At 57.7% G+C, this 57,671-nt stretch carries 53 protein-coding genes and 3 pseudogenes (1 of these 56 cut by a window edge); 27 read left to right on the forward strand and 29 right to left on the reverse strand.

Annotation, left to right across the window (positions count from 1 at the left end; genetic code table 11):
- Positions 1-382, forward strand: the 3' portion of a protein-coding gene (locus AC1ME2_RS06980) for a response regulator (RefSeq protein WP_480440052.1). Its footprint begins 281 nt before the window's first position; the window shows 382 of its 663 coding nt (coding positions 282-663); its start codon lies off the left edge, out of view; its stop codon occupies positions 380-382.
- Here AC1ME2_RS06980 and AC1ME2_RS06985 read toward each other — a convergent pair.
- The 11 genes from AC1ME2_RS06985 to ffh form a co-directional block, all read right to left on the reverse strand.
- Complete coding sequence (locus AC1ME2_RS06985; RefSeq protein ID WP_480440053.1) at positions 347-1,606, reverse strand: EAL domain-containing response regulator; 1,260 nt, start codon at positions 1,604-1,606, stop codon at positions 347-349. The two genes, AC1ME2_RS06980 and AC1ME2_RS06985, sit on opposite strands and share 36 nt — an antisense overlap.
- Positions 1,607-1,692: 86 nt before the next feature.
- Positions 1,693-5,271, reverse strand: a complete 3,579-nt coding sequence (locus tag AC1ME2_RS06990) for a transporter substrate-binding domain-containing protein (RefSeq protein WP_480440054.1) — start codon at positions 5,269-5,271, stop codon at positions 1,693-1,695.
- 128 nt (positions 5,272-5,399) lie between these two features.
- Positions 5,400-6,824: a threonine synthase gene (gene thrC, locus AC1ME2_RS06995; protein WP_480440055.1), complete on the reverse strand. Its 1,425-nt coding sequence runs from the start codon at positions 6,822-6,824 to the stop codon at positions 5,400-5,402.
- A 47-nt stretch (positions 6,825-6,871) separates the two neighbouring features.
- Positions 6,872-8,176: a homoserine dehydrogenase gene (locus AC1ME2_RS07000; RefSeq protein WP_480440056.1), complete on the reverse strand. Its 1,305-nt coding sequence runs from the start codon at positions 8,174-8,176 to the stop codon at positions 6,872-6,874.
- Between the two features lie 135 nt (positions 8,177-8,311).
- Positions 8,312-9,052, reverse strand: a complete 741-nt coding sequence (locus tag AC1ME2_RS07005; protein ID WP_480440057.1) for a thioredoxin fold domain-containing protein — start codon at positions 9,050-9,052, stop codon at positions 8,312-8,314.
- Positions 9,053-9,220: 168 nt separating this feature from the next.
- A complete protein-coding gene (xerD, locus tag AC1ME2_RS07010) occupies positions 9,221-10,117 on the reverse strand; it encodes a site-specific tyrosine recombinase XerD (RefSeq protein WP_480440058.1) in 897 nt (298 codons plus the stop codon).
- A gap of 144 nt (positions 10,118-10,261) precedes the next feature.
- On the reverse strand, positions 10,262-10,612 hold the full coding sequence (rplS, locus tag AC1ME2_RS07015) for a 50S ribosomal protein L19 (RefSeq protein ID WP_296248607.1): 351 nt from the start codon (positions 10,610-10,612) through the stop codon (positions 10,262-10,264).
- Between the two features lie 43 nt (positions 10,613-10,655).
- On the reverse strand, positions 10,656-11,408 hold the full coding sequence (trmD, locus tag AC1ME2_RS07020; protein WP_480440059.1) for a tRNA (guanosine(37)-N1)-methyltransferase TrmD: 753 nt from the start codon (positions 11,406-11,408) through the stop codon (positions 10,656-10,658).
- 5 nt (positions 11,409-11,413) lie between these two features.
- Complete coding sequence (gene rimM / locus AC1ME2_RS07025; protein WP_480440060.1) at positions 11,414-11,950, reverse strand: ribosome maturation factor RimM; 537 nt, start codon at positions 11,948-11,950, stop codon at positions 11,414-11,416.
- Between the two features lie 5 nt (positions 11,951-11,955).
- Entirely contained in the window at positions 11,956-12,207 is a 252-nt protein-coding gene (gene rpsP / locus AC1ME2_RS07030; protein ID WP_480440061.1) for a 30S ribosomal protein S16, read from the reverse strand.
- Positions 12,208-12,457: 250 nt separating this feature from the next.
- Positions 12,458-13,834: a signal recognition particle protein gene (gene ffh, locus AC1ME2_RS07035; protein ID WP_480440062.1), complete on the reverse strand. Its 1,377-nt coding sequence runs from the start codon at positions 13,832-13,834 to the stop codon at positions 12,458-12,460.
- Positions 13,835-14,068: 234 nt separating this feature from the next.
- Between ffh and AC1ME2_RS07040 the strand changes: the two genes are divergently transcribed.
- The 3 genes from AC1ME2_RS07040 to AC1ME2_RS07050 all read left to right on the forward strand — a co-directional run bounded on the left by AC1ME2_RS07040 (position 14,069) and on the right by AC1ME2_RS07050 (position 17,567).
- Positions 14,069-14,881 (forward strand): cytochrome C assembly family protein, encoded by an 813-nt coding sequence (locus AC1ME2_RS07040; RefSeq protein ID WP_480440063.1) that lies wholly within the window; start codon positions 14,069-14,071, stop codon positions 14,879-14,881.
- A gap of 12 nt (positions 14,882-14,893) precedes the next feature.
- Entirely contained in the window at positions 14,894-16,141 is a 1,248-nt protein-coding gene (locus tag AC1ME2_RS07045) for an HlyC/CorC family transporter (protein ID WP_480440064.1), read from the forward strand.
- A gap of 106 nt (positions 16,142-16,247) precedes the next feature.
- A complete protein-coding gene (locus AC1ME2_RS07050; RefSeq protein WP_480440065.1) occupies positions 16,248-17,567 on the forward strand; it encodes an MFS transporter in 1,320 nt (439 codons plus the stop codon).
- Between the two features lie 710 nt (positions 17,568-18,277).
- Here AC1ME2_RS07050 and purT read toward each other — a convergent pair.
- The 4 genes from purT to AC1ME2_RS07070 form a co-directional block, all read right to left on the reverse strand.
- Positions 18,278-19,459 (reverse strand): formate-dependent phosphoribosylglycinamide formyltransferase, encoded by a 1,182-nt coding sequence (purT, locus tag AC1ME2_RS07055; protein WP_480440066.1) that lies wholly within the window; start codon positions 19,457-19,459, stop codon positions 18,278-18,280.
- A 132-nt stretch (positions 19,460-19,591) separates the two neighbouring features.
- The gene (locus AC1ME2_RS07060; protein WP_480442035.1) at positions 19,592-19,807 is read right to left on the reverse strand and encodes a DUF1289 domain-containing protein; all 216 of its coding nucleotides are present in this window, start codon (positions 19,805-19,807) and stop codon (positions 19,592-19,594) included.
- Complete coding sequence (locus tag AC1ME2_RS07065; protein WP_480440067.1) at positions 19,804-20,328, reverse strand: gamma carbonic anhydrase family protein; 525 nt, start codon at positions 20,326-20,328, stop codon at positions 19,804-19,806. Before AC1ME2_RS07065 ends, AC1ME2_RS07060 begins: the two co-directional genes overlap by 4 nt.
- 35 nt (positions 20,329-20,363) lie before the next feature.
- Positions 20,364-20,963, reverse strand: coding sequence for a CoA pyrophosphatase (locus AC1ME2_RS07070; protein ID WP_480440068.1), 600 nt, complete (start codon positions 20,961-20,963; stop codon positions 20,364-20,366).
- Positions 20,964-21,131: 168 nt separating this feature from the next.
- On the opposite strand from AC1ME2_RS07070, the gene AC1ME2_RS07075 reads away from it, so the two are divergent.
- From AC1ME2_RS07075 to AC1ME2_RS07095, 5 genes and pseudogenes are all read left to right on the forward strand, one after another.
- Entirely contained in the window at positions 21,132-21,683 is a 552-nt protein-coding gene (locus AC1ME2_RS07075; protein ID WP_480442036.1) for an NUDIX hydrolase, read from the forward strand.
- Positions 21,684-21,737: 54 nt separating this feature from the next.
- Positions 21,738-22,301, forward strand: a complete 564-nt coding sequence (locus AC1ME2_RS07080; RefSeq protein WP_480440069.1) for a L,D-transpeptidase family protein — start codon at positions 21,738-21,740, stop codon at positions 22,299-22,301.
- Between the two features lie 118 nt (positions 22,302-22,419).
- Positions 22,420-22,617 (forward strand): annotated as a pseudogene (locus AC1ME2_RS07085) (N-acetylglucosamine-6-phosphate deacetylase); the annotation flags it as partial.
- Positions 22,598-23,620 (forward strand): SIS domain-containing protein, encoded by a 1,023-nt coding sequence (locus AC1ME2_RS07090; protein ID WP_480440070.1) that lies wholly within the window; start codon positions 22,598-22,600, stop codon positions 23,618-23,620. The pseudogene AC1ME2_RS07085 and the gene AC1ME2_RS07090, both read left to right, overlap by 20 nt.
- 39 nt (positions 23,621-23,659) lie before the next feature.
- Positions 23,660-24,769 (forward strand): annotated as a pseudogene (locus tag AC1ME2_RS07095) (PTS transporter subunit EIIC); the annotation flags it as partial.
- Positions 24,770-24,814: 45 nt separating this feature from the next.
- On the opposite strand, the gene mtnA reads toward AC1ME2_RS07095, so the two are convergent.
- The gene (mtnA, locus tag AC1ME2_RS07100; protein ID WP_480440071.1) at positions 24,815-25,891 is read right to left on the reverse strand and encodes an S-methyl-5-thioribose-1-phosphate isomerase; all 1,077 of its coding nucleotides are present in this window, start codon (positions 25,889-25,891) and stop codon (positions 24,815-24,817) included.
- 137 nt (positions 25,892-26,028) lie between these two features.
- Between mtnA and AC1ME2_RS07105 the strand changes: the two genes are divergently transcribed.
- The 5 genes from AC1ME2_RS07105 to AC1ME2_RS07125 all read left to right on the forward strand — a co-directional run bounded on the left by AC1ME2_RS07105 (position 26,029) and on the right by AC1ME2_RS07125 (position 31,029).
- Positions 26,029-27,378: a TRZ/ATZ family hydrolase gene (locus AC1ME2_RS07105; protein ID WP_480440072.1), complete on the forward strand. Its 1,350-nt coding sequence runs from the start codon at positions 26,029-26,031 to the stop codon at positions 27,376-27,378.
- Between the two features lie 252 nt (positions 27,379-27,630).
- Entirely contained in the window at positions 27,631-28,329 is a 699-nt protein-coding gene (gene ubiG, locus AC1ME2_RS07110) for a bifunctional 2-polyprenyl-6-hydroxyphenol methylase/3-demethylubiquinol 3-O-methyltransferase UbiG (RefSeq protein ID WP_443691295.1), read from the forward strand.
- 4 nt (positions 28,330-28,333) lie between these two features.
- Positions 28,334-29,005, forward strand: a complete 672-nt coding sequence (gene mupP / locus AC1ME2_RS07115; protein ID WP_480440073.1) for an N-acetylmuramic acid 6-phosphate phosphatase MupP — start codon at positions 28,334-28,336, stop codon at positions 29,003-29,005.
- Between the two features lie 117 nt (positions 29,006-29,122).
- Positions 29,123-29,863: a YciK family oxidoreductase gene (locus tag AC1ME2_RS07120; RefSeq protein WP_480440074.1), complete on the forward strand. Its 741-nt coding sequence runs from the start codon at positions 29,123-29,125 to the stop codon at positions 29,861-29,863.
- Between the two features lie 239 nt (positions 29,864-30,102).
- Positions 30,103-31,029 carry a GGDEF domain-containing protein gene (locus AC1ME2_RS07125; RefSeq protein ID WP_480440075.1) on the forward strand — a complete coding sequence of 309 codons (927 nt, stop codon included), beginning with the start codon at positions 30,103-30,105 and terminating at the stop codon, positions 31,027-31,029.
- Positions 31,030-31,055: 26 nt separating this feature from the next.
- On the opposite strand, the gene AC1ME2_RS07130 is transcribed toward AC1ME2_RS07125, so the two are convergent.
- The 7 genes from AC1ME2_RS07130 to AC1ME2_RS07160 form a co-directional block, all read right to left on the reverse strand.
- On the reverse strand, positions 31,056-31,808 hold the full coding sequence (locus AC1ME2_RS07130) for an iron-containing redox enzyme family protein (protein WP_480442038.1): 753 nt from the start codon (positions 31,806-31,808) through the stop codon (positions 31,056-31,058).
- An 86-nt stretch (positions 31,809-31,894) separates the two neighbouring features.
- Positions 31,895-34,360, reverse strand: a complete 2,466-nt coding sequence (locus AC1ME2_RS07135) for an EAL domain-containing protein (protein WP_480440076.1) — start codon at positions 34,358-34,360, stop codon at positions 31,895-31,897.
- Between the two features lie 230 nt (positions 34,361-34,590).
- Entirely contained in the window at positions 34,591-36,408 is a 1,818-nt protein-coding gene (locus AC1ME2_RS07140) for an ABC transporter ATP-binding protein (RefSeq protein WP_480440077.1), read from the reverse strand.
- The gene (locus AC1ME2_RS07145; protein ID WP_480442039.1) at positions 36,401-37,003 is read right to left on the reverse strand and encodes a DsbA family protein; all 603 of its coding nucleotides are present in this window, start codon (positions 37,001-37,003) and stop codon (positions 36,401-36,403) included. The genes AC1ME2_RS07140 and AC1ME2_RS07145 overlap by 8 nt, the downstream gene beginning before the upstream one ends.
- 36 nt (positions 37,004-37,039) lie before the next feature.
- Positions 37,040-37,978 carry an oxygen-dependent tRNA uridine(34) hydroxylase TrhO gene (gene trhO / locus AC1ME2_RS07150; RefSeq protein ID WP_480440078.1) on the reverse strand — a complete coding sequence of 313 codons (939 nt, stop codon included), beginning with the start codon at positions 37,976-37,978 and terminating at the stop codon, positions 37,040-37,042.
- Positions 37,979-38,184: 206 nt separating this feature from the next.
- Positions 38,185-38,484, reverse strand: a complete 300-nt coding sequence (locus AC1ME2_RS07155) for a BolA family protein (protein WP_480440079.1) — start codon at positions 38,482-38,484, stop codon at positions 38,185-38,187.
- 27 nt (positions 38,485-38,511) lie between these two features.
- Positions 38,512-39,045, reverse strand: coding sequence for a DUF2059 domain-containing protein (locus AC1ME2_RS07160; protein WP_480440080.1), 534 nt, complete (start codon positions 39,043-39,045; stop codon positions 38,512-38,514).
- 174 nt (positions 39,046-39,219) lie between these two features.
- Here AC1ME2_RS07160 and AC1ME2_RS07165 point away from each other — a divergent pair, with 174 nt between their 5' ends.
- Together AC1ME2_RS07165 and AC1ME2_RS07170 are read left to right on the forward strand one after the other, a co-directional pair.
- On the forward strand, positions 39,220-40,614 hold the full coding sequence (locus AC1ME2_RS07165; protein ID WP_480440081.1) for a class II fumarate hydratase: 1,395 nt from the start codon (positions 39,220-39,222) through the stop codon (positions 40,612-40,614).
- Positions 40,607-41,221, forward strand: coding sequence for an NAD(P)H-dependent oxidoreductase (locus AC1ME2_RS07170; RefSeq protein WP_480440082.1), 615 nt, complete (start codon positions 40,607-40,609; stop codon positions 41,219-41,221). The genes AC1ME2_RS07165 and AC1ME2_RS07170 overlap by 8 nt, the downstream gene beginning before the upstream one ends.
- Before the next feature lie 73 nt (positions 41,222-41,294).
- On the opposite strand, the gene AC1ME2_RS07175 is transcribed toward AC1ME2_RS07170, so the two are convergent.
- Complete coding sequence (locus AC1ME2_RS07175; protein ID WP_480440083.1) at positions 41,295-42,254, reverse strand: DMT family transporter; 960 nt, start codon at positions 42,252-42,254, stop codon at positions 41,295-41,297.
- A 237-nt stretch (positions 42,255-42,491) separates the two neighbouring features.
- Between AC1ME2_RS07175 and AC1ME2_RS07180 the strand changes: the two genes are divergently transcribed.
- The gene (locus AC1ME2_RS07180; protein WP_480440084.1) at positions 42,492-42,704 is read left to right on the forward strand and encodes a DUF6316 family protein; all 213 of its coding nucleotides are present in this window, start codon (positions 42,492-42,494) and stop codon (positions 42,702-42,704) included.
- A gap of 3 nt (positions 42,705-42,707) precedes the next feature.
- On the opposite strand, the gene AC1ME2_RS07185 is transcribed toward AC1ME2_RS07180, so the two are convergent.
- Positions 42,708-43,313 carry a tRNA-uridine aminocarboxypropyltransferase gene (locus AC1ME2_RS07185; RefSeq protein ID WP_480440085.1) on the reverse strand — a complete coding sequence of 202 codons (606 nt, stop codon included), beginning with the start codon at positions 43,311-43,313 and terminating at the stop codon, positions 42,708-42,710.
- A 10-nt stretch (positions 43,314-43,323) separates the two neighbouring features.
- Positions 43,324-44,217 carry a LysR family transcriptional regulator gene (locus AC1ME2_RS07190; RefSeq protein WP_480440086.1) on the reverse strand — a complete coding sequence of 298 codons (894 nt, stop codon included), beginning with the start codon at positions 44,215-44,217 and terminating at the stop codon, positions 43,324-43,326.
- A gap of 309 nt (positions 44,218-44,526) precedes the next feature.
- Between AC1ME2_RS07190 and speB the strand changes: the two genes are divergently transcribed.
- The 8 genes and pseudogenes from speB (at position 44,527) to AC1ME2_RS07230 (ending at position 52,490) form a co-directional block, all read left to right on the forward strand.
- Positions 44,527-45,477, forward strand: coding sequence for an agmatinase (gene speB / locus AC1ME2_RS07195; RefSeq protein WP_480416478.1), 951 nt, complete (start codon positions 44,527-44,529; stop codon positions 45,475-45,477).
- A gap of 8 nt (positions 45,478-45,485) precedes the next feature.
- Positions 45,486-45,890, forward strand: a complete 405-nt coding sequence (locus AC1ME2_RS07200; protein ID WP_480440087.1) for a YybH family protein — start codon at positions 45,486-45,488, stop codon at positions 45,888-45,890.
- A 42-nt stretch (positions 45,891-45,932) separates the two neighbouring features.
- Positions 45,933-47,444: a purine-cytosine permease family protein gene (locus tag AC1ME2_RS07205; RefSeq protein WP_480440088.1), complete on the forward strand. Its 1,512-nt coding sequence runs from the start codon at positions 45,933-45,935 to the stop codon at positions 47,442-47,444.
- A 99-nt stretch (positions 47,445-47,543) separates the two neighbouring features.
- A complete protein-coding gene (locus AC1ME2_RS07210; RefSeq protein WP_480440089.1) occupies positions 47,544-48,938 on the forward strand; it encodes a sodium:solute symporter family protein in 1,395 nt (464 codons plus the stop codon).
- A 72-nt stretch (positions 48,939-49,010) separates the two neighbouring features.
- Positions 49,011-49,175: pseudogene (locus AC1ME2_RS07215) on the forward strand (MBL fold metallo-hydrolase); the annotation flags it as partial.
- Positions 49,176-49,362: 187 nt separating this feature from the next.
- Positions 49,363-49,623: a hypothetical protein gene (locus AC1ME2_RS07220; protein ID WP_480440090.1), complete on the forward strand. Its 261-nt coding sequence runs from the start codon at positions 49,363-49,365 to the stop codon at positions 49,621-49,623.
- 291 nt (positions 49,624-49,914) lie between these two features.
- Positions 49,915-51,174 (forward strand): MFS transporter, encoded by a 1,260-nt coding sequence (locus AC1ME2_RS07225; RefSeq protein ID WP_480442041.1) that lies wholly within the window; start codon positions 49,915-49,917, stop codon positions 51,172-51,174.
- 41 nt (positions 51,175-51,215) lie between these two features.
- Complete coding sequence (locus AC1ME2_RS07230; RefSeq protein WP_480440091.1) at positions 51,216-52,490, forward strand: glucarate dehydratase family protein; 1,275 nt, start codon at positions 51,216-51,218, stop codon at positions 52,488-52,490.
- A gap of 133 nt (positions 52,491-52,623) precedes the next feature.
- Here AC1ME2_RS07230 and AC1ME2_RS07235 read toward each other — a convergent pair whose 3' ends face one another.
- From AC1ME2_RS07235 to AC1ME2_RS07245, 3 genes are all read right to left on the reverse strand, one after another.
- On the reverse strand, positions 52,624-52,746 hold the full coding sequence (locus AC1ME2_RS07235; RefSeq protein ID WP_306823067.1) for a PA1414 family protein: 123 nt from the start codon (positions 52,744-52,746) through the stop codon (positions 52,624-52,626).
- A 208-nt stretch (positions 52,747-52,954) separates the two neighbouring features.
- A complete protein-coding gene (locus AC1ME2_RS07240; protein ID WP_480440092.1) occupies positions 52,955-53,878 on the reverse strand; it encodes a DMT family transporter in 924 nt (307 codons plus the stop codon).
- A 221-nt stretch (positions 53,879-54,099) separates the two neighbouring features.
- Positions 54,100-55,464, reverse strand: coding sequence for a DNA recombination protein RmuC (locus tag AC1ME2_RS07245; protein WP_480442043.1), 1,365 nt, complete (start codon positions 55,462-55,464; stop codon positions 54,100-54,102).
- Between the two features lie 1,134 nt (positions 55,465-56,598).
- Here AC1ME2_RS07245 and AC1ME2_RS07250 point away from each other — a divergent pair.
- Positions 56,599-56,823, forward strand: a complete 225-nt coding sequence (locus tag AC1ME2_RS07250) for a hypothetical protein (protein ID WP_322181053.1) — start codon at positions 56,599-56,601, stop codon at positions 56,821-56,823.
- Between the two features lie 360 nt (positions 56,824-57,183).
- Positions 57,184-57,654 carry a hypothetical protein gene (locus AC1ME2_RS07255; protein ID WP_480440093.1) on the forward strand — a complete coding sequence of 157 codons (471 nt, stop codon included), beginning with the start codon at positions 57,184-57,186 and terminating at the stop codon, positions 57,652-57,654.
- Positions 57,655-57,671: the final 17 nt, after the last annotated feature.

The raw sequence follows: 57,671 nt of genomic DNA on the forward strand, positions 1-57,671 counted from the left end.
CAATAACGCCGGACTGTTTCGGTCAATCCTTGCGCTCGGCGTCAATGCTTTGTTGAGTAAAGCCAGCCTGGCTGGCGAATTGCCCGCCGCAATCCTGAGCATCAGTCAGAACAAGCACTACATCGCGGACTCCGTAAAACAGGCGCTGCTCGAAGCCGGCGATTATGGCTCGGACACCCTGATATCCCATGAGCAGCTCTCGCCCAAGGAACTGGAAGTCCTCCGATTGCTGGCGGCCGGACGCTCAGTGGGGGAAATTGCTGCGCAACTGAGCCGCAGTAAACAAACGGTCAGCACGCAAAAAGTCAGCGCCATGCGCAAGCTGGGCCTGGCCAATGACGCGTCTCTATTTATTTATCTGCAAGAGCACGGGCTGACCTGAGGTCGAGCCCTTACGCTCAGCCATCCAGCTCAGCAGATCGACCTCGCTCATGGGGCGGGCAATGAAATACCCCTGCACTGCGGGCCTGCCCAACGCCTGCACGGCTTTATAGTCATCGGAGGTTTCCACGCCTTCGACCACCACGTTCATCGCCATCCGCCGGGCCATGATCAGTGCCCCGGCGACCACCGCCGACTTGCGCCCGTCTTCGGCCATGCCACGCACGAATTCGGAGGGTATCTTCAGTTCAGAGAAGGGCAATTGCAGCAAACGCTGAATATTTGAAGCGCCCGTGCCAAAGTCGTCGATTGATAATCTGCACCCTTGCAGACGCAAGCGCATCAAGCTTTCCAGTTGCCAAGTCGACGTATTCAGTACCGAGCTCTCAACGATTTCCAGGGTCAGCACCGCAGGTGGCAGATCGAAACGCGCCAGCAGGGCCAGGACTTGCTGGGCAAAATCCACGTGCTCGAGCAGCGCTGGTGCGATGTTCACGGCCACGGGCAAGGCTTCACCACGCATCTGTAACACCTCGGAAGATAATTTCAGCGCCTGCTCCAGCATGCGCCAGGTCAACGGTGCAATTAGCCCCGCGTGTTCCACTGCGGCCATGAACCGACCCGGCGCCAACAGGCCATATTGTGGGTGTTGCCAGCGGACCAATGCCTCGACGCCCAGCAATTCGCCTTCCTGGTTGACCTTTGGCTGGTAGTGAGCGATCCACTGTTCGAACATTCCGCTATCGCTGATGCACTGGCCTGGATCTACGTGGTGCAGCTCCTCCAGTGACAAAGACTCAGGCGCCTGCAACAGCGGCAAGGGCTCGATATCGTGTTCGATGTGTTCGCTATAAAGGTCCAGCAATTCACGCAGCGCCAATGCCGACGCGGGCTTGGGCAGACTACCCAGCACCCAGATGCCCTGCTGCCGCGCCAGATGCGCCGCGCCGTCGAGTATGCTTGTGTCGGTGCTGCTGAGAATGATGATCGCACGGGCCTGTCGGGTCTCGGCCAGATGCCGAATCATTTCAAGCCCGTCCGGGCCCTCCATCTGCAAATCGCAGATAGCGATATCGACGCTGCCCCGATTGACCAACGATTGTTGCGCCGCCGCGACACTGTCCGCCGTCAGTACATTGAAGACCTGATTGGCGTTAAGCATCTGATGCAGCGCCATCAGTTGAAACGGATTGTCTTCAAGGATCAGAACGTTAAGTGAACGCACGGTTAGACCTCGCGAGCCGGAGCAGTTTTAGTCAAAGGGAATCTGTACTTTAAAGGTCCCCGCATCTGTACCCCATAGGACATGTCCTAAACCGGCGTTGCCGACAAGTGCTGCCGAATATCATCGCGAAGCTGCCCGATAGTGTTGTCCAGCGTCTGCCATTGTTCAGTCAGCGTTGCGCTCGACTGCGCACGCACGTTGACGTCAAGGCTGGCACAGGCCTTCGCCAACGGCACCGCGTCGATCAGGCAGGCTGCGCCCTTCAGACGGTGCAACGAGGCGCCCAAAACCTTCCAGTCCTGAGTGCTCACCGCAGGCTGCATAACCTCCCACTCCTGCTGCAGGTTTTTCCACAGTTCCAACAGCAACAGCTGCATCTGCGCGTCGTTGGCCTGGGTCATGTGTCGCAAGGCCTGAATATCGAACGATTGCACCGGTGCAATCTCGGCGAGCAATTGCGCCAGTCGCTCCAGCGACACAGGCTTGACCAGCAGCTGGTCCATGCCTGCCTGCTCACAGCGCTGGCGCTCATCACTCATGGCGTTGGCTGTACAACCGATGATTGGACAAGGGCGCAACTGCTCCTGGGTCTCTATCAGCCGAATATTTTCGGCCAACGCATAACCGCTCATGCCTGGCATATTGCAGTCAGTGATGACCCCGTCGAAGCGACCCTCACGCCAGTGTTGCAAGGCCGACTCAGCGCTATGAGTCGGTACCACTTCATGCCCGAGGAACTCAAGTTGTTGAGTCAGAACCAGGCGATTGGCCGACAGATCATCGACTACCAGTAACAGCAACGAACGTCCGGCCGCTCGCTGTTCGAGAGATTCGGGTGCTTTGTCCTGTGTTTTGGCGCGGGCCAATGCCAGTTCGACAGTGACCTGTGTTCCCTCCCCTGGCTCGCTCTCAAGGCTGATCTGCCCACCCATCAATTCCACCAACTGCTTGCAAATGCTCAACCCCAAACCCGTGCCGCCATATTCGGCTGAGGTATCGCCGCTGGCTTGAGCAAACGGCTGGAACAACAGGCGCTGCTGTTGCGCACTGATGCCAAGACCGCTGTCCTTGATGCTGATCTGCAGGCCGGGTCGGTGCTCCGCGCCCGTCACGCTGACACTCATCAGCACCGAACCTTCAGCGGTGAATTTCAAGGCATTGCCGAGCAAGTTGTGCACCACCTGACGCAAGCGCATCGGGTCAAGCCAGTAGTCACCCTCGGCCTGTTCGGCGAAAATCAGCCGCAGGTCGATGCCCTTCTCACGCGCGCTGGCCTCGAACAGTTGGCAGATACCTTCAAAGAAGGGTCGCAACGGGACGACGACCAGCGACAATTGCAGACTGCCGGATTCGATCTTGGCCAGGTCCAGGCTGTCGCCGATCAACGCGATCAATTCCTGGGCGGACTGGTAAGCGACGTTTAGCCCCTCGGACGGCAACTGGCCTTGGCGCACTGCGTGTTCGCGCTCAAGCTCAAGCAGGCCGATGATGGCGCCCATCGGCGTGCGGATTTCATGGCTCATGGTTGCCAGAAATGCACTTTTGGCTGCGTTGGCCTGCTCGGCCTGCTGCCGCGCTTCGTTGAGCTGAGTTTCCAGTTGCTTACGTTCGGAGATGTCGATCCAACCACCCAGCAGCCCCTGCAATTGACCATCGGCCCGGTAAAACGGCACGGTCCACTGGTAGGCATCAATCACCCTGCCAAACAGCTCCATCTGCCGATCAGCGAACACCGGCTGCAGGGTTTCCAGCAGTGTCATGTAATCGGCATGCATCTGTTCGGCGCTCAGACGTGGGATCAAATCCACATCGATCAGTCGTCGTCCGCTCATCTGTTCGAAGCTGATACCGAAGCTTTCCTCGTAGCTGCGGTTGCACGAAATCAGTCGACCATTGAGGTCCCGAACATAAATCGGATTGGGAATACTATCGAGCAAGGCATGCTTGAAGGCCAGTTGATCGCTGAGCTGCTCCTCGGCCCTGAGCCGCTGGCGAATCTGCACCTTCAGACGGCTGCTCCACACGAACGAGACCAGGCCCAGCATCGATGCGACGGCAAGGGTCCAATAAACCCAAGGCGGGATGCGTTGCCACACCGAGGGTTGAGGGATGACCGCACCCAGCCACTTAAGGCGGATGGCGCGTAACTCACCCACGGGGAATTCTTCGAGGGCCTTGTTCAGGATGCTCAACAGCTCTGGTTGAGTCTCGACCACTGAAAAACGATCAGGCGACCATTGACCCTCAACGCTACGACCGACTTTCAGCGCCCCCGGCAGAAACAGATGGGCCCCCGCCTCATTCTGGATGGTCGCATCGGCCTGACCGTCTTCGACCAACTGGCGGGCTTGCTCGTAAGTCTTGACCGATCGAAGCTTGATGTCTGGATAAGTGCGCCGGATAAACTCTTCCAGCGCATGTTTGGCCGGCAGCGCCAGAACCCGCCCCGACAGATCATTCAGGGTCAGCGGCGACGGGCCGTTGCGGCGCACGACGAAGACCCAGCTATTGCCACCAAACGAATAGGTGAAATCGAGGAATTTCCTGCGTTCGGCGTTCTCCCCCAACGTCGTATTCATATCGGCCTGACCGGTGTGCAGCAAGCGCATGGTTTCTTCAGTCGAAGACGACTCCCTGTGTACGAACTGCACGCCGGTCATGCGCGAAATACGCGCCAGCACGTCCACATTCAGGCCAACCCATTGGCTGTTCTTGTCCTTGTACAGGTACGGCGGATGTTGGCCCGAAGCCACCGTGACGTGAGGATGTTTGCGGATCCAGCCTTGCTCGGCAGTCGTCAACTTGATGCGGTGCCGGGCAATGTCAGAACCCAGTCCCATGGTCCAACGCGCGACCACCTCACGCCTGACCGACGGATCGAGACTCTTGAGCGCACGGTCAATCATCGTGAGCAAGGTTCCGTCTTCTTTGCGGGTGGCGAAAGAGAACCCAACCGACGGCAGCGCGCTTTCGGATTTGATCTGCAACCCCAGGTACGGGCGCAAGGCACTGTAGGAGCGCACGATGACTTCGTTGCCGATAAACGCATCGACTTCGCCTTGGCTCAGCGCCTCAAGCGCGCTGTAGAGATTTGGCGCCAGGATGACTTCGCTGTCGGGATAGACCGCATGGACCACCTGCGCATCAGCGTAGCCATCGAGCAGCACCACTTTCTTGCCCTTCAGCCCCAAAGGCAGGGTGACGTCATTGCCGCGTCCGACGATCACCGAGCGGTCAGGCATGTAATCGGCGGAAAACGCCAGTTGTTTCACTCCCCGCTCGAAGCCATTGGCGCTGGTCAGAATATCGATGGTGCCGTTACGCAGTGCGACAATGGCCTCTTCGCGTCGGGCGAAACCCACCACCTGCATGGGCACCGAGAGTTTGCTGCTGATCAGGCTCAGGTAGTCGGCGCTGATACCCTGATAGCGGTTGCGATCACTGGTGATGTCGATCGGCTCGTAATCGGCAATCGAGATGCCCACGCGAAGGGTGCGATGCTGATCGAGCCATTGCTGATCCTGAAGGTCCAGGACCATGGGCGGCAGGCTCACAAAGGGCGCCACCAGGCTGAAAGGCAAACTTTGCGCAGCGGGCGCGGCCTGACTAAGGAATAACAGCATCCACACCAGGGCTGTGTGCAAAACGCTTTTTGTGGCACTCATACCGTGCCTGCTGACTTTCTTCACCGCAGTCTTCCCGTCCGTAGGGATCCAAAACGCCTGAAGTGTGGCACGCCGAAACAAAAAAACCCGCCAAGAGGCGGGCTTAATCTTGTTACACGACGATACCGTCAGAGAGGTTTGCCGCGATTACCATGCTGGCTGACAAAGGCCTGTATGGCTTTGAGGTCATTTAGCAGCACAGTGCACTTCTCGTTTCGCTCAAACAAATCAGACAAATGTGCAGGCAGCTCAAGGGCCTTTCCTACACCGGCTTTTTCCACTGCGTCCGGGAATTTGACCGGGTGCGCGGTCCCCAGAATCACCATCGGCGTATCCAGGCTGCGACGGCAATCACGGGCGGCCTTGACACCAATGGCAGTGTGCGGATCGAGCACTTCGCCTGTCTGCTCGAACACCTCGGCGATGGTCTCGCACGTTTGCTCATCGCTGACTGCCAGGGAATCGAACAGCTTGCGGGTTTCGGTCCAGCGATCGTCATCGACGCTAAACGTACCGGTCTGCTTGAAGGTGTCCATCAAGCCAGCGATGGCCGAACCATTGCGCCCGTGCATATCGAACAACAAACGTTCAAAGTTCGACGACACCATGATGTCCATGGACGGCGACAAGGTCGCGTGCAGAGTTTCCTTGGAGTACTGATTACCGCTCATGAAGCGGTGCAGGATGTCGTTACGATTGGTGGCAACGATCAGTTGGCTGATCGGTAAGCCCATGTTGCGTGCCAGGTAACCGGCAAAGATATCGCCGAAGTTGCCGGTCGGAACCGAGAACGCCACCGACCGTGCCGGACCACCGAGCTGCAGGGCCGCATGAAAGTAATACACAATCTGGGCCATGATCCGCGCCCAGTTGATCGAGTTGACCGCAACCAGACGTGTGCCTTTGAGAAAGTCCTGGTCGGCAAAGCTGTCCTTGACCATCTCCTGGCAGTCATCGAAGTTGCCTTCGACGGCGATATTGTGGATGTTCTCGCCGAAGATCGTGGTCATCTGCCGGCGCTGAACTTCCGAAACGCGATTGTTCGGGTGCAGGATAAAGATGTCGACGTTGTCGCAACGACGGCAACCTTCTATGGCCGCCGAGCCGGTATCACCGGAAGTCGCGCCCAGGATAACCACGCGTTCGCCGCGTTTGGCCAACACATAGTCGAGCAGACGCCCGAGCAGTTGCAGGGCGAAGTCCTTGAAGGCCAGGGTTGGGCCATGGAACAACTCAAGCACCCACTCATTGCCATTCAACGGGCGCAGCGGGGCAATAGCGCTATGGGCGAAGACGCCACCCTCCCCCGACGAATAGGTTTCTTCGAGAATTTTTTTGAAATCGGCGTCCGGAATGCTGCCGGTGACGAAAGGACGCATTACCCGGAAAGCCAGCTCGTGATACGGCAGGCCAGCCCAGGAAGCGATTTCTTCCTGGGTAAAGCGCGGCAGGTTTTCCGGCACATACAGGCCGCCATCACTGGCAAGGCCGGTGAGCAGCACGTCTTCGAAATTCAGGGCTGGCGCTTGGCCGCGGGTACTGATGTAACGCATGACTCGTTCCTCTTTAAAACAAGAGCTGCTTGATTCGATAGCCGCTGTTAGTTCAACTGTTCGACACGAATACGCACCACGCTGCCAACCACGTCCTGCAACGCTTCAAGGGCAGTGATCGCATCGTTCATGCGCTGTTCAAGCACGCGGTGGGTCAGCAGAATCATCGGCACCAGACCGTCGTGCTCTTCGACTTCTTTCTGCATGATCGATTCGATGTTGATCCCGCGTTCGGACAGGATACTCGCCACCTGCGCCAGGACACCCGGATGATCCTTGGCCTGGATACGCAGGTAATAAGCGCTTTCACAGGCTTCGATTGGCAGGATCGGGTGATCGGACAACGAGTCCGGCTGGAAGGCCAGGTGCGGCACACGATTCTCTGGATCGGAGGTCATGGCGCGAACGACGTCGACCAGATCGGCGATCACGGAAGAAGCGGTAGGCTCCATGCCGGCACCCGCGCCATAGAACAGGGTCGAACCCGCCGCATCACCATTGACCATCACCGCGTTCATCACGCCATTGACGTTGGCGATCAGGCGGTCTGCCGGGATCAAGGTCGGATGAACCCGCAGCTCGATGCCAGCAGCCGTACTGCGTGCCACGCCCAGGTGCTTGATGCGATAGCCCAGCGCCTCGGCGTAGTTTACGTCCGCGGTGGTCAGCTTGGTGATGCCTTCGGTGTAGGCCTTGTCGAATTGCAGTGGAATGCCAAAGGCAATCGACGCAAGAATGGTCAGCTTGTGCGCGGCATCAATGCCTTCGACGTCGAAGGTTGGATCGGCTTCGGCGTAACCCAAGGCTTGCGCTTCGGCCAGCACGTCAGCAAAGGTGCGGCCCTTTTCGCGCATTTCGGTAAGGATGAAGTTGCCCGTACCGTTGATGATCCCGGCGACCCAGTTAATGCGGTTGGCCGCCAGGCCTTCACGAATCGCCTTGATCACCGGAATGCCACCGGCAACAGCGGCTTCGAACGCAACGATCACGCCCTTCTCGCGGGCCTTGGCGAAGATCTCGTTACCGTGCACGGCAATCAGTGCCTTGTTGGCAGTGACGACATGTTTGCCGTTCTCGATGGCCAGCAGGACCAGATCACGCGCAATGGTGTAGCCGCCGATCAGTTCGATGACAATATCGATTTCAGGGTTGGTCGCGACGGCAAAGACGTCGTGGGTAATGGGGGTACCGGTAATCTGGCAGAGGGGATTTGGCGTACGCATGGCAATTTGCGCAACTTCGATGTCGCGGCCCGCGCGGCGAGAAATCTCTTCGGCGTTACGCTGAAGTACGTTGAAGGTACCGCCACCGACAGTACCCAGCCCACAGATGCCTACTTTGACCGGTTTCACTATGAACTCCCCATAAAACGGCCGACGCAAGGCCGGCCGTGAAAACAGCCACCTGCAAGGTGGCCCTCTATTTGTTGAAGCTGCGGCAAGCCCGCAGCCCCATGATCGTCAAAAGCTAACCCTGGCGAGGCAGGATTATTGGGCGCTTAATGCCAGCTTGGCCACTTGCGGAGCCGGCTGATAGCCCGGAATTACCTGACCGTCCGCCAGCACGATGGCTGGCGTGCCATTGACACCAATCGATTGGCCTATGGCAAATTGCTTGGCCACCGGATTGGTGCATTTGGGTGCTTCGATATTTTTGCCGCCGACCATACGGTCCATGGCGCTTTTGCGATCCTTGGAGCACCAGACCGCCTGCAGCTGCTCATCACCTGGCGAACCCAGTCCCTGACGCGGGAAGGCAACGTAGCGCACTTCAATGCCCAGACGATTCAGCTCAGGGACTTCAGCGTGCAGCTTGTGGCAATACGGGCAGGTGGTATCCGTAAACACGGTGATGTGTGATTTGGTTTCGCCGATGGCTGGATACACCACCATTTCACCCGCAGGAATTCCGTTGATGGTTTGCGAAATGGCCAGGCGTTCGGTCTTCTCGGTCAGGTTGACCGGTTTACCGTCCTGCATCTGGAACAGATACCCCTGCATCACGAATTGGCCGTCAGCGCTGGCATACAGCACGCGACCGCCTTTGAGTTTGACTTCGTACAAGCCAGCCAACGGGCTGCTGGCAATGCTTTCGACTGGCAGTTCAAGCTGCAGCGATTCAAGGGTCTTGCGGATGGCTTTATCGGAGGCATCATCAGCCTGAGCAAACAGACTGAGCGTACTGGCCAGCGCAAAAACTGCGGCGGCGAAAATTCGGGTCACGCGCATGGGGACTCCTTGAGCGGTGGACAGATGGATGTGACTAAAAACGGCGGTCGCTGAGGACCGAAGGCGTTTTAGCGATACCCAATTTGCGAAACCGGCAAAGCGTATCACATAAGGGCTGTGGGGCCGACCGAGACTGACATAAGACACTCCGCAAGCAGGCCTGCCAAATCAGCCGCGCGGGTGATGCTTTGCGTGCATTTCCTGCAATCTGGCGCGGGCCACATGAGTGTATATCTGCGTGGTGGACAAATCACTGTGCCCCAACAGCATCTGCACCACACGCAGGTCCGCACCGTGATTGAGCAGGTGCGTTGCAAAGGCATGGCGCAAGGTATGCGGTGACAGGGATTTACCGATTCCGGCGACCTTGGCCTGGTGCTTGATGCGATACCAGAACGTCTGGCGGGTCATCTGTTCACCCCGCTGACTGGGGAATAGCACGTCACTGGGCCGTCCGTTCAGCAGCTCCGAACGGGCGTCACGCAGGTAGCGCTCGACCCAGACAATCGCCTCCTCCCCCATGGGCACCAGTCGCTCCTTGTTCCCCTTGCCCATGACCCGCACGACACCCTGACGTAAATTGACTTGATCAAGCGTCAGGCTGATCAGTTCGGTGACGCGCAAACCGCAGGCATATAGCACCTCAAGCATGGCCCGATCACGCTGACCGATGGCCTCACCAAGATCCGGCGCGGTCAATAGTGCTTCCACATCGGCTTCAGACAGTGACTTGGGCAAGGGCCTGCCCAGTTGCGGCATGTCGACCTGCAGGGTCGGGTCGACCTGGATCAGTTTTTCCCGCAGCAAAAACCGATAAAACCCGCGCAGGCCGGACAGAAAGCGCGCCGTCGAACGGGGCTTGTAGGCCTTGTCCAGGCGCCAGGCCAAGTGATCGAGAATCAGCTCACGACCGGCACGGCTCAATTCGACGCCTTGTTCCTGCAACCAGCCATTGAACAAGACCAGATCGCTGCGATAAGCATCGCGAGTATTGTCCGACAGGCCTTTTTCCAGCCATAACGTGTCCAGAAAACGGTCGATCAGCGGGTGGTCGATAGCGGGCATGTTATTCAAGGCTTCTGCAATAAAGGCGGTGGCAGTTTTCCACACCGGGTCACGGCGCGGCGAGCGTTGTCTGAAGGCGATTAAAAACCGGACAACAAAAAAGCAGCCCTTAGGCTGCTTTTTTTTGCATCAGAAAGACTGAACTTAAGACAGTTTTTCTTTGATACGAGCTGCTTTACCGGACAGGTCACGCAGGTAGTACAGTTTGGCTTTGCGAACGTCACCGCGACGTTTCACAGCCATGCTGTCGATTTGCGGGCTGTAGGTCTGGAAAGTACGCTCTACACCAACACCGTTGGAGATTTTACGAACAGTGAAAGCACTGTTCACACCACGGTTACGCTTGGCAATTACAACGCCTTCGAACGCTTGCAGACGCGAACGGTCGCCTTCCTTCACTTTCACCTGAACGACAACAGTGTCGCCCGGGGCAAAGGGAGGGATCTCTTTAGTCATCTGCTCAGCTTCGAGTTGCAGAATGATTTTGTTAGTCATGCTGTGCTCCTAAGGCAGATCATCAGGATCTACCATCGATACGTTAACTATCGTTCCGCTCACGGATATACTCCGCCAGCAGCTTCTTCTCTTCTCCAGAAAGCGAGCGGCTTTCCAGAAGATCGGCGCGTCGTTCATAGGTCCGCCCAAGGGACTGCTGTAAACGCCAACGCCGGATGTGTGCGTGATTGCCACTTAGCAACACGTCGGGAACACGCTGATCCGCATACACCTCCGGTCGGGTGTAATGCGGGCAATCCAGCAGACCATCCGTGAAGGAATCTTCCTCCGCAGAGTCCGCATGCCCTAAAGCTCCAGGCAGCAGCCGCGTAACCGCATCTATCAGGACCATCGCCGGCAGCTCGCCACCGGAAAGTACATAATCACCAATCGACCACTCTTCATCGACATGAGCTTCAATAAAACGCTCGTCAATGCCTTCATAACGACCTGCGATGAGGATAAATGCTTCCCCTTGCGCCAGTTCGCGTACCGCCGACTGAGTCAGTTGACGGCCTTGTGGCGACAGGTAAATAACCTTCGCCGCATCCCCTGCTGCCTGCCTGGCCTGAACCAAGGCGTCTTCAAGGGGCTTGATCTTCATCACCATGCCCGGACCACCGCCAAATGGGCGATCGTCCACAGTGTGATGTCGATCTGTGGTGTAGTCCCGCGGATTCCAACAAGTAAGCTGTAAAAGCCCTTGTTTCACCGCACGGCTGGTAATGCCGTAGTCGCTGATGGCGGAAAACATCTCGGGGAACAGACTGATCACTTCTACGCGTAGGCTAGCCATGTCGCTTAGAAGTCCGCATCCCAATCCACCTTCATCTCGCCAGCACCCAGGTCGACTGCCAACACACATTGCTCCGTATAGGGCAACAGGCGTTCGCGATCATCCAAGCTGCCTGCACAAGGCTTGACCACAATTACATCGTTCGAGCCAGTTTCCAGAAGATGATCGATTTTCCCGAGCAATTGCCCGAGGTGGTCGATGACCTTAAGACCCTCCAGCTGGTACCAGTAGTACTCGCCGTCGGTCAGATCAGGGAACAGGTTGCGCGGCACGCAGACCTCAAAACCGGACAGAAGACGAGCTTCTTCACGGTCATCGAGACCCTTGAGCTTTACGACCAGGAACTTGTTTTGCAAGCGTCCGCTGACCAGCTCTACCTGTCGCACATCGCCTTCGCGCCGAAGCGTCCAGGTTTTGTAATCCAACAGGTTTCCAATCGGATCAGTAAAGGAATAAACCTTCACTTCGCCGCGAACGCCATGAATAGAATAAATCTTGCCGATAACGATCAAATCTTCGGCTACTGCAGGCGTCGCGTTCATATTGCTCAGGCCGCAGCCTTAGCATTTTCCTTCAACAACTGAGCAACACGCTCAGAAGGTTGTGCACCAACGCTCAACCAGTGAGCTACACGCTCTTCGTTCACGGACAAACGGATTTCTTGACCACGGGCAACCGGGTTGAAGAAACCAACTTGTTCCTTGTGTGAACCGTCGCGTGGGTTGCGGCTGTCGGTCACGGTGAGGTGGTAAAACGGGCGCTTTTTGGAGCCGCCAAGGGCGAGACGGATGGTTAGCATGTGGACATCGTTCCTGTAGTCGGTGCTGCAAATCTTAAGATGCACAGCGGGCATAGGTGCCCGAAAGGCCGCATATTCTAAGGAATATCCGGACATTTGCAAATGTCTTTTTCCGGCGCCTATCGGCATGCCATCCAGATCTGCTATGGAGCCGCTGCGAACAACGGCTTATCAACCCTGCAAACAGCAGGGTTACTGGAGGTTACCCTCCCTGTAGGGATGCGCAGGAAGGATCTCCTGCGCGACGCAATTACATCCTCGGCATGCCGCCGCCGGGCAACATTCCGCCCATGCCGCGCATCATTTTTGCCATACCGCCTTTGGCGGAGAATTTCTTCATCATCTTCTGCATCTGCTTGTGCTGCTTGATCAGACGCCCGATGTCCTGCACCTGAGTCCCTGAACCCATGGAGATCCGGCGCTTGCGCGAGCCGCTGATCAGGTCCGGGTCACGGCGTTCGGCCGGGGTCATCGAGTTGATGATGGCTTCCATCTGTTTGAACTGTTTTTCAGCTGCGCCCTGGGCATTGCCCATCTGCGCGAGATTCACCCCGCCCATGTTCGGCAGCTTGTCCATGAGCCCGCCGAGGCCACCCATGTTTTTCATTTGCTGCAACTGATCGCGGAAGTCTTCGAGGTCGAAGCCTTTGCCCTTCTTCAGTTTTTTCGCCAGTTTATCGGCTTTGTCTTTATCGAGGCTCTGTTCGGCCTGTTCGATCAGGCTGAGCACATCGCCCATGCCAAGAATGCGCGAGGCGATCCGATCCGGGTGGAAAGGCTCGAGCGCGTCGCTTTTTTCGCCCATACCGATGAACTTGATCGGCTTGCCGGTAATCGCACGCACCGACAGCGCCGCGCCGCCACGGGCATCACCGTCGACTTTGGTGAGGATCACACCGGTCAATGGCAATGCATCGCCAAAGGCCTTGGCGGTGTTGGCCGCATCCTGACCGGTCATGGCGTCGACCACGAACAGCGTCTCGGCAGGCTTGAGCGCGACGTGCAATGCCTGGATCTCGCCCATCATCTCGACATCGATGTGCAAGCGACCGGCGGTATCGACGATGACCACATCGATGAATTTCAGCGTGGCTTCTTTAACAGCCGCCAGCGCGATCTCTACCGGCTTCTGGCTGATATCGGACGGAAAGAACGTCACGCCGATTTCGTTGGCCAGGGTTTCCAACTGTTTGATGGCCGCGGGACGATAGACGTCCACCGAGACCACCATCACGCTTTTCTTTCTGCGCTCTTTAAGAAAGCGCGCCAGCTTGCCGGCGGTGGTGGTTTTACCAGCGCCCTGCAAGCCCGCCATCAAGACCACGGCCGGTGGCGTGACGTTGAGGACCAGATCTTCGTTGGCCACACCCATCAGCTCTTCGAGCTCGGCCTGAACGATCTTCACGAACGCCTGGCCCGGCGTCAGGCTACGCGACACCTCGGTACCGACAGCCCGGTCCTTGACCTTATTGACGAAGTCTTTAACCACCGGCAAGGCGACGTCGGCTTCAAGCAAAGCCATACGCACTTCGCGCAAGGTGTCTTTGATATTGTCCTCGGTCAGCTTGGCCTTGCCAGTAACATGGCGCAGCGTCTGCGAGAGGCGGTCTGTAAGGTTTTCAAACATGCGCGATCCTTTCAGGCTCTAGTTGAACCCCGGTTGGTGCGGTCCGGCTCGTGGTGGCCCGCTGCTGAAAACAACGGCTAAAAATAGTGTTTGACGAGCCTGCGACTTGAGCAGGTGACGGATTATAGCGAAGACTCTGCTGGACGGACACCATCGAGTCTGCTTCTGTAGTCTTTCGTGAAATGTCGGTTCTATGCGAAACTCAGCGTCTTTCGGGCTTGCCTAACAGGATTTATGCTTCCCTTGTCACCCAGCTTGCTTCCCAGTCTCGCCGCCGCCTGCTTATATGCCGCTGCGACCCTTTATCAAAGCATCCGCCTGCGCCAAGGTGCAAAGGTGGATAAACGTCTACTTTGTCTGCTCGGCGGCTTCGCCGTACTCGCTCACGGGTTCAGCCTTTACACCCAGCTGATTACACCTGTCGGCCTGGGCCTGGACTTTTTCAGTGCCGCGAGCCTGATTGCGGTGGCGGTCATTGCCCTGACCATGATCGCCTGTGCGCGAATACCCGTGGAAAACCTGCTGGTACTGCTGTTCCCCCTAGGGGTCGCAACGGTACTGCTTGCACAGTTCGCGCCCACCGGCACCGTACAAGCCATCGATGAAGCGCCGGGCATTCTGGCCCACATTCTGCTGTCGATCCTGGCATACGGCATGTTCACCATTGCGGTGTTTCAGGCCTTGCTGGTGCTGATACAAGATCACCAACTCAAGCACAAGCGTCCGTCCGGACTGATCAAGAACTTCCCACCGCTGCAAACCATGGAAAGTCTGTTGTTCGGCTTTCTCTGGGCCGGCTGGAGCCTGCTTTCCCTTTCGCTGATCTCAGGCTGGCTGTTTGTCGAAAACCTGTTCGCCCAGCACTTGGTGCATAAAACGCTGCTAGCGTGCCTGGCCTGGGTCGTTTTCAGCGTACTGCTGTGGGGACGCAACCGTCTCGGCTGGCGCGGGCACAAGGCAATTCGCTGGACTCTGGGCGGCTTTTGCCTGCTGATGCTGGCGTATTTCGGCAGCAAGCTGGTACGCGAATTCATTTTGCACATCTGACGGGCGTTGATCATGGATAACCTGCCCATCGGCCCAATGCTTGGTGTATTGACCCTGCTGATTCTATGGTCCGGCTTGCTGACGGCGGTCGAGGCCGCGCACCACCGCCTCAAGGCGACGCGCCCGAACGGCCGCTCCACTGACATTGCCACGCCAAAGCTCGCGTTTGGACTGGGCAGCCTGATCCTGAGCAATACCCTGATCAAAGTACTGGTCACCATTATCAGCATGCTGTTGGCGCTGCACTTCTGGTACAGCAGCGGGCCGACGCTGGCGTGGATCGGCGTCAGCAGTGTGCTGTTGATCTTTGCCGAGTTCATCCCGCGTATCCTGGCTGCACGTTACCCAGAAACCATATTGATGCTGGGTAACAGCACCCTGCGCCTGCCCATGAAGCTACTTTTCCCCCTGGCCTGGCTGTTCTCTGCCATCGCTTGCACGCTGCTGCGACCTTTTGGCATCAGTGACAAGCCGAACGCCCGAAAAAAGGACAATGAAGTACCGCTGATGGTCTCGCTCCACGACGGCTCGCAGGATAATCAGCCCAGCCGCTCACACGTGCTATCGGGCATTCACGCGCTGGACAGCATTACGGTGAATGACATTCTGGTGCCGCGCAGCGAGGTCGACGGCATCAATCTGGACGACCCGATCCAACGCATCATCGAGCAACTGATTATCTCGCGTCATACACGGCTGCCGGTGTACCACAACGACATCAACCAGGTAGAAGGCGTACTCAATACACGCCAGATCAGCCATTTGCTGCCACGTGCCGACCTGACCAAAGAAGACCTGATCGCCGCCTGCTACGACCCTTATTTCGTACCGGAAAGCACCCCACTGCAACTGCAACTGCTGAATTTCCATAAACAACAGCGGCGCCTGGGCGTGGTCGTCGATGAGTACGGCGAGGTGCTCGGCATCGTCAGCCTGGAAGACATCCTCGAAGAAATTGTCGGCGAATTTGAAAACGAGCAAAGCCTCGACAACCCGCATATCCACCCGCAAACCGACGGCCGCCTGGTGGTTGATGGCGCTGCGTCGATTCGCGAGCTGAACAAAAGTCTCGGCTGGCACCTACCCTCCGACGGACCGAAAACCCTCAATGGCCTGGTCACCGAAGCGCTGGAAACCATCCCTGATAGCTCGGTATGCCTGAAGATCGGTCCATACCGCCTGGAAATTCTCGAAACTGAAGACAATCGGGTTACCCGAGTCATGATGTGGCAGAACAGCATCACCCGTGCAGTCGTTTAGACTCTCGCCGATTCACGCTCATCTGCTCGGCGCTACCCTCCGGACACGCACCATTCTCTGCACCCTAGCCAGACCCTAAAAACAAAAAATTACCGGGGACATCCGCATGACCAGTAGCACGACTTTGGACAACGACGCCGCGGCGTCGAAACCGGCTAACTCAACCCGGCGTGTCGCCGTAGCCAGCTTCATTGGCACCGCCATCGAGTTTTACGATTTTTACGTGTATGCCACCGCTGCCGCACTGGTCATCGGGCCGGTGTTCTTCCCACAGACGTCTGGCACTGCACAAATGATGTCGGCGTTTCTGACCTTCGGCATCGCCTTTCTTGCGCGGCCGCTGGGTTCGGCGCTGTTCGGCCATTTCGGCGACCGCATTGGCCGTAAATCGACGCTGGTAGCCTCCCTGTTGTTGATGGGCATCTGCACCACCCTGATCGGCGTACTGCCCGGCTATGCCACGATTGGCGCCTGGGCCCCGATTCTGTTGTGTGTATTGCGTTTCGGCCAAGGGCTCGGGCTGGGTGGCGAATGGGGTGGCGCAGCCTTGCTCGCCACGGAAAACGCGCCCAAGGGCAAGCGTGCCTGGTTCGGCATGTTTCCGCAGCTAGGCCCATCGATTGGGTTTCTGGCGGCTAACGGGCTATTTCTGACTCTGGCCATGACGCTCAATGACGAACAGTTCCGCTCCTGGGGCTGGCGCATTCCGTTTTTACTCAGCGCGTTGCTGGTGATGGTCGGCCTATACGTACGGCTCAAGCTTGAGGAAACACCGATCTTCGCCAACGCCATCGCCCGGCATGAGCAGGTCAAGATGCCCCTGGTGGAACTCCTTAGCCAATACTGGCGCCCTATGCTTCTGGGCGCTGCGTCGATGGTGGTGTGCTACGCGCTGTTCTACATCTCGACCGTGTTTTCCCTGAGCTACGGCGTATCGACCCTCGGCTACAGCCGCGAGACGTTCCTCGGCCTGCTGTGCTTCGCCGTGCTATTCATGGCAGCAGCCACGCCATTGGCGGCCTGGGCCAGTGATCGTTTCGGGCGTAAACCAGTGCTGATCATTGGCGGCGTGCTGGCGATTCTGTCGGGTTTCACCATGGAACCCTTGCTGACCTATGGCACCACCTGGGCCGTTGCGCTGTTCCTGTGCATCGAACTGTTCCTGATGGGCGTGACCTTCGCCCCGATGGGCGCGATGCTGCCTGAACTGTTTCCCACACGCGTACGCTATACCGGCGCTTCTGCGGCGTACAACCTGGGCGGCATCGTGGGCGCGTCAGTGGCGCCCTTCTTCGCCCAGAAACTGGTGGCGATGGGCGGCTTGAGCTGGGTCGGCGGGTATGTGTCGGCAGCAGCCTTGCTCAGCTTGATCGCTGTGCTGTGCTTGAAAGAGACGCGGGAAAGAGATCTGGATCGGATAGCCTGACAGACCGCATCAAGCCATTCGCAGCGGGACGCGTAGTTGCAAGCACCACAGGGGATTTGCGTCATACACAGGATTTGTGTCCGACCTCAACTCTGCGGGAGGCCCCCGTCTTCGACGCTGGGCTGTCGCGCAGCAAACTGGGTTGTGATTTGTGTGTCGTGATCGGTGGCGGTGTGCCAGATAAGCCGCCTTCGCGAATAAATTCGCTCCCACCGGGGTCTTGATTTGCCTTTGATTTTTAAGTGAATTGAGTATCGAATTACGGCAAGGCCCCTTTTCCAGGAGGCCGAGCGCAGGCGTTGCGCAGGGGGTAACGAGGCAGGACGCCGAGTTAGCCGCACGGGGCCATGGATGGCCCCTTGCGGCGCCCCCCGGAGCAACGCCGGAGCGAGGGAAATCCGATGTAGGAGCTGCCGAAGGCTGCGATAGGCCGGGGTCACGGGCGACCGGCACGACCTTCAGCGGTCTCAAGAAAGCGACCGGTTCCGTCGGACGCGACCCCGGGGTGATCGCAGCCTTCGGCAGCTCCTACAAATCTGTGTTTGGCTAAAAATATAACGAAATTTATGCTTTATTTTTCAATAACTTATCTGTTGTTTGATAGCGCAGCGTCGAAGACGCGGCGGGGCCTCCCACAGAGTTGAGGTCGGACACACACCCTGTGTCTGACGCAAATCCCCCGCGGGAGCAGGCTTGCCTGCGAATCGTTATTACAGTTGAACCTTGACCGCTTTGGACGCGCGCGTCGCTTTGGCGCGGGCGGCTTCGATGGTTTCGTCGCGAGCCAACGCCACGCCCATGCGTCGCTGACCGTTGACTTCCGGCTTGCCGAACAGGCGCAGCGCCGTGTCGGGCTCACTCAAGGCCGCACCCAGGTTGGCGAAACTGGTTTGCGTTGACTTGCCTTCAACCAGAATCACTGCCGAAGCCGAGGGTCCGAACTGACGGATCAAGGGGATCGGTAGACCGAGAATCGCCCGCGCATGCAGCGCGAACTGCGACAGATCCTGAGAAATCAGAGTCACCAGGCCGGTATCATGCGGACGAGGCGAGACTTCGCTGAACCAGACCTGATCGCCCTTGATGAACAACTCGACGCCAAACAGACCACGACCACCCAAGGCTTCGGTCACTGCGCGCGCAACCCGCTCGGACTCTGCCAGAGCAATCGGGCTCATGACCTGCGGCTGCCAGGATTCCTGATAGTCACCCTTCTCCTGACGGTGCCCGACCGGCGCGCAGAAGGTGGTGCCGCCAATATGACGCACGGTCAACAGGGTTATTTCGTAATCGAAATCGATGAAGCCTTCGATGATCACCCGGCCTTTGCCGGCACGACCGCCTTCTTGCGCGTACTCCCAGGCACTCTGCACGTCGTCGGTGCTTTTGAGCAGGCTTTGGCCTTTACCCGACGAACTCATGACCGGTTTGACCACGCAAGGGAAACCAAGGTCTTCCACTGCCTGGCGGTAGTCTTCGAACGTGTCGGCGAAGTGATACGGCGAGGTTGGCAGGTCCAGCTCTTCAGCGGCCAGACGACGAATACCTTCGCGGTTCATGGTCAACAAAGCGGCGCGAGCGGTGGGGATCACGGTGAAGCCTTCGGCTTCCAGTTCGACCAAGGTCGCGGTCGCAATGGCTTCGATTTCCGGGACGATGTAGTGCGGCTTTTCGGCCTCGATCACTGCGCGCAGGGCGGTGCCGTCGAGCATGTTGATCACATGGCTGCGATGCGCAACCTGCATCGCTGGCGCGTTGGCGTAACGGTCAACGGCGATCACTTCGACGCCCAGGCGTTGCAGTTCGATCACCAATTCCTTGCCAAGCTCGCCGCAACCACAGAGCAATACGCGCGTCGCGGTAGGCGACAGTGGCGTTCCGATTTGAGTCATCTCAGGTCCTCGTGGAGCAGATCATCGAGTCAGCCCGCCAGTGGCGAGCGACTCATGGGGGAGAAGAAAGGCGCGCAATTTACCACGAAGCAGCGAGCTTAGGCCCCGCCCAGGATGAGCGAGGCGCCAGAATCAGGAGCGGGTATTCACACCCAACGTCCACAGAATACCGCTGTCCCGCGCCCGCTCATGACAGCGCCCGAGCACCACGCGACGCTCAGCGTTGTCCATGCGGCTCCAACGGGTGATTTCCTCGACGGTGCGCTGACAGCCTAGACAGATATCCGCCTCATCCAGCGCACAAATACTCACACAAGGTGAGGCAACCGGTCGTTCCGCGCTCATCAGTCTTCCTGCGGCGCAAGGTCACGCGCATAGCGCTGGGCGTTGTGCACGTAATGCGCAGCGCTGGCTTCGAGCATTTTTTTCTGCACGTCGGTCAGTTCACGTACCACTTTGCCGGGCGAGCCCATGACCAGCGAGCCGTCGGGAATCTCCTTGCCTTCGCCAATCAGCGAATTGGCGCCGATGATGCAGTAGTTGCCGATCTTCGCGCCGTTAAGGATTACAGAGTTGATGCCAATCAGGCTGCAATCGCCCACCGTGCAGCCATGCAACATGACGTTATGGCCGATGGTGACGTTTTTACCGATGGTCAGCGGTGACCCCATGTCGGTGTGCATCACGGTGCCGTCTTGTACGTTGCTGTTTTCACCGATATGGATCAGCTCGTTGTCGCCACGCAACACCGCGCCAAACCAGACGCTGGCGCCAGCTTCGAGCTTGACCTTGCCAATCAGGGTAGCGGTAGGTGCGACCCAGCTTTGCGGATGGGTTTCGACACGGGAGGCCCCCAAGCGGTAATTCATAGTGTTGTCCTCATGGCGCTGCGGCCGTGGGTAAATCAGATATTAATGAACCGCTCAGGCGGTTTGTGCAGACTGATGTCGGCGTCGTACAGCACGTTGATCAGCTCGACAATCATGATCGCGGTCAGGCCCCAGATTTTGAATTCGCCAAAACGATAGCTCGGCACATACCAACTGAGACCCTGGTAATCGATACGGTGAGTGTGTTCACGCGGATCCTCGCGAAAGAACGCCAGCGGCACACTGAAGACAGCCGCAATTTCGGCGTCGTTGGCCTGGTACTCGACGAAGTCGGGAATTATCCCCACGTAAGGCGTGACTCGAATCCCATGCAAAGAAATCAACGGGCTGAGCGGGCCGATCACTTCGACCAGCCCGGGCGGCAGACCGATTTCTTCTTTGGCCTCACGCAGAGCGGTAAAGATAAGGTCCGGGTCTTCGGGATCACGTCGCCCACCGGGGAAGGCGACTTCGCCGCCATGGGTCGACAAACCGCTGGCGCGCAAAGTCAGAATCAACTCAGGTTCGTCACTGCGGGTGATAGGCACTAGTACAGCGGCCTCGGGAAAACGCGGGTCTGTTTCCAACGTACGCGGCGTATGACTGCTTACACGGCGAAGTAGCTCGTCCAGCATGGGGAATCTCGATCTGTTACCTACACCGCATCATGCACCAAAGCAGTGGTGCGCCCAACACTTTGTAAGGCAACGCCGCCTCTCAATTGAGCCGTCCAGAAAGCTCAGCTTGCCGACCTTAGTGTGGCACGCCAAGATAGCGGCTGCTTTCAGGAATCGAACTTAAGCATGAAATTCTGCAGCCAGTGCGGCAACCCGGTCACTCAGCGCATCCCCGAGGGCGATAGCCGCTTGCGTTATGTCTGCGAGCATTGCCAGACCGTCCATTATCAAAACCCGAATATTGTTGCCGGCTGCCTACCCATATGGGGCACGCAGGTGCTTTTATGCCGTCGCGCCATCGAGCCGCGCCTGGGGTACTGGACGTTGCCGGCCGGCTTCATGGAAAACGGTGAAACGGTCGAACAGGCCGCCCGCCGCGAAACGGTGGAAGAAGCCTGTGCCACGGTGCGTGGCCTGAGCCTGTACATGCTGGTCGATGTGCCGCACATCAGTCAGGTTCACGTGTTTTATCGCGCCGAGCTGGTGAATCTGGAATTTGCCGCAGGGATCGAGAGCCTGGAGGTCCGGCTTTTTGAGGAAGCTGACATTCCGTGGTCGGAGCTGGCTTTCATGACGGTAAGACGTACCCTAGAATGCTACTTTGCCGACCGGATCCAACAGGTTTACCCCGTGCGAACTGAGTCCATAATCCCGTCGCAGCAGATGAAAAAAACCTAACTACTCCGTTGGCGCACCTTTGGTGCCCATACTTTGCTCAGGGATACCGTTTCAATGCGTTGGTTGCTTGCCCTTTCCTGCCTGTGCGTCGTTTCGCTGTCTCAGGCTGCGTTCACCGAAACCATCGTACCCAAGGGCAGCGAGCAGGCGTTCATCGGTGGAAAAGTAATCAACACAAAGAGCATCGCCGATAAAAACATCGATAAAATACTGATTCTGAAATCTGTGCACCAACTGCAATTGATCAGCCAGGGCGAGCCGCTCAAAACATACCGCATCTCGCTGGGCAAAGTGCCCAAGGGGCAAAAAACTCGAGAAGGCGACAAGCGCACCCCGGAAGGTCTTTACTGGCTGGACTGGCGCAAGGTCAGTGGCAGTTACAACTTGGCGATGCATATTTCCTACCCGAACATCAGCGACTCCGCTCGCGCCCGCCGCGATGGCTTCAACCCGGGCAGCATGATCATGATCCATGGCACGCCGGTTAACGATGATTACCCGGAGTGGTATTTCCAGACCCTGGACTGGACCGATGGCTGCATCGCCATGAGAAACACCGACATGCGCGAACTCTGGGACCTGGTCAAAGACGGCACCCTGGTCGAGATCCGGCCTTGATCATTCTTTGATCGGTACAGGACTGGCCTGAGACCACTCGCACCTCAACCCTCAGGTGCCTGATCCATCATCTTCGCAGACGAGCCTGCTGCCCCGGCTTTATCGAACTGCATGCACACGCAGTCGGGTGAAGATCGGCCGGCCGCTGGCCGAAGCGTCACAACGATTGTCACAATTCTCTGCCGATTATCTGAGCATGGAAGCGCGCGGACGCTTGCAATCTGGGCGCTGGGCTGATTGCGTGGTGGTTGATCGTTCCCCGAATCTGCGTGCCGTCATGGGCGAAGGAGAAACCATTGAACTCAAAAATGCTTGAAGAAGCGCTGTCGTCCGGCGATGCCGTCGAGCGTCAGCTACAGCGTCTTGATCCCTCCCTGATCGCGGTCGCTGAACGTCTGCGCCGCGTCGCACCCCAGGTGATCATGACCGTTGCCCGTGGCAGTTCGGACCATGCGGCCAGTTACTTCGCCTACCTGACCATGCAACAGACGGGCGTGCCGGTGGCCTCGCTGCCAATGTCGGTGGTGACCTTGCAGCACTCGCCGATGCATGTTCGTAATCAAACCGTTTTCGCGTTCTCCCAGTCCGGGCAAAGCCCCGATCTGGTGGACAGCCTGCGCACGCTGCGTGAGCGCGGCGCCTTGAGCATAGCCCTGATCAATGCCGAAGACTCGCCTCTGGAAGCGGCCAGCGAATACGTGTTACCCCTGTGTGCTGGACCCGAACGCAGTGTCGCCGCCACCAAAAGTTTTATCGCGACGTTAAGCGCCAGCACCCGATTGCTTGGCCATTGGCAACAGGATGAACACCTATTGGCTGCCGGGCTGGCACTTCCCGAGCACCTGCGTGACGCGGCAACGCAAGATTGGAGCCCGGCCATCGAGGCCCTGCGCGACTGTCAGCGATTGCTGGTGATCGGTCGGGGTGCTGGGTTTGCCATTGCCCAGGAAGCTGCGCTGAAACTCAAGGAAACCTCGGCGATTCAGGCCGAAGCGTTCAGCAGCGCCGAAGTTCGTCACGGCCCCATGGCGCTGGTGGATGAACACTATCCGCTGCTGATCTTCGCCCCGCGTGGCGCTGAGCAGGCCAGTTTATTGAGCTTCGCCGCCGACATGCGCAAACAAGGCGCCCGGGTGCTGCTCGCGGCACCGGACGACATCGCCCAACGCGACCTGACCCTGAGCCGCGCTGCTCATCCGGCGCTGGACCCGGTCCTCGCCATCCAGAGCTTTTACGTGATGGCCGCAGGTCTGGCCAAGGCGCGCGGCATGGACCCCGATCAACCCCGCCACCTGAGTAAAGTCACCCGCACTCACTGAGCGAGAGCAGCGCCCTGCATAACAATAAGGAGCAACGCCATGCACCAGCACCTGATCGAAGGCTTGCAGCGGCTTGGCCGCGCCCTGATGCTGCCGATCGCTACCTTGCCGATTGCGGGCCTGTTGCTGCGCCTGGGTGATACCGACCTGCTGAACATCGCGATCATGCACGCCGCCGGCAATGCGATCTTCGCCAACCTGGCCCTCATTTTTGCCATCGGCATCGCCGTCGGTTTCGCCCGCGACAACAACGGCACCGCAGGACTGGCGGGTGCCATCGGTTATCTGGTGATGACTTCCACGCTCCAGGTGCTCGATCCAAAAATCGACATGGGCGTGCTCGCGGGCATCATCAGCGGCCTGATGGGCGGCTCGCTGTACAACCGTTTCAAGGACATCGAGCTGCCGGAGTACCTGGCGTTTTTCGGCGGACGACGGTGTGTGCCCATCGCCACCGGGCTGGCGGCAGTCGGTATGGGCGTGGTTTTCGGCCTGATTTGGCCACCCTTGCAGGATGGCATCAACAGCCTTGGCAAATTGATGTTGGAGAGTGGCAGCGTCGGCGCGTTTGCCTTCGGCGTGATGAACCGCATCCTGATTGTCACCGGCCTGCATCACATCCTGAACAATCTGGTGTGGTTCGTGTTCGGCACCTTCACCGAACTGGACACCGGACGCAGGGTAACGGGTGATCTGGCGCGCTACTTCGCTGGCGACCCGAATGCCGGGCAATTTATGGCGGGCATGTTTCCGATGATGATGTTCGGCCTGCCTGCGGCGTGTCTGGCGATGTACCGCAACGCCTTGTCCAGCCAGCGCAAACTGATCGGTGGGGTTTTACTGTGCATGGCGCTGACGTCATTTCTGACCGGGGTTACCGAGCCTGTGGAGTTCGCCTTCATGTTCCTCGCGCCGATGCTGTACGTGATCCACGCAGTGCTGACAGGTCTGTCCATGGCGCTGACTCACCTGCTCGATATCCACCTGGGCTTCACCTTCTCTGGCGGCGCGATCGATATGGCGCTGGGCTGGGGTCAATCCACCAACGGCTGGATGATCTTCCCTCTGGGACTGGCCTATGCCGTCGTGTACTACGTGGCATTCAATTACTGCATCCGGCGCTTTCAGCTGAAAACACCGGGCCGCGAAGCGTTACAGCCGATGTCGGGGAAAGTGTGAGTATTTAAAAGCGGGTCAATGCAACCGCTTGCGACACATCAGTTGCGCCATTTTTGCGGCATCGGGACGCTCTACGATGCCCTTTTCGGTGACGATTGCATCGATCAGATCTGCGGGCGTCACGTCGAACACCGGGTTGAAAGCGTCGACGTCAGCACCCACGCGCTGACCGCCGAGTTCCAACAGTTCACGTCCGTCGCGCTCTTCGATGGGGATGTCCTCGCCACTGGCCAGGGCCATGTCGATCGTGGAACTGGGGGCCACGACCATAAAGCGCACGCCGTGATGCATCGCGGCAACGGCCAGTTGATACGTACCGATTTTGTTCGCCACATCACCATTGGCCGTGATGCGGTCGGCACCGACGATGACCCAGGTGATGCCTTTGGTACGCATCAGGTGCGCCGCAGCCGAGTCGGCAGTGACAGTGACGGGGATGCCTTCGTTGGCCAGCTCCCAGGCCGTCAGCCGCGACCCTTGTAGCCATGGCCGGGTTTCATCGGCGTAAACGCGCTCGATCATGCCTTCCAGGTATGCAGCACGGATCACGCCCAGCGCAGTGCCAAAACCGCCCGTTGCCAGCGCGCCGGTATTGCAGTGGGTCAAGACGGTTTGCAGATTGCCCTGATGCTTGCGGATCAGGTCGGCGCCGAGCTGGGCCATGGTCAGGTTGGCTTCGCGATCGCTCAAGTGAATGCCCACCGCTTCTGCCTCGAGCGCAGCCAAGGGTGATTCGCCGTCCTTCAAACGTTGCAGACGTTCGCGCATGCGATTCAGCGCCCAGAACAGGTTGACGGCGGTGGGCCGCGATTCAGCGAGCAGGGTGAAGTCTTCTTCCAATGCCGCCTGCCAATCGCCGCCTGCGGCAAAACGCTCGCGCGCGGCCAATACCACGCCATAGGCCGCGCTGATGCCGATGGCTGGCGCACCCCGCACGACCATTGAGCGAATGGCCTCGGCCACACCGGACGCGCTGGTGTACGCGTGCCAGGTTTCTTCGAAAGGCAACACGCGCTGATCGAGCAGGTGCAGAGCGCCGTCCCGCCAATCGATGGCTTTCACCTTCTCCGCAGCCAATAGTCGATCGCGCATTCCACACCCCATGTACTTAAAAATAGAAAGCTAAAATCGAAGGCAAAGCATCAAAAGCCGCCGATTATAGCGAGCCGCCCAAGAAGGCGCTCGGGTATACTTCGCCGTCACTGAATATAAGCTCTGGATGCCCCGCCATGCCCAACGCTGCTGCCCCGCTCGACCTGCTGCTCCTGCCCACCTGGCTGGTGCCGGTCGAACCTGCTGGCGTGGTTCTCAAAGAGCACGGCCTGGGCATACGCGACGGTCTTATCGTGTACATCGGCCCCAGAGCCGAGGCCTTGAAGCAAAACGCGCTGCAGGTGCGTGAACTGCCGGGCATGCTACTCAGCCCTGGCTTGATCAACGCCCACGGGCACGCGGCCATGACCTTGTTTCGCGGGCTGGCCGACGATTTGCCGCTGATGACCTGGCTGGAGCAGCACATCTGGCCCGCCGAAGCTAAATGGGTCGATGAAGCCTTCGTCCGTGACGGCACCGACCTGGCCATTGCCGAGCAGCTCAAAGGGGGCATTACCTGTTTCTCTGATATGTATTTCTTCCCCAAAGTTGCCAGCGAACGGGTGCATAACAGTGGAATTCGCGCGCAAATCACCGTGCCGGTCCTGGATTTCCCGATTCCCGGCGCACGCACTCCCGAGGAAGCGCTGCACATGGGTGTCGAGCTGTTCAACGACCTCAAGCATCACCCCCGAATAAACGTGGCCTTCGGCCCTCATGCGCCCTACACCATCAGCGATGAAAACCTGGAAAAAATCCGGGTTCTGGCTGACGAACTCGACGCGATGATTCACATGCATGTGCATGAGACCGCCTTCGAGGTAGAGCAATCCGTCGAACACCGCAATGAAAGGCCTCTGGCACGCTTGTCCCGTCTTGGTTTGCTGAGCCCACGCTTTCAAGCGGTGCACATGACCCAGGTCAACGATGAAGACTTGGCTTTGCTGGTAGAAAGCAACTCCAGCGTGATCCATTGCCCGGAATCGAACCTGAAACTGGCCAGCGGCTTTTGCCCGGTAGAGCGCTTGTGGCAGGCTGGCGTCAATGTCGCGGTCGGCACCGATGGCGCGGCCAGTAACAATGATCTGGATCTGCTCGGCGAAACCCGCACGGCCGCCTTGCTGGCCAAGGCTGTCGCGGGCTCGGCTACCGCACTGGACGCGCACCGCGCCCTGCGCATGGCAACCCTGAACGGCGCCCGCGCCATGGGCATCCAGGCACAGACAGGTTCACTGGAGATCGGCAAAGCCGCCGATATAGTAGCCTTCGACCTGTCCGGACTGGCCCAGCAACCGGTGTATGACCCGGTATCGCAGCTTATATATGCAACGGGGCGCGATTGCGTGACCCACGTCTGGGTTGCCGGCAAACAGTTGCTTGATGATAAACGCCTGACCCGAATGGATGAGCAAGCACTCATAGAAACTGCCAGAGCCTGGGGCCAGCGCATCCTTGGTCATCATGAGCAGGGACCGCAGGCTGTGTGAAAACGTAGCGAGCGAAGGCAAGACAAGGCAAAAACAGGCGAGGAAGCGGACTGGGCTCGCACTCGAGTCTACGTGTTGTAAATGAGCATTCCGATCGGACTCGCGCACGAGCCTGTTTTTAACGCAGGATTGTGTGCGTAGCGCCGAAGTCGCCCAGCCCGCAGTAGTTTTCACACAGCCTGCACAGAATAAAGACCGCTCGGGCGATTGCCCGAACGCTCGCCAGCATTATCAAGTTCAAGAGGACGTCCCATGAGCAACGTTGACCACGCTGAAATCGCCAAATTCGAAGCCCTGGCCCATCGCTGGTGGGACCGCAACAGCGAATTCAAGCCGCTGCATGACATTAACCCGCTGCGGGTCAACTGGATTGACGAGCGCGTCCAGCTGGCCGGTAAAAAGGTGCTGGACGTCGGTTGCGGCGGCGGCATTCTCAGCGAAGCCATGGCCCTGCGCGGCGCCACGGTAATGGGCATCGACATGGGCGAGGCGCCGTTGGCGGTAGCGCAGTTGCACCAATTGGAATCGGGTGTGACTGTCGACTATCGGCAGACCACCGCCGAAGACCTCGCTGAAGAGATGCCCGAGCAGTTCGATGTGGTGACATGCCTGGAGATGCTGGAACATGTGCCGGACCCGTCGTCGGTGATTCGCGCCTGCTTCCGCATGGTCAAACCCGGTGGCCAGGTGTTTTTCTCCACCATCAACCGCAACCCCAAGGCGTATCTGTTTGCCATCGTGGGCGCCGAATACATCATGGGCCTGTTGCCACGCGGCACCCACGACTTCAAGAAATTCATCCGTCCTTCCGAGTTGGGCGCCTGGAGTCGCGAAGCCGGCTTGCAGGTAAAGGACATCATCGGCCTGACTTACAACCCGCTGACCAAGCATTACAAGCTGGCGTCCGATGTCGACGTCAACTACATGATCCAGACACTTCGAGAGGCATAAGGGCATGCGTTTGAGAGCGGTTTTGTTCGACATGGACGGCACGTTGCTCGATACCGCGCCGGATTTCATCGCGATCTGCCAGAGCATGCTTGCCGATCGCGGTTTGGCGCCGGTGTCGGACAAACTGATTCGCGATGAAATTTCCGGCGGTGCCCAGGCGATGGTCTCGGCAGCATTCGCCCTGTCACCCATGGCGCCGGAATTCGAAGCACTGCGCCTGGAGTTTCTCGAACGCTATCAAGTCAACTGCGCGGTACATAGCCGGTTGTTCGACGGCATGGCCGAGTTGCTCGCCGACATCGAGAAAGCCCATCTGATTTGGGGCGTGGTCACCAACAAGCCGATGCGCTTTGCCCAACCGATCATGGAGCAACTGGGGTTGGCCGAGCGGTCCGCCATCCTGATCTGCCCCGATCACGTCACCAACAGTAAACCCCACCCCGAGCCATTGATCCTGGCGTGTCGCATGCTCAACCTGGACCCGGCCAGCGTGCTGTTCGTCGGTGACGACCTGCGTGACATCGAGTCCGGACGCGACGCCGGCACCAAAACCGCAGCCGTGCGTTATGGGTACATCCATCCGCACGACAATCCCGATCATTGGGGTGCCGATGCAGTGGTCGATCACCCGCTGGACCTGCGCAAGGTGCTGGATAACGCATTGTGTCGCTGCTGAAGCCTTCGCGAATGAATTCGCTCTCACAGAATCCAGGCGATCTCTGTGGGAACGAATTTATTCGCGAATGGAGCGCGGCGGCCTGCCTGGGGTCATTTATTTCCATTGAGGTTTTTCATGTTTGATTATTCCGCTCGTCCCGAACTGCTCAAGGATCGGGTGATTCTGATCACCGGTGCCGGCCGTGGCATTGGCGCCGCTGCCGCCAAGGCATACGCCGCACATGGCGCCACTGTGTTGTTACTGGGCAAAACCGAAGCCAATCTGACCCAGGTCTATGACGAGATCGAGGCGGCGGGCCACCCTCAGCCAGCGGTCATTCCTTTCAATCTAGAAACCGCCCTGCCGCATCAATACGACGAACTGGCGGCGATGATCGAGACCGAATTCGGCCATCTGGACGGTTTGCTGCACAACGCGTCGATCATTGGCCCGCGCACGCCGACCGAGCAATTGTCCGGCGAGAATTTCATGCGCGTCATGCATGTCAACGTCAACGGGATGTTCATGCTGACCAGCACCTTGCTGCCACTGCTCAAGCTGTCCCAGGATGCGTCGGTGGTGTTCACCTCCAGCAGTGTCGGACGCAAGGGGCGCGCCTACTGGGGCGCTTACGGGGTATCAAAATTCGCCACTGAAGGCTTTATGCAGGGCCTGGCTGATGAGCTGGACGGTGTCGCACCCGTGCGTTCCAACAGCATCAACCCAGGCGCCACGCGCACCAGCATGCGCGCGCAGGCCTACCCAGGGGAAAACCCGCTGCAGAACCCGACCCCCGAAGAGATTATGCCGGTCTACCTGTACCTGATGGGTCCCGACAGTACCGGCATCAACGGCCAGGCTTTCGACGCGCAATAAGCTGGCGGCATCAATAACAACCCGTAACCCGTGAGGGTGGCAGAATATTGTCATCTTCACAGGGCACGGTTGCCGAGCGTCACCAACTAAGTCAATTAAATGCCGGCCACTCCGGCCTTCTCTCCCCCACAACCTGCCAACTCAATGATTTTTAATGGTTTTAATTAAATCAGCTCGTTGGCACGACTTTCGCTCTAAAACACCCGCCAGGACTGCTTATGTGTTTTAGGGGTTAAAACATGAATTCCTCCACCCAGACCAATGTAATTGATTTCGATAGCGCTAAATTGCAACGACTTGGGTTTTGTAAACAGTACAACGTAGCCCAGCGGCCAGCCGACCTGGCACAGTTACGTCAACAACTTGGCCTGCAATTACAAACCAGCCTTGAACCAGAAAAAATCCTGACGATTTTTTTCCACGGCATTCAGCGAATGATTCCGCTTAAAGCCCTGAATTACGAACACCGCATCAGCGACGTGCAGTTGCAACTCGGCGAGCGTGCACATCATTGCATCAGTTATAGCTTGAGCAATGAAGGCGAACATCTGGGCGAACTGGTCTTTCAGCGTAACCAGCGTTTTTCCGAACTGGAGTTGGGCCAGCTTGAATCTTTGTTGACCTGTTTGTTGTTTCCTCTGCGCAACGCCCTGCTTTATCGCGCGGCAACACAAAGCGCACTACGGGACCCGCTGACCGGCACCGGCAATCGAATCGCCATGGATCAAACCCTGTCTCGGGAAATAGAGGTAGCCCATCGCCATAAGCACCCGCTGTCCTTGCTGATGCTCGATATCGACCACTTCAAACGGGTCAATGATATCCATGGTCATAGTGCTGGTGATGAAGTGCTCAAGGCGGTCGCTACCGAGATCAAGGGTCAACTGCGCACTATCGACAGGGTGTTTCGTTTTGGTGGCGAGGAGTTCTTGATTGTGCTTTCCAACACCGGTCGCGAAGCGGCCGCAATGGTGGGTCAGCGCTTACGTCTCGCGGCAATGCACCTCACCTATCCGATGCTGACTCATTCGATTGAGCTGACTGTCAGCCTGGGGTGCGCCACGTTGTTGCCAGCAGAGTCGGTAGAACGTGTTCTGCATCGCGCCGACAGCGCGCTTTACGTGGCCAAGCGTGAAGGGCGCAACCGTCTGGCGATGGCGAGTTAAACTCGATTGCGTTGCCGGTCCGTCACTCAGTTTTCGACCAGCGTCAATTGATCACGCGATTGCGGTGCTTTTTCCAGTTGCATGCAGCACTCCAAAAACAGGTACATGTAATCGTAGCTTTTGGTGACTGCCTGGCGCAGTTCCGCCTGCAATGGGATGCCGGGATTATTACCCGCCAGCGCGCAGATAATTTCCAACGCTTCCCACGGATGCGAATCGTCATATTGCGCGTGTATTTTCAGCCACTTCATGGCGCGCTTGCGCTGCTCTTCTGGAAAGGCTTCGGCATACACGTTGCTTGCGCAGACAAGTGCCGACCATTCGCCGGTTGCACCTTCAATGGCGTAGTTGGTCGCCGCAATGGCGACGATCAGTGAGTCCGACGAACTGGAATGCCAACACCAATGGCTCAGGGCGTGCAATTCAGATGGAACCTGCTGGGCCTGTAACTCCTCCAGGCTGACGCCATGGCCCAGACTCCAGTTCACCCAATAATCGGCATGATTGAGCTCCACGCGAATATTACGCATTAACCAACGACGCGCCATGTCTTCACCCGGATGACGGGCAAAGCGGGTTTTGGTCAGGTTCTGCGCCATATACAGGGCGAACTGTTCAACCACCGGCCAGCCACCGATCAAGTACTGGCGCATGGTTTTCGAACTCAGACGGCCATCGCGCATCCGCTGATAAAGCTCATGCTCTACCACGCGTCGCTTGGCTTCACTGCAGTCCTGGATCAATTGCTGTGCCCACGCAGGATAACTGGTTGCCTCCATAAGCGGACCGGTTCTGCTGAAAGTATCGACCACTGTGTAGGGCTCCTTTTTTGTTGTTGTGTGATTATTCCGATGCGCAATACGTTTCAGCGGAACCTTCCTGGTGCCCTGAACAACAACGGTGTAGGGCGAGCTGGCCGGGAATACAACGATTCACACCTAAACAATTGTGGGCGCTCAATAATGTAGCCCTGCGCAAAATCAACGCCGATCTCAAGCAGTGCCTGTTCGATCTGCGGGGTTTCAACAAACTCGGCAATTGTCCGTTTGCCCATCACATGCCCAATATGGTTGATCACTTCGACCATGGCCCGATTGACAGGATCATCAAGCATGTCTTTGACAAAACTACCATCGATTTTCAAGAAGTCTACAGGCAGATGTTTGAGGTAGGCGAATGACGACATTCCGGCACAAAAGTCATCCAGAGAGAACAGACAACCCAAACCTTTTAGCTCATTAATAAAACGGATTGCACTGCCGAGGTTTGAAATTGCACTGGTTTCAGTAATTTCAAAACAAATCAGGCTGGGCGGTATTTGATAGGCATCGAATTGCGTTTTCAGGTACGCAAGAAACGCATCATCACCAATACTGGTCCCTGACAGATTGATCGCACACATTGCCATCGGGCCGCTGTGCTTTGCCTCGCGCAGGCATTGAGCGATGATCTTGAACACGTTCTGCACTACCCAGCGGTCCAGCGTGGTCATCAGACCATAGCGCTCGGCGGCCGGAATGAAGCTGTCCGGTAGAATCATGTGACCTGTTTCATCGCGCAGTCGCAGCAGAATCTCTATGTGTCCACCACCCTGGCCGCTGACATTCCCCAAGTCGGCGATTTCCTGGGAGTACAGGCAGAAACGATCTTCTTCAAGCGCCATGTGCAATCGCTGAACCCAGGCCATTTCACCGAAACGCATGGACAGTTCCATATCGTCTGCGTGGTAAACCTGCACCCGGTTACGACCCTTTTCTTTGGCCATGTAGCACGCCATATCCGCCGTGCGCAGTGAGGCCTCAAGGGTGGTCGGCACTTGGGTTATATGCACCAGGCCGATACTGATAGTGGTCACGAAAGGGCGACCCTTCCAGATAAAATGCAGGCTTTGCACGGTTTGCCGCAGACCTTCGGCAATCTTTTCTGCAGCTTCCGGCGGGCAGTTTTCCAGAAGGATGCCAAATTCGTCACCCCCCAGGCGCGCCAACGTGTCGCCCTCGCGCAAACCTTGTTGCAACAAGGTACAAATGTGCCGCAGCAATTCATCCCCCGCCGCATGACCACTGGTGTCATTGACCAGTTTGAATTGGTCCAGATCGAGAAACAAAAGCGAATGACGACTGGCCTGACGCGTCAGATTATTGAGTGCCTGCTCCAATCGATATTCGAACTCGCGCCGGTTGGCCAACCCAGTCAACGCGTCGTGGGTCGCCTGCCAGGACAGATTAGCGATGTATTGCTGCTCTTGGGTCATATCATGCAGGACCAGCACCGTGCCGCTGACCTTGCCGTCGGTCTGGATCGATGACCCCACCAACGACACCGAGACCGTGCTGCCGTCCAGACGCTGAATACATCGCGAATGTCCGCTGGAGCCACTCAGCTGGCCGCCAAGGATGTGCTCAATCAAGGTGAAGCTGTCTTTCTGGGCGTTCTCATCCAGTAGATTGAACAACGCAGCCAGCGGCAAACCGCAGGCCTGCTCGCTTTTCCAGTGGGTTAGATGCTCGGCCGCCAGGTTCATGTAAGTGATTGAACCGTCGACATCGGTGGTGATCACCCCTTCGCCTATGGACTCCAGGGTGGTTTGTGCCCGGTCCTTTTCCAGTTGCAGTGCACTGGCGAAGGCATGCCGTTGCGTCAGCAGTTTATGCGTGCGCAATAGCGCCAGGAGAATCAGCACCACCGCAGTCGCGAGGTTGGTGATCAGCAGCAGGCGCAGAATAAACCGCGAACCCTCCCCCAGCGCATCGCTGAAAGCCTTGGCCGCTGGCGCTACCCCCTCGTTGATGGCGTCGATCTGAGATTTCCAGCCCAGTACATCGTCGTTGGAGACGGTACCCATCGTGACACTCGCGTGCATCTGCCGGGCAATGGCATCAAGTTTAACCAGGTAGCTGTCACCGATTTTCCACAGATCGATGGCCTTTTCCATATAACTGAAATGACGAAAATTCAAATACAGCCAGATAAGACTGGAGACATCATCCGGATGGTTTCCACCTTGCAAAATACCGACACGGGCGGCAACCATGTCCGGAATCGAGCTGTCGAGAGCGAGACGCAGGTCGTGACTACCCTGCGGAATGGCAATCGCGTGCTGGTACTGCTGATAATTCTGCTCATCTCGACTGTTGGCATACAGGTTGAGGTAGTAGATGGCATCTTTTTGCCCTTTGGACCATAGACTCTCACCGGCGACATAACCGCGCACAGCAGAGAGCACATATAAGCTCAGGCATCCCAGAAGTACCTGGAACAGCACGACCGCTATAAATGGCCAAACAATGCCCAACAGACGGGGCCCCTCCAGAATCCGCTTTTGCTTCATGGGTTCCCTTACATAAGCGTTTCTGATGCTCACCCTGTAGCTTGAGTGATCTTCCTGAACGAAGCCTAGGCTAAACCGGACAAGTCAGCAGACCTTTTTCTCACATTTGAAACGCGTTACACAGGGCGCCCCGGTCATCGGTGGACAAGTATGAGATAGAGGGATGTGAGAAAAGGTTCGTACCGCTACGACTTATTCATGAAGCGATGTTTGGCAAGATCGATTGGTTATTATATTTGCTGCAGATGACCGTAAAGCTTTGCGTACAACCCACCCTCGGCGATCAGTTGCTGGTGGTCACCGTCTTCGGCAACGCGTCCGCCATCGAATACCAATACCCGATCAGCCTGTTTTACTGCCGACAGACGGTGGGCAATGATCAGGGTTGTCCGGTCGCTGAGGAAGCGCGCCAAGGCTTGGTGCAGGTTGTACTCAGTTGCGGCATCAAGTGCCGAGGTCGCTTCGTCGAGAATCACGACCTTGGGTTCGGCCAAGACCATGCGCGCGATCGCCAGTCGCTGACGTTGGCCACCGGACAAACGCACGCCGGAGCGCCCGACGATGCTGTCCAGCCCCTGCGGCAGGGCGTTGATGGTGTCGTCGAGCTGAGCGATCTCCAACGCGCGCCAACAGGCTTCGTCAGAGCGCTCACGGCCCATTGTCAGGTTGGCGCGTACCGTATCGTTGAACAACGCGGGATGTTGCAACACCACTGCCACGTTTTCTCGTACCGTTTCCAGACCGATTTCCTGCTGGCTTGCACCGCCAAAACGAATGGTGCCCGCTTGAGGCGTATACAGCCCCAGCAGCAGCTGGACCAGGGTGCTTTTGCCGCCGCCGCTGGCGCCTACGATGGCAACCTTCTCCCCAGGCGCAATCGACAGGTTCAATTGATCCAGCACCAACTCTTCGCCATAACCGAAACTCAGGCCTCGCACCTCGATACCGACCGTCTCCTGGCCTTTGAACGGGTCCGTGCCGCCGGGGTATTGCGGCTCATCGGCGCGCGCCAGCAGTTCGTTGATGCGGGTCAGCGCGCCGCCTGCAGCGTAGTAGGCATATTGCAGATTGAGCAGTTGTTCTACGGGACCGATCATGAACCACAGGTAACTGAAGACCGCGAGCATCTGGCCGATGGACAAGTCAGAGAACAACACCGTGAGCATCGCCGCAGCGCGAAAAATGTCGATACCGAACTGGAATAATAGCCCGCTGGCCCGGCTTGAAGCATCGCTCTTCCATTGAGACGCAACGGCGTAGTTACGCACCTCTTGTGCCCGCAAACCCAGGCGCCCCAGAAAGAAGCCCTGACGATTACCTGCACGCACTTCCTGAATCGCATCCAGGGTTTCGGTCAGCGCCTGGGTGAAACGCGAGGTGCTGTCATTCTCCAGTTTTTTCAGGTGTTTGACCCGCTTGCCCAACTGCACCGTGGCGTAGATCACCAAAGGGTTGAACAGCAGAATCAGCAGCGCCAACTGCCAATGCATCCACACTAAAATGGCAGCGGTACCCGTCAGGGTCAGCATGGCGACGAGGAAGCGGCTCAGGGTTTCGCCGACGAATTTATCCAGGGTATCGAGGTCAGTCACCAAATGCGTGGTCACCGTACCGCTGCCCAGACTTTCGTACTCACTGAGGGAGATACGCTTGAGGCGCTCGATCAAACGAATGCGGATGCGGTAGACGATGTCCTTGGCCAACCTGGCAAACAAGCGCGCCTGCAGTACGTTGAACACCAACGCCCCCAGACGCAGGGTGAACGTCACCAGCAACATCAGGCCAATGTAACCCACGGCCTTTTGCAGGCTGTCGGGCAGCAGGTGGTTCATGAACTTAAGCGCAGAATCACCGTGCCCAAGCAGCACTTCATCAACCAGCAAGGGCAGCAGCAAAGGGATCGGCACACTGCACACGGTCGCCAGCACAGCCACGCCGTTGGCGATCCACAGGGCCTTTCGATGATGAAGCGCGAGGCGACGGATTTCGGCCCAGCTCAGCCTATCGATACGAGGCGCAGCTTCAGGCTTGCTCGGTTGCTCATGCACAGGCAGCGCGCTCCAGCCAACGGCTGAGCAACGGAGCTAGTTCATCAAGAGGTTGATAACCGTTGGTCAATAACGCCAACTGGCCGTTGTGCTCGGCGAGCAATGTCGGGAAGCCAGCGATGCCCAGATCCTGCACCCAAGTGAAGTCCGCCGCCGTGGCCGCGTGTTGTTCGGCACTGTCGAACGCCTCGGCAAACTTGGTCCTGGGCAAACCAGCCTGTTCCGCCAACTCCGCCAGAACTGAGGCACGGGTCACGTCGCGGCCTTCTACGTAGAACGCCTGCTGAATTAATTTGACTAGGGTCCAGGCACTCTCCGGGTCGAGGTCTCGCGCCGCGACCAGCGCGCGGCACGCTGGCTCGGTGTCGTAAACGAAACCCTCCGGCAGCGCGCCCTCGAAACGAAAAGGCTGACCGGTGGTGTTCGCCACCGCTTGCCAATGCTCAAGGATATAGCGCCGCGTGGCGGGCTCCATTGCCGCGCCACTGCCCGTACGCAACCCGCCTGCCACCAGATGCAGCGCTACGCCCGCCGCCTTCGCCTGCTGCACCAAGGACTCGGCCACCGGAGCAAAGCCCCAGCACCAGGAGCACATAGGGTCCATCACGTAGAGCAGGCGGGCTTGCATGGTTCAGGCCTCTGTTGGTAGTCGGTAGTTACGACCAATCGGGTGTGGCTGGTTGCGCGCCTTGGCCAGTTCGATCTGCTTTTGCCGATCAATGGCACTGCGACGGGTCTTCTCACTCAATGTATCCCAGCAGTGCGGGCAGCTGATACCCGGTACGTAGTGTTCGCTGGCACGTTCCTCGACACTGATCGGGGTCCGGCAGGCGTGACACTGGTCGTAATCGCCTTCGCTCAAGTCGTGGCGCACGGTGACCCGATTGTCGAAAACAAAACAGTCACCGCGCCACAGGCTTTCTTGCTGAGGCACTTCTTCAAGGTATTTGAGGATGCCGCCCTTGAGATGATAGACCTCATCGAAGCCCTGACCGAGCATGTAGCTTGAGGCTTTTTCACAACGGATGCCGCCCGTGCAGAACATCGCGACTTTCTTGTGCTTGGCGGGGTCGAAGTGCGCTTTGATGTAGTCCGGAAACTCGCGAAAACTGGTGGTTTTCGGATCGATGGCGCCTTCGAAGGTGCCAATCGAGACTTCGTAATCGTTACGGGTATCGATCAGCAGGACTTCCGGATCGCTGATCAGCGCGTTCCAGTTTTGCGGATCGACGTAGGTGCCGACATTCTTGTTCGGGTCGACACCTTCGACACCCAAGGTGACGATTTCTTTCTTGAGTTTGACCTTGGTGCGATAGAACGGCTGATCATCGCAGTACGATTCTTTGTGATCGATATCGACCATGCGTGGATCGTTTTTCAACCAGGCCATCAAGCCGTCGATGCCTTCGCGGGTACCGGAAACAGTACCGTTGATGCCTTCTTCAGCGATGAGCAGGGTGCCTTTGATGCCGTTATCGACCATCGCCTGCAACAGCGGTTCGCGCAAGGCGACGTAATCGGTGAGCGTGACGAATTTATACAAAGCCGCCACGACAATTTTTTGATTCATGCTGCGTCCTCCAGGTGGGTGCTCTCGCAAAGAGCCGACCCGATACCAAAAAAAACGCGCCGGCTAATGCGGCGCGTTGTGGATTCTAGCAAAACTGCAGAGGCATGGTCACTGTGGGAGCAGGCTTGCCTGCGAATGGCGGTGTGCCAGGCATACCGAGGTGCGCGCTTCGCAGGCAAGCCTGCTCCCACAGAGTTTGTGTTAACTCAGTGTTTGCTACCACCGGCGCAGGTCGGTGAAGCCGGGGCCGCACCTGCTTTCGCCCATTCTTCAGGCGTGTAGGTGTGCAGCGCCAACGCATGGAACTCGTCCATCAAATCACCCAGCGTGGCGTAAACCTTCTGGTGACGCTTGACCGCATTCAACCCGGCGAACTGGTCACTGACCACTATCGCCTTGAAGTGGGTCTGCAGACCACGGCTGTGCATGTGGCTTTCATCAAGCACTTGCAGATGCTGCGGCTGCAAGGCGGCCAGTGCCGCCTCGATTCGCTGTTGCATGGTCATACCCGCTTTCACTGACGCTAATTGCGCTTAAGGCTTTTTGGCCGGCGCTGCAGCAGGAGCAACGGCTTTTGCCGGTTCCAGCTCTGCAGTCATGTCAGCCAGTAATTTGTTGACGACAGGCACTGCACTTTCCAGTTTGCCTTGGGTCAATTGAGCCGACTGCTGAGTCAGTTCAGGCATCTTGGTCAGCACTTTCTTGCCCAACGGCGACTGATAGAACGCAACCAGATCCTTCAACTCGCTTTCGGTGAAGTTAGCGGTGTAGAGCTTGATCATGTCTGGCTTGAGTTTGTCCCAGCCGATAGCCTGGTTCAGCGCGGTATTGGCTTTAGCCTGGTAGGTCTCAAGCAGCGCTTTTTTCGACTCAGGGGCCTTGGTTTCATCAAAGCGCTGCTGGAACATTTGCTGCACTTGCATGTAGACCGGCGTGCCCAACTTGTCAGCATGAGCCAGTTTGAGGAAGGTTTCGGCACTGGCGTTATGGCTGGCGGTATCGGCAAAAACCTGGCCGCTGGCGCATACCAGAGCAACCGCGGTACAGATGGCACGAAGACGGGTCATCGAGTTTCCTTATCATCTAGCAGGCGAGGCAGAACCCCAAGACCGGTCATTCTGCACCCATGTCCTGTGATGGCTCAACCCCTGACTGACTGAGCGGTTAAAAACGGTGCTGAGGGAACCCATCCCGATTAACAGAGCCTAAACTGCGCAATCAGACCTAAAGGAGTGAGCCCGATGAGCCGTATCGAAACCGACAGTATTGGTCAGATCGACGTACCTGCCGACGCCTACTGGGGCGCGCAGACTCAACGTTCGCTGATCAATTTTGCGATTGGCAACGAGCGCATGCCGCTGGCGGTGCTGCACGCCCTGGCGCTGATCAAGAAAGCCGCGGCGCGGGTCAACGAGCGCAACGGTGACCTTCCTGCCGAGATCGCGCGCTTGATCGAGCAATCAGCCGACGAGGTACTCAGCGGCCAACTGGATGAGCAATTCCCTTTGGTGGTCTGGCAGACCGGCAGCGGCACCCAGAGCAATATGAACGTCAATGAAGTGATCGCCGGGCGCGCCAACGAGCTGGCCGGCAAAGGGCGCGGCGGCAAAGCCCCGGTACACCCTAACGATCACGTGAACCGCTCGCAAAGCTCCAACGATTGTTTCCCGACGGCGATGCACATTGCCGCTGCGCAGGCGGTGCAGCATCATCTGCTGCCGGCAATTGCCGAGCTGTCTCATGGGCTGGCCGAGCAATCGGCGCGGCACATGAAGCTGGTCAAAACCGGTCGCACCCACCTGATGGATGCCACACCGATTACCTTCGGCCAGGAACTCTCGGCCTATGTCGCACAGTTGGACTACGCCGCACAGGCGATTCGCAATGCGCTGCCTGCGGTGTGTGAACTGGCTCAGGGCGGCACCGCTGTCGGGACCGGTCTGAACTCGCCACTCGGGTTCGCCGAAGCGATTGCCGCCGAGCTGACAACCCTTTCCGGCCTGCCGTTTGTCACTGCGCCGAACAAGTTTGCCGCGCTGGCCGGTCATGAGCCGTTGACCACGTTGTCGGGCGCACTGAAAACCCTGGCCGTAACCCTGATGAAAATCGCCAATGACCTGCGCCTGCTCAGCTCCGGCCCACGCGCAGGGCTGGCCGAAGTGAGACTGCCGGCCAATGAGCCGGGCAGTTCGATAATGCCTGGCAAGGTCAACCCTACTCAGTGTGAAGCGTTATCGATGCTGGCCTGTCAGGTGTTGGGCAATGACGTGGCCATCGGCTTCGCTGCCAGCCAGGGTCATCTGCAATTGAACGTGTTCAAACCGGTGATCATCCACAACCTGCTGCAATCGATTCGTCTGTTGGGTGATGGTTGCAGCAACTTCCAGCAGCATTGCGTTGCAGGAATGGAACCGGATGCCGCGAAAATGGCGGAACACCTGGAACGCGGTTTGATGCTGGTGACTGCGTTGAATCCACATATCGGCTACGACAAGTCGGCGCAGATCGCCAAAAAAGCCTACAGCGAGGGCCTGACCTTGCGCGAAGCGTCCTTGGCATTGGGTTATCTGACCGAAGAACAATTCGACGCCTGGGTGCGTCCGGAAAACATGCTAGAGGCGGGCAGCAATGGTTGATCCGAAAAGCGGCGCCACTCCACTGGAAGGACATGGCAAACGCATCCTGATGATTTTTGGTACGCCGAAAACCAGCAGCCTTTGCCACGCGCTGGGTGAAGCCTATGCCCGAGGCGCACGAAGCGAGGGGCATGTCGTGCGAATGCTCAAATTGGGTGAGTTGGAGTTCGATCCGGTGCTGCGTTACGGCTATGAACAGAGCCAGAACCTGGAGCCCGACCTGCTAGACGCTCAACGGCAGCTTCATTGGGCCCAGCACGTGGTGATTGTTTATCCCATTTGGTGGGGTGGGCTACCGGGTTTGCTCAGCGGCTTTTTCGACCGGGTGTTTTTACCCGGTTTTGCCTTCAAGGCCCATGGTCGCAAACACCCTTCGAACGAGCTGCTCAGGGGGCGCACCGCAGAAATACTGGTGACCATGGACACCCCGCCACGCTACTTTCGCTGGGTCTATGGCGCCCCGGCGCACCGGCAGATGGTGCGGACGATTCTGGATTTTTGTGGGATCAAAACCCAACGTCTGAAAGAGTTCGGCCCGGTGCACAGTTCGTCTGAAGAGCAACGGCAGAAATGGTTGCGAGAGGCCGAGCAGTTGGGGCGGGTTTAGCGGACGGCCTTTTCAGGGCGCCTTCGCAAAACCTGTGCAGGCGGTGAACTGCGCCCCAGAAGTTGGACACCCATCAAACCCCGGCCATCCTTGCCCGCCGCGCCCGCAACCCAGCCATCAACGACGGGCCGAGGGCGGTGAGGGCTGAACCCAGCACGACCAGCAGCGCACCGGTGTAGCCCAATCCATTGATGTCCTCGGCGTGCACATAATCGGGCCACAACCAGGCGGCGGTTGCCACTGAAGCGAAGGTCACCAGGGGCGTGATCGCCAACGTTGCGCTGACCCGCGAGGCTTCCCAATGGGCCAGCGCTTCGGCAAAGGCACCGTACGCCACCAGCGTGTTCAGGCAGCAGGCCAGCAATAACCAGCCTTGCAACGGGCTCAGCTGCAACACTTCCAGCGGGTGCGCCCACGGCGTGACCAACAGCGCGCAAAACAAGTAGATCACCATCATCACTTGCAGTGAATTCCACACCGTCAGCAACTGCTTCTGGCTCAGGCCATAAAACGTCCAGACTGCGGACGCCAGCAGCACCGTGAGAATCCCGGCTGTGTAGTCGCCCAACGAGGTCAGCAACTCAATCAGCCGCTGATTGAAGAACAGACCAAAGCCGATCAGCAGCACCAACAGGCCCACCCCCTGCCCCAGACTGAAACGCTCCTTGAACAGGAAAATACTACTGATCAGCAGCAGGACCGGGCCCATCTGGATCACCAGTTGCGTGGTGCCGGGACTGAGCATTTTGAGGCCGATCAAATACAGCACGTAGTTGCCTACCAGCCCGCAGACTGCCAGCGCCACCAGTCCTTTGCCCTTGTACCCCAACGTTTTGAAGCTCGGCAGGCGCCCTACCGATGCCAGCCAGATAAATAGCAGCGAACCAGAAACCAGCAGCCGAAACCAGGTCACCGTGACCGGGTCCATCACTTGCAGCACTTGTTTGAGTTTGACCGGCAGGATGCCCCAGAGCACCGCCGTCACCAGCGCCAGCGACAGACCGTACAACCAGCGACCGGAAGAGACATGCATTGCAGAGAGTCCTATTGAAGAACGAGCAGTAAAAAAGGCAGTCCAGCAAAGCCGCCATTCTAGGTGGGGATTGACCCGCGACACAGAGACAGTTGTGAACAGAGATGTCGGGGAATTGTGTTGGTAGACGGCCGCCTGCCACTGATCCGATGTTTTCCTGCCGGCCATGGACAAGATTTAAGCTGTATCTTGTATGCAACCTCAGCTGTCCACTGCGTCCAATCCCAGGATACGACCATGTTCGGAAAGCGCGCACAAGATCCAAACCCGACCGTCCACTACCGCTGTGATCGCGTTTCGCGGGTCAATGGACAGTACTTTTTCAGCACGCGGGAAAACACTCTGGAAGGCCCATTCCCCAGCCGCACCGAAGCTGAGCGCGAAACCGATGCCTATGTCCAGCGAATGCAGCGGATCAAGGCGGATCAACACCCCTCGGTGAACGGCTGATGCTCAAAGATGGTTGCGTTGATAAGTGTCTTCGCCCATTGCTGCAATTTGCCCGTTGATCAACGCCTCGAAAGGCCGCAATAACGCCTCGAACGTTTTTGGCGCCTCCAACGTCTGCAACGCCTGGACAATCGCTTCCACTGTCGACAACGCACCCGGCCCCGGCGCTTTGCGCAGCCGATAGCGTGAAGGCTCGGTGTGCGCCAGGGTCACCCGTGGCAAGGCCGCCAGCAGTGGATTAAGGTGCAATAACTTGCGCGCCTTGCGCCAGGTTCCATCCGGCACCACCAACAACATTGACGTGCTTTCCTCCTCACAGCCTTCACGCGGATAGGCCTCCAGCGGCTGTGCATCGTCTGCGGGAAACAACACGCACGCCTGATAACCGGATGGGTTCAGTAAAGCAGGCAAATTTTCGAACACCTCACCCACAATCAATTCGGCATTATTCAGCCCCAACGCCGCCAGCCGCGCGGTATTCAAGGCATGATTGACTTCGCTCGGATGCTGCAAAATCAACACCCGGGTACGGCTGTCGAGTTGCGGGATCAGCGCGCACAGGCAATGCGTTTCAGGTCGCAGGCAGCGGGCGCATTGGGCGCGGGACATGGTGTTCTCCTCAGCTCTGATTGAGCTGCGCCTTGAGCAGGTCGCGGAAAGTCTGGATCAACGGTTCGCGGCTGCGGCCACGGCGCACGATCATCGAGAACGGCGCCTGATAACCGAACGTCGCTGGCAGCAACACCCGCAGATGACCAGAATCAGCCCAGGCTTGTGCGTAATGCTCCGGAAGGTAGCCGATATAGGCGCCAGACAGCACCAGAATCAACTGCGCCTCCATACTTTCCACGGTCGCAGCGCTGTGTTTGAAGCCATGCCGCGCCAGCTCGGCCTGGCTCCAATAACCACGCCCGACCATGCGCTGCTGAGTGATGACTTGCTCGGGGATGCGCCGCTCGGTAAACAGTGGATGGCGATTGCTGCAGTACAGCCAGTGTTGCTCGCGATACAACGGCTGATAGACCAAACCGCTCATGCGCGTGGAGAAGGCGCCGATGGCCAGATCGAGCCGGTTGTCCTGCACGCCGAGCTGCAATTCGTAAGGACTCATCACTGACAGGTGCAAATGCACCGCCGGATGTTCCTGACTGTAGGCGCCAATGGCTTCGGCGAACGGCAGCGCACGATCGCTGACCGTGGAGTCGATCACACCGAGATTGAGCGTACCGCGCAGTTCGCCTTTGAGCGCGGCGGCGTATTGCTCGAAACCTTCCAGCTCACCGAGCAGGCGCAGGGTTTCCTGATGAAACAGCTCGCCTTTGCTGGTCAGGCTGAAACCACCCCGCCCGCGATGACACAACACCAGACCCAAGGCGGCCTCGAGCTGACTCATGTAGGTGCTGATGGCCGACGTCGACAGGTTGAGCTCCTGCTGAGCGCTGGCAAAACCCTGATGGCGCACCACGCTGACGAAGATGCGCAGCAGTTTCAGGTCGGGTAAGGCGTTGGCCATGGTGGTTCCGGGTATTTACAGACCTAGCTCAATCTCCTGTAGGAGCTGGCTTGCCTGCGATCGAGTGCAAAGCGCTCGCAAAAAGGGTGAATTCACTACCGCAGGAAGGTCGTCCCGACCTTATCGCAGACAAGTCAGCTCCTACAGAAGTTGCGTCCGGCACAGTTCTGGTTCTGGCCGCGTGACACAGTCTAACGATTTGCTCGATAGTTTAGAAATCTCTGAACTAAGTATTTCGCCTCAGCGATTCTTTCAATGCCTCGCACTTTGCAAAATCCGCTCAAACCACAACAACGATGAGGCAATCCCGTGGAAAAGATTTTTCACCAACCACTGGGCGGCAACGAAATGCCGCGCTTCGCCGGCATCGCCACCATGATGCGTCTACCCCACCTGCAATCGGCCGCCGGCCTGGATGCTGCCTTTGTTGGCGTCCCGCTGGACATTGGCACGTCGCTACGCCCTGGCACCCGTTTCGGACCGCGTGAGATTCGTGCTGAATCGGTCATGATTCGCCCGTACAACATGGCCACCGGCGCTGCACCTTTCGATTCCCTGTCCGTGGCCGATATCGGCGACGTGGCAATCAACACCTTCAACCTGCTGGATGCCGTGCGCATCATCGAAGAGTCCTACGACAAGATTCTCGAACACGATGTCATCCCCCTGACTCTGGGCGGCGACCACACCATCACCCTGCCCATCCTGCGTGCTATCCATAAAAAGCATGGCAAGGTCGGCCTGGTACACATCGACGCCCACGCGGACGTCAACGATCACATGTTTGGCGAGAAAATCGCTCACGGTACAACCTTCCGTCGCGCGGTCGAAGAAGGCCTGCTCGATTGTGATCGTGTGGTGCAGATTGGTCTGCGCGCTCAGGGCTATACCGCCGAAGACTTCAACTGGAGCCGCAAACAGGGCTTCCGTGTGGTTCAGGCTGAAGAATGCTGGCACAAATCCCTCACCCAGCTGATGGCTGAAGTCCGTGAAAAAGTCGGTGGCGGCCCGGTGTACCTAAGTTTCGATATCGATGGCATCGATCCCGCTTGGGCCCCCGGTACGGGCACCCCTGAAATCGGAGGTCTGACCACGATTCAGGCGATTGAAATCATCCGTGGTTGCCAGGGTCTCGACCTGATCGGTTGCGATCTGGTAGAAATCTCGCCGCCTTACGACACCACCGGTAATACCTCGCTGCTGGGCGCTAATTTGTTGTACGAAATGCTCTGCGTACTTCCCGGCGTTGTGCACCGCTGAGGATGACCATGAGCGACCGTGATGATGTCCTGCAAGCCGCCGCCGATCTGGTGACGGCGTTTGCCAAAAATGATCGCGAAGCCTACTTCGGCGCCTTCAGCGCCGATGCCAGCTTCGTGTTTTACACCCTCGAACAACCGCTGCTGACCCGCGATGCTTATCAGGCGTTGTGGGACAGCTGGCGGCTGGAGGGTTTCGAAGTCCTCAACTGCGTTTCCAGCAATGCTCACGTCAGCCTGCAAGGAGGCGTCGCCATTTTTATCCATGACGTTGCCACCGAGCTGCGCATGCAAGGGGACCAAAGCGTTAGCCAAGAGCGCGAAACCATAGTGTTCCGTCGCCAAGACGCCACTGAAGAACAACAAAAAGGCCATTGGCTGGCCTGTCACGAACACTTGTCCGCACTCCCTTAAGGCTGCCATCCCCTAAGCCCAATAAAATGATCGGAGCAGATCATGAATAAAAATAACAATGAGCAAAGCGTCACTCACATTGAAACTTTCGGGGTCGAACAAATCCCGGATCACGCCCGTACTGCAACACCTCGCGACCTGTTCCGCATGATTTTTGGTGGGTCCAATACGTTTGCGACCGCCGTACTCGGCAGTTTTCCAGTGCTGTTCGGTCTGTCGTTTCAGGCGGGCGTCTGGGCGATCGTGCTGGGCGTACTGGTCGGCTCGATCATCCTGGCACCCATGGGCCTGTTCGGCCCGATCAATGGCACCAACAACGCCGTGTCTTCCGGCGCGCATTTCGGTGTGCACGGACGAATCGTCGGCTCGTTCCTGTCGCTGTTGACCGCTATCGCGTTCTTTTCCCTGTCGGTATGGAGCTCAGGTGATGCCTTGATCGGCGGCGCCAAGCGCTTGATCGGTCTTCCGGAAAACGATCTGACCCTGGGCCTGGCCTACGGTTTGTTCGCGATTCTGGTGCTGACCGTGTGCATCTATGGCTTCCGCTTCCTGCTGTGGGTCAACAAGATTGCAGTGTGGAGCGCCAGCCTGTTGTTCCTGCTGGGCATCTTCGCCTTCGCCGGCCCGTTCGACATCAACTTTGCCGGCAGCGTCAGCCTGGGCAAGGAAGGTTTCTGGGCAGCCTTTATCGGCTCTGCATTGGTAGCCATGAGCAACCCGATTTCCTTCGGCGCCTTCCTCGGTGACTGGTCGCGTTACATCCCGCGCGACACGTCGAAAACCAGAGTCATGCTGGCCGTGATCATCGCCCAGGTTGCCACGCTGATTCCGTTTCTGTTCGGCTTGGCCACGGCGACCATCGTGGCGATCAAAGCGCCCGACTACATCGCGGCGAATAACTATGTCGGGGGCCTGCTGGCCGTCTCACCGACCTGGTTCTTCCTGCCTGTGTGCCTGATCGCGGTGATCGGTGGCATGTCTACCGGCACCACGTCGCTGTATGGCACCGGCCTGGACATGTCCAGCGTGTTTCCACGTGCGCTGTCACGGGTCAAAGCCACCTTGCTGATCGGCGTGATGTCGATTGCCTTCATCTTCATTGGCCGCTTCGCTGCCAACCTGGTACAGAGCGTATCGACCTTCGCCGTGCTGATCATTACCTGCACCACGCCATGGATGGTGATCATGATCATTGGTCTACTGGTGCGTCGCGGCTTCTACTGCCCGGACGATCTGCAAGTGTTCACCCGCGGTGAAAAGGGTGGCCGCTACTGGTTCACCCACGGCTGGAACTGGCGCGGTCTGGGCGCCTGGATTCCAAGTGCTTTGGTTGGCCTGTGTTTCGTCAACCTGCCGGGACAATTCGTGGGTCCGCTGGGCAATCTGGCACAAGGCATCGACATCAGCCTGCCTGTGACCCTCGGTCTGGCGTCGGCGGTGTACTTCCTGCTGCTGAGCCTGTTCCCGGAAACACCGCTGGTGTATGCGCCGACTGACCCGCGCAGACAAGGCAACGAAGCCGCCGATACCACCCCGCAACGACAAACTGCCTGATCCATCAACGCTCGCGGCGGGCCTGCCTGTTTACCCTGCCCGCCGCGAAGCTGCGTCTGATTTGCGCTTCATTATAAAAAAAGAGATTGGAAACCCTCCATGGCTTTAGATATTTTCGTCGTACTCATTTATGCCGCAGGCATGTTAGTGCTGGGCTGGTACGGCATGCGCAAAGCGAAAACCCACGAAGATTACCTGGTGGCCGGGCGCAACCTGGGGCCAACCCTGTACATGGGCACCATGGCTGCCACCGTCCTCGGCGGCGCGTCCACCGTAGGTACTGTACGCCTGGGTTATGTGCATGGGATTTCCGGTTTTTGGCTGTGCGCAGCCTTGGGCCTGGGGATCGTCGCGCTGAACCTGTTCCTTGCTAAACCGCTGCTCAAACTGCGAATTTTCACCGTTACCCAAGTGTTGGAAAAACGTTACAACCCGATGGCCCGTCAGGCCAGCGCGGTGATCATGCTGGTTTACGCGCTGATGATCGGCGTGACCTCGATCCTTGCCATTGGCACCGTAATGCAAGTGCTGTTCGGTCTGCCGTTCTGGATGTCAGTGCTGCTCGGTGGTGGCGTGGTGGTGGTGTATTCGGCGATCGGCGGCATGTGGTCGTTGACCCTGACCGACATCGTCCAGTTCGTGATCAAGACCGTTGGCCTGATGTTCATCCTGCTGCCGATCTGCCTGTACCGCGTTGGCGGATGGGATCAACTGGTCGCCAAGCTGCCAGCATCGAGCTTCAGTTGGACCACCATCGGCTGGGACACCATCCTCACGTACTTCCTGATCTACTTCTTCGGCATCCTGATCGGCCAGGACATCTGGCAGCGCGTGTTCACCGCACGCACTGACAAGATCGCCAAATACGCCGGTTCCATCGCGGGTATTTACTGCATTTTCTATGGTCTGGCCTGTGCACTGATCGGCATGGCCGCCCATGTGCTGCTGCCTGATCTGGACAACGTCAACAACGCCTTTGCCGCCATCGTTAAAGTGTCATTGCCCGATGGCTTGCGTGGCCTGGTCATCGCCGCCGCTCTGGCCGCCATGATGTCCACCGCCAGCGCGGGCTTGCTCGCCGCATCGACCACCCTGACCGAAGACCTGCTGCCACGTCTGCGCGGCGGCAAACAGTCGAGCCTGGGCATCAATCGCCTGTTTACCCTGCTCACCGGCCTTCTGGTGCTCGCCATCGCGCTGGTCGTGACCGATGTGATCAGCGCCCTGACCCTGGCCTATAACCTGCTGGTGGGCGGCATGCTGATCCCATTGATCGGCGCTATCTACTGGAAACGGGCGACCACCTCGGGGGCAATCACCAGCATGGCGCTGGGTTTCCTGACTGCACTGGTGTTCATGCTCAAGGACGGTTTCGATGCCAACACCCCGATCTACTACAGCCTGTCGATCGGCTTGATCAGCTTCGTGGTGGTCAGCCTGCTGTCACCCCGCCCCGTGACACTGGCTAATACGGTCAAACCCCGCATGGCTTAAATCTGGATTACCTTGAGCGGGTGGCACGCAGGGCGTGTCACCCGTTTTTTTTGCGCTGAAGAAAGAAGCTCGATGAAAATCGTCAGCCGCGACACATGGCTTGAAGTAAAGCCGATGAGTGATGGCATCAGCCTGATTCATGAGCCCTATATCCGGCCCTTCTATCGCTGCAACCTGTGGCATATCCAGGGGAAAAACAAAGACCTGCTGGTCGACAGTGGCTCGGGCCTGGGGAGCGCCTGCGGGCATTGATTGACCCGTGGATGCGCGAACACGCGGCCCGGTAAATCTCCTGCACCTGATACATCGCGGATTGAGCTAGCCTAATGAAGTAACGGTCTACCCAAGCGATAGGCCGCGCACGACTCCCTGGTTTCGGCCGTACCGGGTTAACTCTCTGTACATCGCATAAACAGGGGCTTTTATGGAGCGGCAAGACATTCAGCAACGCGTCTACAACACCTTGGGCGTCATGCTGGTCGATAAATCCGAGATACACGAAAACGCGACGCTCAAAGATTTGGCGTTGGAGGATATCGAAGTCGAGGATTTACTTGACCAACTGGAGTTCGATTTCGGCATCATTTTCCCCACCCGCATCAAAGACCGTATTTACAGAGTGCCGGAGCACCTGACCCTGCAAATTCTGGTGGACGTGATTCTGGTGCTGAGCACAAATGACTGAACCCCTCCCCCTACGCAACCCAATATCGTACAACTCATGATCTTCCCGTGAGCTAATCCTCCACGTTTACCCGACCCTACCCCTGGTAAAAATCACCATTGCAGAATAAAAACCATACTCATACGATGACTGACAATAAGTATCAAGCACCCACAATAAAAACAAGCAAGTGGAGATGCACCTGTGAACACGCCCCCCGACACCACCCCCATTCCCGATCCCCAGCTAGCCGCCACCTTGTTCGCCACTGTCGCCAAGGTCAAGCGCCACATCCTGCCGCTGTTCGTGGTGATGTTTATCGTCAATTACATCGACCGAGTGAACATCGGTTTCGTCCGCACCCACATGGAAACCGATCTGGGCATTGGCGCTGCCGCTTACGGCCTGGGCGCTGGCTTGTTCTTCATCGGCTATGCGCTGTTCGAAGTACCGTCGAACATCCTGCTGCAGCGATACGGCGCCAGAGCCTGGCTGACGCGGATCATGCTGACCTGGGGCGTGGTGGCGATGTCCATGGCCTTCGTGAAGAGCGAAACCAGTTTCTATGTCCTGCGCTTTTTACTCGGCGCGGCTGAAGCCGGATTCTTCCCTGGCATCATTTATTACTTCACCAAATGGCTGCCTTCTGCCGAGCGTGGCAAGGCCATGGCGATCTTTCTCAGCGGTTCGGCCATCGCCTCGGTGATTTCCGGGCCGATCTCGGGCGCCCTGCTCAACATCAGCGGGATGAGCCTGCATGGCTGGCAGTGGATGTTCCTGATTGAAGGTTTCGCCTCCATCGTACTCTGCGGCTTCTGCTGGTTCTGGCTCGATTCCCACCCGCATGACGCCAAATGGCTGAGCCGCGCCGAACAGGACGCACTGGTTGAGGCCATCGATACAGAGCAACGCGAACGCGAATCCGAACAGACGGTGCGTCCGTCGATGTTCAAGCTATTGGCCGACCGGCAGATCGCGGTGTTCTGCTTCATCTACTTCTCTATCGCCTTGACCATCTACGGCGCCACCTTCTGGCTGCCGAGCATGATCAAGAAAATGGGTAACCTGGGCGACTTCGAGGTTGGACTTTTCAACTCCGTGCCGTGGCTGATATCCATCGTCGCCATGTACGGCTTCGCCGCGCTGGCCAGCAAGTTCAAACATCAGCAGGCCTGGGTCGCGCTAACGCTGGTGATTGCCGCGTTCGGCATGTTCATGTCCACCACGGGCGGGCCGATCTTTGCCTTTATCGCCATCTGCTTCGCGGCGATCGGCTTCAAGGCTGCCTCCGCGTTGTTCTGGCCAATTCCACAGGGTTATCTGGATGCGCGCATCGCCGCAGCAGTGATCGCCTTGATCAACTCTGTGGGTAATCTGGGTGGATTCGTCGCGCCGACCACGTTTGGCTTCCTGGAACAAAAAACCGGCTCTATCGAAGGCGGTATGTACGCGCTGGCAATAACGTCTCTGGTGGCAGCCATCGTGATTTTCTTCGCACGCACCAAACCCAAGGGCGACAAACCGGGGAGCCTGTATAGCCAGACGCCATCCAAACCCGTTCTCGCCCACTGATCACCGCTGAATTAGACCCAAGCCACCGGGAGCTGCCCATCTTGAAAATCAAACGAGTCACCGTAACCCCCATCGCTTTCAGAGACCCGCCGCTGCTCAATGCCAGTGGCATTCATGAACCCTACGCACTGCGCTCAATCATCGAAATCGAAAGCGATAACGGCTACATCGGCCTCGGCGAAAGCTATGGTGATGCGCCTGCGCTGGCAATCCAGCAACAGCTCAAGGATCAATTGATCGGCCTGGACCCGTTCAACCTCAACCAGTTGCGGGCCATCGTCCAGGCCACAGTGGCCGCGCACACACCAGTGAGCATCGCTGGCGCTGAACTGGCACCTGGTTCCCACGCCAGTAAGGCCGTGAGCAACGCGTATTCGGCCTTCGAAGTCGCCTTCCTCGATCTGCAGGCGCATTACCTGAATGTGCCTCTGGTGGACTTGCTGGGTGGCGCGGTGCGTGACGAGATCCCCTTCAGCGCCTACTTGTTCTTCAAGTATGCCGAACACATCGACTCGCCCTACACACCCGACGCCTGGGGCGAAGCCCTGAGCGCCGAGCAGATCGTTGCCCAGGCGCGACGCATGATCGATGACTACGGCTTCCAGAGCATCAAACTCAAGGCGGGCACCCTCGCGCCGGAACATGAAGTGGCCTGCATCAAGGCGCTGAAAAAGGCCTTCCCGAACTGCCCATTGCGCATCGACCCCAACGGCAACTGGTCGCTGGAAACTGCGATTCGCATGGCCGAACTGCTCGGCGATGATTTGCAATATTACGAGGACCCTACGCCGGGGCTGGACGGCATGTCCGAGCTACACAAACGGACTGGCCTGCCGCTGGCAACCAATATGGTGGTCACGGATTTCGACGAATTCCGCCGTAGCATTGCGCTGAACAGCGTGCAGATCGTGCTCGCCGACCACCATTACTGGGGTGGCCTGCGCGACACGCAAACGCTGGCTAAGATGTGTGACACGTTCGGACTGGGCGTCTCCATGCACTCCAACTCACACTTGGGCATCAGCCTGATGGCGATGGCCCATGTGGCGGCTGCGGTGCCGAATCTGGATTACGCCTGCGACACCCACTACCCATGGCAAGAAGCCGACGAAGAGGTGATCAAGGGCGGCAAGATCCCCATCGTCAACGGCTGCGTGAAAATCACCCGTGCGCCGGGGCTGGGCCTGGAGCTGGATCGCGATCAACTGGGCAAACTGCATGAGCAGTTTCTGACCTGCGGTATTCGCCAAAGAGACGATGTGAAACAGATGGCCCGCTACAAGCCTGACTGGAAAACGGTCAAGCCTCGGTTTTAACCTGGCGGGAAGGGTAGCGATATAGGCAGAGAGAGTGTTTCGGCCTGGTGCTGCGGTTGATTTAGTCAACAGCAGCACCGGGCCTTTTTAATGCCTGCAGATGAAGCACTGCGATGATGAAATAATCGATAACTTACCGACGCGGACGCCGCCGTTCATCGTCAGTGCGAATAGGAATGGGCTGGAGTTTTGGCCGTTCGATCAGGCCTAGGGCAACTCCGAGGTCATGGAGCCATTCTTGCAATTTACTGTTCATCACGCCCCCCTTCAGGGAAATACTCGGCGACTGACATCTGCTAGCCGCGTCTTATTCATCATAGTGCCGTGTCTTACTTTACGCCTGCTACAGAGTATCGCGGAAAAGAATTTGTGACATATAACCTCATTTAACACAACGCTCGTCGTTTCTCTGCCTGCGGACCTATCGCAGAGAGGCGAGCCCGTGATTTCCGATCAATGGGTCATCAATCCCTGGGGCGAAAACGCCGGCGTATCCACTGTTCGCCACTGACCAGCGTGATCCCCAACAACACCAACACTGCCCCGATTACGAAGTTGAAGCTCAGCGGTTCACTCAGCAGCAGCACGCCGAACGTCACGCCAAACAGGGGTGTCATAAATGAGAACACAGCCATGTTGGACGCCAGGTAGCGACGTAGCAGCCAGAACCAGACCAAATAACTGAAGAAAGAAACCACCAGCGCCTGAAACAACACGCTGGCCACCGCGACGGGTGTCAGGGTGACATGACTGACCTCACCATCGCCGACGGCAATCAGCAGCAAGGCGACAAAACCGACAATCAGTTGATAGAACAAGGTCAACGTCACAGGCGCTTCGGACAGCCGCGATGCTCGCACCACCACGGTGGTCGCGCCCCAGGCCATGCCGGCAAGAACACCCAATGCGTCGCCCATCAGCATGTTGCGGTCCATGCCACTCAACGACAGGCCGCCAACAAAGGCAGTAGCGATACCCACGAACGAGAGAAAGATACCCATCCACTGCAAAGTCCGCAGGCGCTCGCTGGGCAGCAGCCAATGCAGACCCAACGCGGTGAACACGGGAGCAGTGTAAAGAAACACCGACATGTGTGCCGCCGAGGTCAATTGCAGACCCTCGGAGATAAACAGGAACTCCAATGCAAACAAGGCACCGGCGAGCAGGCCGCCGCGCCAGGTACTGCCCATGTGTCGCAGACCGCCGTGCCAGACCATGAGGCTGCCCACCAGCAGCGCGGCAATACCGGAACGCCCGGCAGCCTGCATGATGGGCGCGATATCCGGCGCAGCCCATTTAATGAGCACTTGTTGCACGCCCCAAATCAGGCACAGACCCAGCATGACTTGCAGGGCGAAGGCATCGGCACTTTTACGCAGCGTACTCATGAGCGAAGGTATTGCAGGCAGAACATGGCAGATCCAGAACGGCGAAATGTTGTCGATTATTGATCAATCGGTCGAAAAATGTGGTGCAAAAGCGACCTTGGGCTGCTTAAAAGAATCGATAAGACAGAGAGATTGTCTTCGCAGGCAAGCCTGCTCCCACAGAGATCACATATACCCTGTGGCAGGCTTGCCTGCGAAGGCGTCAACGCGTTTTACCCTGCTTACTCAGGCAACTGCACCAACCCGTCATCATCGGTCATGGCCCTTTCGAGCAGGTCTGGGGGCAGATTTTTACTGGCGCGGGCACCCAGTAGTTTGAGTTGCTCGCTGCGGCTAACCAGGTTGCCGCGCCCTTCTGTCAGCTTGTTACGGGCTGCCCCGTAGGCTTTGTCCAGTTGTTGCAGGCGGTTGCCAACTTCGTCCAGATCCTGAATAAACAGTACGAATTTGTCATACAGCCAGCCTGCTCGCTCGGCGATTTCCCGCGCGTTCTGGCTCTGGCGTTCCTGCTTCCACAGGCTGTCGATCACCCGCAAGGTAGCGAGCAACGTGGTCGGGCTGACGATCACGATGTTGCGATCGAATGCCTCCTGAAACAGGTTTGGCTCCGCTTGCAACGCGGCGGAAAAAGCTGCTTCGATGGGCACGAACAGCAACACAAAGTCCAGACTGTGCAAGCCTTCGAGTCGTTTGTAATCCTTGCCAGACAGGCCTTTGACATGGTTGCGCAAGGACAGCACATGCTGCTTCAACGCGGCTTGACCAATGACTTCATCATCGGCGCTAACGTACTGCTGGTAAGCGGTCAGACTGACCTTGGCATCGACCACCACTTGCTTGTCGCCGGGCAACATAATCAACACGTCGGGCTGAAAGCGCTCGCCATCCGGGCCTTTGAGGCTGACCTGTGTCTGGTACTCACGCCCTTTTTCCAGCCCTGCATGCTCAAGCACCCGCTCAAGAATCAACTCCCCCCAATTGCCTTGGGTCTTCTGGCCCTTGAGTGCGCGCGTCAGGTTGGTGGCTTCATCGCTCAACCGCTGGTTGAGCTGCTGCAGACGCTCCAGCTCTTTGCCCAACGAGAAGCGTTCGCGGGCTTCCTGCTGATAGCTTTCTTCAACGCGTTTTTCGAAGGACTGAATCCGCTCTTTCAGCGGATTGAGCAATTGACCTAGTTGCTGTTGGCTCGTCTCGGCGAAGCGCTGTTCGCGCTCATCGAAGATCTTCCCGGCCAATTCCGCGAACTGCGCACGCAATTCGTCACGCGAACCTTGCAGATCGCTCAGGCGCTGCTGGTGGCTTTCCTGCTGCTCGCGCAATTCGGCGCCCAGCGACGCACAGTGCGCGTCTAGACGGCGCAGTTCGGCTTCTTTGCTAGCGCGCTCCAGGGTCCAGCCTTGAGCGGCGTCGTGGGCACTGTCGCGCTCCTGGCGCAACAGTTCAACTTCCCGGCGCAGCGCCGCAAGGTCCGCCTGTTTGGCCGCATTGGCGTGGCTCAGGTCACTGATTTCATCGCGACCGGCATCGAGCTGGGCGTTAAGACCGTATTGCGCCAACTGCGCAGTACTCAGGCGCTCATCGAGCAACGCGACATCAGCGTGTTGCTGCGCCAGCCGCCGCTGCAGCTGCCAGGCCAGGGCCAACAACGGCAATGCTGCGGCGCCAAGACCAAGCAGCAGGCTGGTCAGGTCCAATGCCATAAAAACTCCAGGTGTCATGACGTCATATGCACTGAGGGGCATATTGGCTGCGCATTATGCTTAGAACGGTCCGTCACGGCGACAGCCGGCGCACTCATCAGAACGGATTAATTCCAAAAGGTAATAGCGGTGCTGCTAATAAACGATCATTTCCGCAGTGAATTTTGCGAATTTCTCTACAATTTTTGCTGCACCCGCGGGCTAGAGCAAGCGCTCGGGACAATCCACAGAAGCTGTGGATAACTCAGTGGACAACCCACCTTGAACCCTCGCAAACGCCTATAGAATGGGGCCTGCGTTCAAACTGACGCTTTTTTCACCAATGAAAAAAAACGATATTTTTCATTGACTTAATAATTCACCGCAAAAAATCAAGCCCTTAGGGACGGATGCAACAGTGGCATAACAGGTTGCCGCGCCAATGTGTACAACTCAATCACTGACGGTTATAACGCCACCCTCGTTTCGATGGAACATTTCCATACCCCCCCGCAAACGACATTACCCCCTCTCCAAACCGGTCGCCGGCCCCTCTGCAATTAAATTGATTAGCTGGCTTCCCATCTCACTCTCGGTCCGCTATCATGACCGCCGTTAGTACCAAGCTGAAAGTCAATTCTGGTCGAAACAGTCCCCCGGCAAGCGCTTTTCCAATGTGAAAGTGTTGCTGACCACACGGGATCGACCACCTCGATGGTTTCCAGGCATGAACTCGACACACGGCCTTCCTCAATGACGGGAAGGGTGTTGCGAAGCTCCCGTGCTCTGACTCAACCAACCTGCAGATTGATCAGGAACTTCACCCCGGGCCTCGAACCTTTGCCCTTGTTGTGTTGCCTGCCCTCCTAAGTACCTACCGGCCAGCCCGAGCGCCATACGATAAAGCGCGCTTCAAACTGTCTGCTTTGTTCCAGTCAGGTTCTTCGCCCCGCCATGCTTTGCACTGGCCCGCGTTTTACTGGAACGTTTTAATTTTTGCACGGTCTTATGCCGTGTCGTTTGTAGGAAACACCCATAACTATGACTACTCATATCCAAACTCAGGATGCCATTCGCACCCTAACCAGCGCATTCGCACCAATGAATTGCCTGATCATGGCCGCTCGCAAAGGCTGCTTCAGCTTCACCATCGTCAACGAACACGGCATCGCTCGTCACAGCGAACGCCTGTACCCCGATCAGTATTCCAGCGCCGAACCGCTGCAAGCCGTGATCGAACGTACACGCCAGGCACTGGTTGCCTGACCTGAAACCAGCCGCAGGCTGAAGCGTTCACTTAAAAACCTCGCCCTTGCAAGCGAGGTTTTTTATTGCCCGCGATTTGCTGCGCAGGCGTAGTCCGCTATTCTTTTACGCCGCTTTCAGCCTCAATTTTTGATCCTTTGTTACCTGAATATTGGACATGAGCTAAGCACTAAGGGGTATATAAGCCAGAATCCGCAGGCACAAATATTTTAAAAACAGTCCTTTACGTCCGAGATATGACACTAGACTTCAACTCAAGCAGCCTTGGCTGCTTCCGGCGAGCCTGATCCGATTCACTGCTGCCACACGCAATAGGCTCGCTGGCCATAATTGTTTTTCAGGGGATGTCACGAGTGCTTTATGGGAATCGCCGCCAGTGAACTGTGCCGCTACGTGATCCGCCCTACGCTGATTTATCTCGGGAGTTATTGCTCTACTGCAGAATCCTTGTTGCTCGGTGTCGCCGCCAGCCAGTCGGCCCTTGGCGACGCTCTGGACAGCCGTCGAGCTCATGGGTTGTACCGCATCACAGAAATTCGCCACCAGCATCTATGGGATGACTACCTGGCACGAGACCCGGACCGAGCCAGCCTGGTTCGCGGTTTAGCCAGTCAGCACGCATTTCTCAAGGGGCCGCATTTGGAACTTACAGTCAATCTGCGTTATGCCACCGCCATCGCCTGGCTGTTGATCGAAGCGCAAGGCAAGCCCTTGCCTGCTGAAGACGACGTGCTGGGCATGGCCAGAATCTGGCGTCAAACTTTCCAGCCGCAAGGTCGTTTACGCGACTTTACAACGGCATGGCAATCCTGCGTCACCCCACTTCATTAAGCTTTCTGACGACTCTG

The organism is Pseudomonas sp. ASL9, assembly GCF_056680335.1.

Coding starts and splice junctions, on each gene's coding strand:
- AC1ME2_RS06990 (WP_480440054.1), bottom strand. CDS start 5,271: ATGAGTGCCACAAAAAGCGTTTTGCACACAGCCCTGGTGTGGATGCTG.
- thrC (WP_480440055.1), bottom strand. CDS start 6,824: ATGCGTTACATCAGTACCCGCGGCCAAGCGCCAGCCCTGAATTTCGAA.
- AC1ME2_RS07005 (WP_480440057.1), bottom strand. CDS start 9,052: ATGCGCGTGACCCGAATTTTCGCCGCCGCAGTTTTTGCGCTGGCCAGT.
- xerD (WP_480440058.1), bottom strand. CDS start 10,117: ATGCCCGCTATCGACCACCCGCTGATCGACCGTTTTCTGGACACGTTA.
- rplS (WP_296248607.1), bottom strand. CDS start 10,612: ATGACTAACAAAATCATTCTGCAACTCGAAGCTGAGCAGATGACTAAA.
- trmD (WP_480440059.1), bottom strand. CDS start 11,408: ATGGCTAGCCTACGCGTAGAAGTGATCAGTCTGTTCCCCGAGATGTTT.
- rimM (WP_480440060.1), bottom strand. CDS start 11,950: ATGAACGCGACGCCTGCAGTAGCCGAAGATTTGATCGTTATCGGCAAG.
- rpsP (WP_480440061.1), bottom strand. CDS start 12,207: ATGCTAACCATCCGTCTCGCCCTTGGCGGCTCCAAAAAGCGCCCGTTT.
- ffh (WP_480440062.1), bottom strand. CDS start 13,834: ATGTTTGAAAACCTTACAGACCGCCTCTCGCAGACGCTGCGCCATGTT.
- AC1ME2_RS07040 (WP_480440063.1), top strand. CDS start 14,069: ATGCTTCCCTTGTCACCCAGCTTGCTTCCCAGTCTCGCCGCCGCCTGC.
- AC1ME2_RS07045 (WP_480440064.1), top strand. CDS start 14,894: ATGGATAACCTGCCCATCGGCCCAATGCTTGGTGTATTGACCCTGCTG.
- AC1ME2_RS07050 (WP_480440065.1), top strand. CDS start 16,248: ATGACCAGTAGCACGACTTTGGACAACGACGCCGCGGCGTCGAAACCG.
- purT (WP_480440066.1), bottom strand. CDS start 19,459: ATGACTCAAATCGGAACGCCACTGTCGCCTACCGCGACGCGCGTATTG.
- AC1ME2_RS07065 (WP_480440067.1), bottom strand. CDS start 20,328: ATGAATTACCGCTTGGGGGCCTCCCGTGTCGAAACCCATCCGCAAAGC.
- AC1ME2_RS07070 (WP_480440068.1), bottom strand. CDS start 20,963: ATGCTGGACGAGCTACTTCGCCGTGTAAGCAGTCATACGCCGCGTACG.
- AC1ME2_RS07075 (WP_480442036.1), top strand. CDS start 21,132: ATGAAATTCTGCAGCCAGTGCGGCAACCCGGTCACTCAGCGCATCCCC.
- AC1ME2_RS07080 (WP_480440069.1), top strand. CDS start 21,738: ATGCGTTGGTTGCTTGCCCTTTCCTGCCTGTGCGTCGTTTCGCTGTCT.
- mtnA (WP_480440071.1), bottom strand. CDS start 25,891: ATGCGCGATCGACTATTGGCTGCGGAGAAGGTGAAAGCCATCGATTGG.
- AC1ME2_RS07105 (WP_480440072.1), top strand. CDS start 26,029: ATGCCCAACGCTGCTGCCCCGCTCGACCTGCTGCTCCTGCCCACCTGG.
- ubiG (WP_443691295.1), top strand. CDS start 27,631: ATGAGCAACGTTGACCACGCTGAAATCGCCAAATTCGAAGCCCTGGCC.
- mupP (WP_480440073.1), top strand. CDS start 28,334: ATGCGTTTGAGAGCGGTTTTGTTCGACATGGACGGCACGTTGCTCGAT.
- AC1ME2_RS07120 (WP_480440074.1), top strand. CDS start 29,123: ATGTTTGATTATTCCGCTCGTCCCGAACTGCTCAAGGATCGGGTGATT.
- AC1ME2_RS07125 (WP_480440075.1), top strand. CDS start 30,103: ATGAATTCCTCCACCCAGACCAATGTAATTGATTTCGATAGCGCTAAA.
- AC1ME2_RS07130 (WP_480442038.1), bottom strand. CDS start 31,808: ATGGAGGCAACCAGTTATCCTGCGTGGGCACAGCAATTGATCCAGGAC.
- AC1ME2_RS07135 (WP_480440076.1), bottom strand. CDS start 34,360: ATGAAGCAAAAGCGGATTCTGGAGGGGCCCCGTCTGTTGGGCATTGTT.
- AC1ME2_RS07145 (WP_480442039.1), bottom strand. CDS start 37,003: ATGTGCTCCTGGTGCTGGGGCTTTGCTCCGGTGGCCGAGTCCTTGGTG.
- trhO (WP_480440078.1), bottom strand. CDS start 37,978: ATGAATCAAAAAATTGTCGTGGCGGCTTTGTATAAATTCGTCACGCTC.
- AC1ME2_RS07155 (WP_480440079.1), bottom strand. CDS start 38,484: ATGACCATGCAACAGCGAATCGAGGCGGCACTGGCCGCCTTGCAGCCG.
- AC1ME2_RS07160 (WP_480440080.1), bottom strand. CDS start 39,045: ATGACCCGTCTTCGTGCCATCTGTACCGCGGTTGCTCTGGTATGCGCC.
- AC1ME2_RS07165 (WP_480440081.1), top strand. CDS start 39,220: ATGAGCCGTATCGAAACCGACAGTATTGGTCAGATCGACGTACCTGCC.
- AC1ME2_RS07170 (WP_480440082.1), top strand. CDS start 40,607: ATGGTTGATCCGAAAAGCGGCGCCACTCCACTGGAAGGACATGGCAAA.
- AC1ME2_RS07175 (WP_480440083.1), bottom strand. CDS start 42,254: ATGCATGTCTCTTCCGGTCGCTGGTTGTACGGTCTGTCGCTGGCGCTG.
- AC1ME2_RS07180 (WP_480440084.1), top strand. CDS start 42,492: ATGTTCGGAAAGCGCGCACAAGATCCAAACCCGACCGTCCACTACCGC.
- AC1ME2_RS07185 (WP_480440085.1), bottom strand. CDS start 43,313: ATGTCCCGCGCCCAATGCGCCCGCTGCCTGCGACCTGAAACGCATTGC.
- AC1ME2_RS07190 (WP_480440086.1), bottom strand. CDS start 44,217: ATGGCCAACGCCTTACCCGACCTGAAACTGCTGCGCATCTTCGTCAGC.
- AC1ME2_RS07200 (WP_480440087.1), top strand. CDS start 45,486: ATGAGCGACCGTGATGATGTCCTGCAAGCCGCCGCCGATCTGGTGACG.
- AC1ME2_RS07205 (WP_480440088.1), top strand. CDS start 45,933: ATGAATAAAAATAACAATGAGCAAAGCGTCACTCACATTGAAACTTTC.
- AC1ME2_RS07210 (WP_480440089.1), top strand. CDS start 47,544: ATGGCTTTAGATATTTTCGTCGTACTCATTTATGCCGCAGGCATGTTA.
- AC1ME2_RS07220 (WP_480440090.1), top strand. CDS start 49,363: ATGGAGCGGCAAGACATTCAGCAACGCGTCTACAACACCTTGGGCGTC.
- AC1ME2_RS07225 (WP_480442041.1), top strand. CDS start 49,915: ATGTTTATCGTCAATTACATCGACCGAGTGAACATCGGTTTCGTCCGC.
- AC1ME2_RS07235 (WP_306823067.1), bottom strand. CDS start 52,746: ATGAACAGTAAATTGCAAGAATGGCTCCATGACCTCGGAGTTGCCCTA.
- AC1ME2_RS07240 (WP_480440092.1), bottom strand. CDS start 53,878: ATGAGTACGCTGCGTAAAAGTGCCGATGCCTTCGCCCTGCAAGTCATG.
- AC1ME2_RS07250 (WP_322181053.1), top strand. CDS start 56,599: ATGACTACTCATATCCAAACTCAGGATGCCATTCGCACCCTAACCAGC.
- AC1ME2_RS07255 (WP_480440093.1), top strand. CDS start 57,184: ATGGGAATCGCCGCCAGTGAACTGTGCCGCTACGTGATCCGCCCTACG.